The sequence below is a fragment of the Micromonospora inaquosa genome (assembly GCF_003857055.1).
Taxonomy (GTDB): Bacteria; Actinomycetota; Actinomycetes; order Mycobacteriales; family Micromonosporaceae; genus Micromonospora; species Micromonospora inaquosa.
Genome location: NZ_QGSZ01000339.1, coordinates 1 through 56,873 on the forward strand (window position 1 = coordinate 1; position 56,873 = coordinate 56,873).

Annotated in this window: 58 protein-coding genes (1 of these 58 running past the window's edge); 29 read left to right on the top strand and 29 right to left on the bottom strand. The window is 70.9% G+C overall.

All coding sequences use genetic code 11. The features are described 5' to 3' along the window. A partial coding sequence (locus tag DLJ59_RS30865; protein WP_244236314.1) for a glycoside hydrolase family 10 protein occupies positions 1–1,075 on the bottom strand: 1,075 nt, incomplete at its 3' end. A gap of 481 nt (positions 1,076–1,556) precedes the next feature. Further along, a complete protein-coding gene (locus DLJ59_RS30870; protein WP_124777156.1) occupies positions 1,557–2,777 on the bottom strand; it encodes a PP2C family protein-serine/threonine phosphatase in 1,221 nt (406 codons plus the stop codon). Between the two features lie 260 nt (positions 2,778–3,037). Between DLJ59_RS30870 and lanKC the strand changes: the two genes are divergently transcribed. The 4 genes from lanKC (at position 3,038) to DLJ59_RS30890 (ending at position 9,323) form a co-directional block, all read left to right on the top strand. Next, positions 3,038–5,635 (top strand): class III lanthionine synthetase LanKC, encoded by a 2,598-nt coding sequence (lanKC, locus tag DLJ59_RS30875; RefSeq protein WP_124777159.1) that lies wholly within the window; start codon positions 3,038–3,040, stop codon positions 5,633–5,635. A 5-nt stretch (positions 5,636–5,640) separates the two neighbouring features. Then, on the top strand, positions 5,641–5,760 hold the full coding sequence (locus DLJ59_RS30880; RefSeq protein ID WP_013734295.1) for a SapB/AmfS family lanthipeptide: 120 nt from the start codon (positions 5,641–5,643) through the stop codon (positions 5,758–5,760). Between the two features lie 72 nt (positions 5,761–5,832). Continuing rightward, entirely contained in the window at positions 5,833–7,560 is a 1,728-nt protein-coding gene (locus tag DLJ59_RS30885) for an ABC transporter ATP-binding protein (RefSeq protein ID WP_124777163.1), read from the top strand. Then, positions 7,557–9,323 carry an ATP-binding cassette domain-containing protein gene (locus DLJ59_RS30890; protein WP_124777166.1) on the top strand — a complete coding sequence of 589 codons (1,767 nt, stop codon included), beginning with the start codon at positions 7,557–7,559 and terminating at the stop codon, positions 9,321–9,323. Before DLJ59_RS30885 ends, DLJ59_RS30890 begins: the two co-directional genes overlap by 4 nt. Before the next feature lie 30 nt (positions 9,324–9,353). Here DLJ59_RS30890 and DLJ59_RS30895 read toward each other — a convergent pair whose 3' ends face one another. From DLJ59_RS30895 to DLJ59_RS30905, 3 genes are all read right to left on the bottom strand, one after another. Then, positions 9,354–9,938: a response regulator transcription factor gene (locus DLJ59_RS30895; RefSeq protein ID WP_124777168.1), complete on the bottom strand. Its 585-nt coding sequence runs from the start codon at positions 9,936–9,938 to the stop codon at positions 9,354–9,356. 119 nt (positions 9,939–10,057) lie between these two features. After that, positions 10,058–10,663, bottom strand: coding sequence for a response regulator transcription factor (locus DLJ59_RS30900; RefSeq protein WP_244236315.1), 606 nt, complete (start codon positions 10,661–10,663; stop codon positions 10,058–10,060). Between the two features lie 200 nt (positions 10,664–10,863). Continuing rightward, positions 10,864–12,057: a hypothetical protein gene (locus DLJ59_RS30905; RefSeq protein ID WP_124777173.1), complete on the bottom strand. Its 1,194-nt coding sequence runs from the start codon at positions 12,055–12,057 to the stop codon at positions 10,864–10,866. Positions 12,058–12,367: 310 nt separating this feature from the next. On the opposite strand from DLJ59_RS30905, the gene DLJ59_RS30910 reads away from it, so the two are divergent. The 3 genes from DLJ59_RS30910 to DLJ59_RS30920 all read left to right on the top strand — a co-directional run bounded on the left by DLJ59_RS30910 (position 12,368) and on the right by DLJ59_RS30920 (position 15,054). Next, complete coding sequence (locus tag DLJ59_RS30910; RefSeq protein WP_124777175.1) at positions 12,368–13,129, top strand: cyclase family protein; 762 nt, start codon at positions 12,368–12,370, stop codon at positions 13,127–13,129. A 12-nt stretch (positions 13,130–13,141) separates the two neighbouring features. Further along, a complete protein-coding gene (locus tag DLJ59_RS30915) occupies positions 13,142–14,773 on the top strand; it encodes a thiamine pyrophosphate-binding protein (protein ID WP_124777178.1) in 1,632 nt (543 codons plus the stop codon). A 98-nt stretch (positions 14,774–14,871) separates the two neighbouring features. Next, on the top strand, positions 14,872–15,054 hold the full coding sequence (locus DLJ59_RS30920) for a ribonuclease (protein WP_124777181.1): 183 nt from the start codon (positions 14,872–14,874) through the stop codon (positions 15,052–15,054). A 126-nt stretch (positions 15,055–15,180) separates the two neighbouring features. On the opposite strand, the gene DLJ59_RS30925 is transcribed toward DLJ59_RS30920, so the two are convergent. The 11 genes from DLJ59_RS30925 to DLJ59_RS30975 all read right to left on the bottom strand — a co-directional run bounded on the left by DLJ59_RS30925 (position 15,181) and on the right by DLJ59_RS30975 (position 26,735). Further along, positions 15,181–15,639 carry a hypothetical protein gene (locus DLJ59_RS30925; protein WP_124777185.1) on the bottom strand — a complete coding sequence of 153 codons (459 nt, stop codon included), beginning with the start codon at positions 15,637–15,639 and terminating at the stop codon, positions 15,181–15,183. 3 nt (positions 15,640–15,642) lie between these two features. Then, complete coding sequence (locus DLJ59_RS30930; RefSeq protein WP_124777188.1) at positions 15,643–18,078, bottom strand: molybdopterin oxidoreductase family protein; 2,436 nt, start codon at positions 18,076–18,078, stop codon at positions 15,643–15,645. A 546-nt stretch (positions 18,079–18,624) separates the two neighbouring features. Then, entirely contained in the window at positions 18,625–19,923 is a 1,299-nt protein-coding gene (locus DLJ59_RS30935) for a ricin-type beta-trefoil lectin domain protein (protein ID WP_208648891.1), read from the bottom strand. 110 nt (positions 19,924–20,033) lie between these two features. Further along, positions 20,034–21,383, bottom strand: a complete 1,350-nt coding sequence (locus tag DLJ59_RS30940; RefSeq protein ID WP_124777191.1) for a ricin-type beta-trefoil lectin domain protein — start codon at positions 21,381–21,383, stop codon at positions 20,034–20,036. A gap of 201 nt (positions 21,384–21,584) precedes the next feature. After that, complete coding sequence (locus DLJ59_RS30945) at positions 21,585–22,154, bottom strand: DM13 domain-containing protein (RefSeq protein WP_244236316.1); 570 nt, start codon at positions 22,152–22,154, stop codon at positions 21,585–21,587. Between the two features lie 57 nt (positions 22,155–22,211). Continuing rightward, the gene (locus tag DLJ59_RS30950) at positions 22,212–23,036 is read right to left on the bottom strand and encodes an S-methyl-5'-thioadenosine phosphorylase (protein ID WP_208648894.1); all 825 of its coding nucleotides are present in this window, start codon (positions 23,034–23,036) and stop codon (positions 22,212–22,214) included. 58 nt (positions 23,037–23,094) lie between these two features. Beyond that, a complete protein-coding gene (locus tag DLJ59_RS30955; RefSeq protein WP_124777196.1) occupies positions 23,095–23,520 on the bottom strand; it encodes a hypothetical protein in 426 nt (141 codons plus the stop codon). Then, positions 23,517–24,677: a molybdopterin-dependent oxidoreductase gene (locus tag DLJ59_RS30960; protein ID WP_124777199.1), complete on the bottom strand. Its 1,161-nt coding sequence runs from the start codon at positions 24,675–24,677 to the stop codon at positions 23,517–23,519. Before DLJ59_RS30960 ends, DLJ59_RS30955 begins: the two co-directional genes overlap by 4 nt. After that, a complete protein-coding gene (locus DLJ59_RS30965; RefSeq protein ID WP_425271472.1) occupies positions 24,674–25,384 on the bottom strand; it encodes a class I SAM-dependent methyltransferase in 711 nt (236 codons plus the stop codon). Before DLJ59_RS30965 ends, DLJ59_RS30960 begins: the two co-directional genes overlap by 4 nt. Continuing rightward, the gene (locus DLJ59_RS30970) at positions 25,381–26,061 is read right to left on the bottom strand and encodes a TIGR04282 family arsenosugar biosynthesis glycosyltransferase (protein ID WP_124777202.1); all 681 of its coding nucleotides are present in this window, start codon (positions 26,059–26,061) and stop codon (positions 25,381–25,383) included. The genes DLJ59_RS30965 and DLJ59_RS30970 overlap by 4 nt, the downstream gene beginning before the upstream one ends. Beyond that, on the bottom strand, positions 26,058–26,735 hold the full coding sequence (locus tag DLJ59_RS30975; protein WP_124777206.1) for a glycosyltransferase family 2 protein: 678 nt from the start codon (positions 26,733–26,735) through the stop codon (positions 26,058–26,060). The genes DLJ59_RS30970 and DLJ59_RS30975 overlap by 4 nt, the downstream gene beginning before the upstream one ends. A 147-nt stretch (positions 26,736–26,882) precedes the next feature. Between DLJ59_RS30975 and DLJ59_RS30980 the strand changes: the two genes are divergently transcribed. After that, complete coding sequence (locus DLJ59_RS30980) at positions 26,883–28,247, top strand: hypothetical protein (protein ID WP_124777209.1); 1,365 nt, start codon at positions 26,883–26,885, stop codon at positions 28,245–28,247. Here DLJ59_RS30980 and DLJ59_RS30985 read toward each other — a convergent pair. Next, entirely contained in the window at positions 28,219–29,298 is a 1,080-nt protein-coding gene (locus DLJ59_RS30985) for an NAD-dependent epimerase/dehydratase family protein (RefSeq protein ID WP_124777211.1), read from the bottom strand. The two genes, DLJ59_RS30980 and DLJ59_RS30985, sit on opposite strands and share 29 nt — an antisense overlap. A 160-nt stretch (positions 29,299–29,458) precedes the next feature. Here DLJ59_RS30985 and DLJ59_RS30990 point away from each other — a divergent pair, with 160 nt between their 5' ends. Together DLJ59_RS30990 and DLJ59_RS30995 are read left to right on the top strand one after the other, a co-directional pair. Continuing rightward, positions 29,459–30,154, top strand: a complete 696-nt coding sequence (locus DLJ59_RS30990; RefSeq protein WP_124777214.1) for a response regulator transcription factor — start codon at positions 29,459–29,461, stop codon at positions 30,152–30,154. After that, a complete protein-coding gene (locus DLJ59_RS30995) occupies positions 30,147–31,163 on the top strand; it encodes a sensor histidine kinase (protein WP_124777217.1) in 1,017 nt (338 codons plus the stop codon). The genes DLJ59_RS30990 and DLJ59_RS30995 overlap by 8 nt, the downstream gene beginning before the upstream one ends. 176 nt (positions 31,164–31,339) lie before the next feature. Here the strand turns inward: DLJ59_RS30995 and DLJ59_RS31000 are convergent, their stop codons facing one another. Beyond that, complete coding sequence (locus tag DLJ59_RS31000) at positions 31,340–32,359, bottom strand: NADPH:quinone reductase (RefSeq protein WP_124777219.1); 1,020 nt, start codon at positions 32,357–32,359, stop codon at positions 31,340–31,342. A gap of 98 nt (positions 32,360–32,457) precedes the next feature. Here DLJ59_RS31000 and DLJ59_RS31005 point away from each other — a divergent pair, with 98 nt between their 5' ends. Then, positions 32,458–32,811: an ArsR/SmtB family transcription factor gene (locus DLJ59_RS31005; protein ID WP_124777222.1), complete on the top strand. Its 354-nt coding sequence runs from the start codon at positions 32,458–32,460 to the stop codon at positions 32,809–32,811. A gap of 11 nt (positions 32,812–32,822) precedes the next feature. Here the strand turns inward: DLJ59_RS31005 and DLJ59_RS31010 are convergent, their stop codons facing one another. Both DLJ59_RS31010 and DLJ59_RS31015 read right to left on the bottom strand, forming a co-directional pair. After that, the gene (locus DLJ59_RS31010) at positions 32,823–33,353 is read right to left on the bottom strand and encodes a GNAT family N-acetyltransferase (RefSeq protein WP_124777225.1); all 531 of its coding nucleotides are present in this window, start codon (positions 33,351–33,353) and stop codon (positions 32,823–32,825) included. A 43-nt stretch (positions 33,354–33,396) separates the two neighbouring features. After that, on the bottom strand, positions 33,397–33,924 hold the full coding sequence (locus tag DLJ59_RS31015) for a MarR family winged helix-turn-helix transcriptional regulator (protein WP_124777227.1): 528 nt from the start codon (positions 33,922–33,924) through the stop codon (positions 33,397–33,399). Between the two features lie 39 nt (positions 33,925–33,963). Here DLJ59_RS31015 and DLJ59_RS31020 point away from each other — a divergent pair, with 39 nt between their 5' ends. After that, positions 33,964–34,590 (top strand): mycothiol-dependent nitroreductase Rv2466c family protein, encoded by a 627-nt coding sequence (locus DLJ59_RS31020; RefSeq protein ID WP_124777230.1) that lies wholly within the window; start codon positions 33,964–33,966, stop codon positions 34,588–34,590. Positions 34,591–34,607: 17 nt separating this feature from the next. Here the strand turns inward: DLJ59_RS31020 and DLJ59_RS31025 are convergent, their stop codons facing one another. Beyond that, positions 34,608–35,198, bottom strand: a complete 591-nt coding sequence (locus DLJ59_RS31025; RefSeq protein WP_124777233.1) for a GNAT family N-acetyltransferase — start codon at positions 35,196–35,198, stop codon at positions 34,608–34,610. 62 nt (positions 35,199–35,260) lie between these two features. Then, a complete protein-coding gene (locus tag DLJ59_RS31030) occupies positions 35,261–35,794 on the bottom strand; it encodes a DUF6817 domain-containing protein (RefSeq protein WP_124777236.1) in 534 nt (177 codons plus the stop codon). 461 nt (positions 35,795–36,255) lie between these two features. On the opposite strand from DLJ59_RS31030, the gene DLJ59_RS31040 reads away from it, so the two are divergent. The 6 genes from DLJ59_RS31040 to DLJ59_RS31065 all read left to right on the top strand — a co-directional run bounded on the left by DLJ59_RS31040 (position 36,256) and on the right by DLJ59_RS31065 (position 42,411). Continuing rightward, the gene (locus DLJ59_RS31040; protein WP_208648892.1) at positions 36,256–37,677 is read left to right on the top strand and encodes a family 43 glycosylhydrolase; all 1,422 of its coding nucleotides are present in this window, start codon (positions 36,256–36,258) and stop codon (positions 37,675–37,677) included. Between the two features lie 36 nt (positions 37,678–37,713). Further along, positions 37,714–39,153, top strand: coding sequence for a glycoside hydrolase family 43 protein (locus tag DLJ59_RS31045; RefSeq protein WP_124777242.1), 1,440 nt, complete (start codon positions 37,714–37,716; stop codon positions 39,151–39,153). A 189-nt stretch (positions 39,154–39,342) separates the two neighbouring features. Next, complete coding sequence (locus DLJ59_RS31050; protein WP_244236318.1) at positions 39,343–40,014, top strand: acetoacetate decarboxylase family protein; 672 nt, start codon at positions 39,343–39,345, stop codon at positions 40,012–40,014. A gap of 95 nt (positions 40,015–40,109) precedes the next feature. Further along, on the top strand, positions 40,110–40,436 hold the full coding sequence (locus DLJ59_RS31055) for a hypothetical protein (RefSeq protein ID WP_124777244.1): 327 nt from the start codon (positions 40,110–40,112) through the stop codon (positions 40,434–40,436). A gap of 176 nt (positions 40,437–40,612) precedes the next feature. After that, the gene (locus DLJ59_RS31060) at positions 40,613–41,323 is read left to right on the top strand and encodes a ThuA domain-containing protein (RefSeq protein ID WP_124777248.1); all 711 of its coding nucleotides are present in this window, start codon (positions 40,613–40,615) and stop codon (positions 41,321–41,323) included. Then, positions 41,293–42,411: a Gfo/Idh/MocA family protein gene (locus tag DLJ59_RS31065; RefSeq protein ID WP_124777251.1), complete on the top strand. Its 1,119-nt coding sequence runs from the start codon at positions 41,293–41,295 to the stop codon at positions 42,409–42,411. Before DLJ59_RS31060 ends, DLJ59_RS31065 begins: the two co-directional genes overlap by 31 nt. Positions 42,412–42,486: 75 nt before the next feature. Here the strand turns inward: DLJ59_RS31065 and DLJ59_RS31070 are convergent, their stop codons facing one another. Next, entirely contained in the window at positions 42,487–43,986 is a 1,500-nt protein-coding gene (locus DLJ59_RS31070) for an FAD-dependent monooxygenase (RefSeq protein ID WP_124777254.1), read from the bottom strand. 121 nt (positions 43,987–44,107) lie between these two features. Beyond that, a complete protein-coding gene (locus tag DLJ59_RS31075; protein ID WP_124777257.1) occupies positions 44,108–44,728 on the bottom strand; it encodes a TetR/AcrR family transcriptional regulator in 621 nt (206 codons plus the stop codon). Positions 44,729–44,874: 146 nt separating this feature from the next. Between DLJ59_RS31075 and DLJ59_RS31080 the strand changes: the two genes are divergently transcribed. The 11 genes from DLJ59_RS31080 to DLJ59_RS31125 all read left to right on the top strand — a co-directional run bounded on the left by DLJ59_RS31080 (position 44,875) and on the right by DLJ59_RS31125 (position 53,195). After that, a complete protein-coding gene (locus tag DLJ59_RS31080) occupies positions 44,875–45,240 on the top strand; it encodes a DNA polymerase ligase N-terminal domain-containing protein (protein ID WP_244236319.1) in 366 nt (121 codons plus the stop codon). 125 nt (positions 45,241–45,365) lie between these two features. Further along, positions 45,366–45,686, top strand: a complete 321-nt coding sequence (locus DLJ59_RS36735) for a hypothetical protein (RefSeq protein WP_167493912.1) — start codon at positions 45,366–45,368, stop codon at positions 45,684–45,686. 1 nt (position 45,687) lies between these two features. Further along, entirely contained in the window at positions 45,688–45,972 is a 285-nt protein-coding gene (locus DLJ59_RS31085; RefSeq protein ID WP_244236320.1) for a TraR/DksA family transcriptional regulator, read from the top strand. 162 nt (positions 45,973–46,134) lie between these two features. Continuing rightward, the gene (locus DLJ59_RS31090) at positions 46,135–47,178 is read left to right on the top strand and encodes an aromatic ring-hydroxylating dioxygenase subunit alpha (protein ID WP_124777262.1); all 1,044 of its coding nucleotides are present in this window, start codon (positions 46,135–46,137) and stop codon (positions 47,176–47,178) included. Next, positions 47,175–47,393: a hypothetical protein gene (locus DLJ59_RS31095; RefSeq protein ID WP_124777265.1), complete on the top strand. Its 219-nt coding sequence runs from the start codon at positions 47,175–47,177 to the stop codon at positions 47,391–47,393. Before DLJ59_RS31090 ends, DLJ59_RS31095 begins: the two co-directional genes overlap by 4 nt. Then, positions 47,390–48,343, top strand: a complete 954-nt coding sequence (locus tag DLJ59_RS31100; protein WP_341869660.1) for a PDR/VanB family oxidoreductase — start codon at positions 47,390–47,392, stop codon at positions 48,341–48,343. Before DLJ59_RS31095 ends, DLJ59_RS31100 begins: the two co-directional genes overlap by 4 nt. A gap of 30 nt (positions 48,344–48,373) precedes the next feature. Further along, entirely contained in the window at positions 48,374–49,129 is a 756-nt protein-coding gene (locus DLJ59_RS31105) for an IclR family transcriptional regulator (RefSeq protein ID WP_208648893.1), read from the top strand. Positions 49,130–49,292: 163 nt separating this feature from the next. Continuing rightward, entirely contained in the window at positions 49,293–50,219 is a 927-nt protein-coding gene (locus DLJ59_RS31110; protein ID WP_124777268.1) for an SDR family oxidoreductase, read from the top strand. Between the two features lie 38 nt (positions 50,220–50,257). Next, a complete protein-coding gene (locus tag DLJ59_RS31115; protein WP_124777270.1) occupies positions 50,258–51,139 on the top strand; it encodes an amidohydrolase family protein in 882 nt (293 codons plus the stop codon). A gap of 17 nt (positions 51,140–51,156) precedes the next feature. After that, the gene (locus tag DLJ59_RS31120; RefSeq protein ID WP_124777273.1) at positions 51,157–51,609 is read left to right on the top strand and encodes a MaoC family dehydratase; all 453 of its coding nucleotides are present in this window, start codon (positions 51,157–51,159) and stop codon (positions 51,607–51,609) included. Positions 51,610–51,668: 59 nt separating this feature from the next. Beyond that, entirely contained in the window at positions 51,669–53,195 is a 1,527-nt protein-coding gene (locus DLJ59_RS31125; protein WP_167493913.1) for an acyl-CoA synthetase, read from the top strand. Here the strand turns inward: DLJ59_RS31125 and DLJ59_RS31130 are convergent. The 5 genes from DLJ59_RS31130 to DLJ59_RS31150 all read right to left on the bottom strand — a co-directional run. Beyond that, complete coding sequence (locus DLJ59_RS31130; RefSeq protein WP_124777280.1) at positions 53,119–54,006, bottom strand: PaaX family transcriptional regulator; 888 nt, start codon at positions 54,004–54,006, stop codon at positions 53,119–53,121. The two genes, DLJ59_RS31125 and DLJ59_RS31130, sit on opposite strands and share 77 nt — an antisense overlap. A 39-nt stretch (positions 54,007–54,045) precedes the next feature. Continuing rightward, positions 54,046–54,858 carry an ABC transporter ATP-binding protein gene (locus DLJ59_RS31135; protein WP_124777283.1) on the bottom strand — a complete coding sequence of 271 codons (813 nt, stop codon included), beginning with the start codon at positions 54,856–54,858 and terminating at the stop codon, positions 54,046–54,048. Then, on the bottom strand, positions 54,851–55,675 hold the full coding sequence (locus DLJ59_RS31140) for an ABC transporter permease (protein ID WP_124777286.1): 825 nt from the start codon (positions 55,673–55,675) through the stop codon (positions 54,851–54,853). Before DLJ59_RS31140 ends, DLJ59_RS31135 begins: the two co-directional genes overlap by 8 nt. Then, positions 55,672–56,472: an ABC transporter permease gene (locus DLJ59_RS31145; protein WP_124777288.1), complete on the bottom strand. Its 801-nt coding sequence runs from the start codon at positions 56,470–56,472 to the stop codon at positions 55,672–55,674. The genes DLJ59_RS31140 and DLJ59_RS31145 overlap by 4 nt, the downstream gene beginning before the upstream one ends. A gap of 71 nt (positions 56,473–56,543) precedes the next feature. After that, on the bottom strand, positions 56,544–56,873 hold the 3' portion of the coding sequence (locus DLJ59_RS31150) for an ABC transporter substrate-binding protein (RefSeq protein WP_124777291.1). It continues 645 nt past the right edge of the window; only the last 330 of its 975 coding nucleotides appear in the window; the start codon falls outside the window, past its right edge — the gene reads right to left on this strand; the stop codon is at positions 56,544–56,546.

A 56,873-nucleotide genomic window follows, 5' to 3' on the forward strand; every position in this document is an offset into this window, starting at 1 on the left:
GCGGGTTCGTGGGCGGGTCGGTGGGCGGGTTAGTGGGGGTGGCGCTGTTCAGGGCCTCGAGGGTGGCCGTGTAGGCGGCCTTCTTGTTGCCGTTGCACTCGAAGAGCAGCGGAGTGCCGCCGGAGCGCCACGAGTCGCAGTCCCGAACGCCCCACACGGTGACCCCGTTGCAGCGGGCCACAGCAAGGCAGTCGTTGACCACGTTGCGGTAGGTGTTGGCCTGGCTCGTGCCGGAGCCCTCGATGTCCAGCTCGGTGATCTGCACGTCCACCCCGAGGGCGGCAAAGCTGGAGAGCGTCGTGCGGTAGTTGCTGTTGTACGGCGAGTTGGCGTTGAAGTGGGACTGGAACCCGACGCAGTCGATCGGCACCCCACGAGACTTGAAGTCGCGCACCATGTTGTACACGGCCTGGGTCTTGGCCCAGGTCCAGTTGTCGGTGTTGTAGTCGTTGTAGCAGAGCTTCGCGTCCGGGTCGGCCGCGTCGGCGGCGCGGAACGCCGCCTCGATCCAGTCGTTGCCGGTGCGCTGCAGGTTCGAGTTGCGACGGGCGCCGCTGTTGCCGTCCTCGAACGCCTCGTTCACCACATCCCACGAGTAGATCTTGCCCCGGTAGTAGCTGGCCACCCGGGTCACGTGGTTCAGCATCGCGCTGCGTAGCGCGCTGCCCTCCATGCCCTGCATCCAGCCCGGCTGCTGCGAGTACCAGGCCAAGGTGTGGCCCCGGACCTTCCACCCCCGGGAGAGGGCGTGGTTGACGATCCGGTCCGCGTTGCCGAACGTGAAGTTGTTCTGCTGCGGCTCGGTCGCGTCGATCTTCATTTCGTTCTCGGGGGTGATGCTGTTGAACTCGCGGTTCAGGATCGTCGTGTAGGCGCCGTCGCTGAGCTTGTTCGCTGCGACCGCGGCACCGAAGTACCGGCCGGACTGGGCCGCGGCGGCGCCGAGGGTCGTCTCGGCGGCCTGGGCCAGGTTGGGTAGCAGCGACACGACCAGGGTCAAAATTATCGCGGCTGTTCCGGAAATAGCGAACGTGCGTAGTCGGGTAGGCCCGGTGGGACGGGTCCGGGAAGGCATGCTGATCCTCCGGTGGTGGGATAGGGGAAGCTCTGTCGCTGTTCGAGTGGGGTGGCCCCGCTCGGATGACGGTGGCCACGATGCTCAGTCCGCCCGAGCGGGCCGGGACTGATCTCAGGCGTCCGCCCGGATGCGAGTCCGCTCGGAGCACCTGACCAGCGGGTGGAGCGTTGCGATGGGTGGGGCCGGCCGCCCGCCGGGATATGGCTGCGGGCGCTGGTCTCGTTGGGTGGTGGACGTGGTCACCTGGCCGGTGGGTGGGCCTGACGGTTGCGTGAGGCGCCTCCAGTGCGGAAGGATCTTGTTAACGTTCACACTGATCGATGGCTCTCAGGCTGGCAGAAAATTCCCGGGTTTTCAACCGGTAGTTTCGGACCTGTTACGGATCCGGGCGCCAAGGATCGAGTTCCTTCGGACGAACAAGATCAAATAAAGCTCGGCCTGGCGGCAAGCCATTCCAAATCAGCTGCCCAAGAGGGCTTCAGGCCGATGCCGGTCGACGGCGGATGACCAGCAGGGCAATGTCGTCGTTCGGGTGTTCCTCAGCCGTGGTGGCCATGATGTGGTCGCACAACGCCTCGGCCGGCCCGGACCGCACGGCGGCGGCGAGGCGCTCGATCCCGGTGTCGATCAGTTCCCTGCGGCGTTCGACCAGCCCGTCGGTGTAGAGGACGAGCGCCGCGCCCGGCGGTAGGTCCAGCACTGTGGTGCGGCGATTGTTCACTGGTCGGCCCACACCGAGTGGCCGGTCCACCGTCAGGCTGACGGGCTGGGTCGGCTGGCCGGGAACAGCCAGCAGCGGTGGAAGATGGCCCGCGGAGGAGAGATACACCTGCGCCCGGTCGGGTGTGATCAGGGCGTAGACAGCGGTGGTGAGGGTGCCCGCCTCGAAATGGTGGATCTTGCGGTCGAGGGAGGTCAGTGCCTGGGCGGGATCGTCCGAATCGAGGGCATAGGCGCGTAGCGCGCTGCGGATGCGCCCCATGACGACGGCAGATGGCAGCCCGTGGCCGGAGACGTCGCCGATGACCGCGCCCAGCCACCCCGAGGGCAACGTGAACACGTCGTACCAGTCGCCGCCGATGCCCAGGTCGTGGCCGGGTATGTACCGGGCGGCCAGGTCCAGGCCGGGGACGTCGGGTAACCGGCCCGGTAACAGGCTGTGTTGCAGAGCCAGCGCCGCCTGCCGGTCGAGGACCTGCGCTCGGGCCTGCCCCGCGAGGCTGGCGCGATCGGCGACAAGCTGCAACAGCTGCACGTCGTCGGAACCGAACCGCCGCAGGGCCAGGGAGCCGACGTGTAGTACGCCGATGAGGTTGCCGTTGAGGAGCATGGGCACGCCCAGTAGGACACGAATGCCCTTGGCGAGCAGGATGGGATTGACGACGTCGTCCGGCCCAACGTTATAGATCGTGACCGGCGCGCGTGTCGAGGCCACCCGGCCGGCGAAACCGCGCCCGACCCGAATGCGGAAACCGCGCCGTACCTCCTCCTCCAAGCCCTTGGCCGCTGTCGCGACGAGCTCGTCGGTGTGGTCGTCCAGCAGCAGGATGGTCGCGGTGTCGACCTTGAGTAGATCCCGGACCCGTTCGAGCAGCTCGTCGAGCAACTCGGCGATGTTCAGCCCCGACAGGGCCGCGTCGGTGATCGCCTCGATACGACGCAGCCGCTCGTCATTCGTCACCAGCTCAGCATCGGCCACCCAGGAAGCCTAGACGCCGACCCGCCACCGTCAGCACGCCAGCGCCGAGATCAACAGTGTCGTGCCGTCGACGTGGGGGCACCCGGCCCATGTCGCGGCCCGACCCGACCGCGGCCGTGCGAGCCTGACTAATGTCATGAGTACCTGTGCGCCCCGCATCGAACGTCGTGACTAAGCGCACTGGAGCCAGCAACGCCTGTCGATGAGACTCGATTCAACGCCGGAACAAGAGCCGGCCGAGTTCGAGGGGCGGCGGGACGGTGGACGAACGCTACGACAGCTACTGCGCCGCGGACCGGCTGTTCTACGACTCGCTCGGCAGCGCCGTCGCGCAGCCCGTCTTCCCGGCCGCCGACCGGCCGGTGCCGCCCGGCTGGCGCCGTGAACCGCTCGACGACTGGCTGATCTACGCGCCCGACGGCGGCTCGCTGCCGCAGCAGGGCTGGAAGATCCACGTTTCGGCAGGTATGGCGAACGCCGAGCGGGTGCTGGACGCGGTCTGGAACTACTGCGTTCCCCGCGGCCTGTCCTTCAAGTTCCTACGCGGGCCACGCACGCTGCTGCTGCGCAACTCCAAGTACGCAGCGCGGGCCGCCAGCGGCAAGTTCATCACGGTCTACCCCCGCGACGACGCGGAGCTGGAACTGGCCTGCAAGGAGCTCGACGAACTGCTCACCGGCGAGCCCGGACCGTACATCCTCAGTGATCTCCGCTACGGCGCCGGCCCGGTCCACGTACGCTACGGCGGCTTCGCCGCCCGCTACTGCCACTCTCCCGACGGTCAGGTGGTGCCGGCGATCGAGGACGACTCCGGCGCGCTGGTGCCGGACCGCCGTGAACCCGTCTTTCACGTGCCGGCCTGGATCACCCTGCCCGACTTCCTCGGCCCGCACCTGGCCGCCCGCAACGACACCAGCACCAACGAGGTGCCGTACCGGATCGAGCGAGTGATCCACTTCTCGAACGGCGGCGGACTGTACGTGGGCAGGGACCTGCGTACCGACACCGAGGTGGTGCTGAAGGAAGCCCGGCCGCACGCCGGCCTGGACGCCGACGGCACCGACGCCGTCGCCCGGCTGACCCGCGAGGCGCAGGCTCTGCGGCAACTCGCCGACCTGCCGCAGGTGCCTCGGGTGCACGACGAGTTCGTCCTCGGCGAACACCGGTTCCTCGCGCTCGAGTTCATCGAAGGCCGACCACTGAACAAGGTGCTGGTCGACCGCTACCCGCTGATCGACGCCGACGCCACGGACGCCGACCGGGCGGCGTACGCCCGATGGGCCCGCCAGACCTACGAACAGGTCGAAGCCGTCATCGCGGCGATCCACGAGCGCGGCCTGGTCTACGGTGACCTGCACCTGTTCAACATCATGATCCGGCCGGACGACCAGGTCGCCCTGGTCGACTTCGAGGTGGCCGCCCCGATCGCCGGGCACCGCCGACCCGGGCTGCGCAACCAGGGCTTCGCGGCACCGAGGGACCGGACCGGGCCGGCGGTCGACCGGTACGCCCTGGCGTGCCTGCGGTTGGCGCTGTTCCTACCCCTGACCCAGCTGGTCCGGCTCGCCCCGGCGAAGGTCGCTCACCTGGCCGACATCATCGCCGCGAACTTCCCGGTGCCGAGATCCTTCCTCGATCCGGCGGTCGAGGAGATCACCTGCGACCCGCCGGTCACCGCGGACCCGCGAGGGGTTCCGGACGCGGACGACTGGCCCACCACGCGGGACCGGCTGACGACGGCGATCCTGGCCAGCGCCACTCCCGAACGCGACGACCGGCTCTTTCCCGGTGACATCGAGCAGTTCCGCAGTGGCGGCCTCAACCTCGCCCACGGGGCGGCGGGAGTGCTCTACGCGCTCGACAAGAGCGGTGCCGGCCGGTGGCCCGAACACGAGGACTGGCTGGTGCGGCGGGCCACAGCGCCCCCGTCCGGCACCCGCTGCGGCTTCTACGACGGGCTGCACGGTGTCGCCTACGCACTCGTTCACCTCGGACGCCGGCAGGACGCGCTGGACGTTCTCGACATCTGCCTGCGGGAACCCCTGGACGGGCTCGACCACAGCCTGGCCAGCGGACTGTCCGGCATAGCGCTCAACCTGGCCGAGCTGGCCGCGCGTACCGGGGAGGCCTCGTTGCGGGCCGCAGCCTGGCGGGTCGCCGACCAGGTGATCGGGCGGCTCGCCGACGACCCGGGCCCGGACATCAGCGGCGGACGCAACCCGTACGCCGGGCTGCTGCGGGGCCGGACCGGACCGGCGCTGATGCTGTTGCGGCTCTACGAGCTCAGCGGCGACGACGAGCTGTTGGGACATGCCGCCACGGCATTGCGTCAGGACCTGCGCCGGTGTGTGCTGCGCCCGGACGGTGCCCTGGAGGTCAATGAGGGCTGGCGCACCATGCCCTACCTGGCGCACGGCAGCGTCGGCATCGGGCTGGTCCTCGACCAGTACCTGCGCCACCGGGCCGACGACCAGTTCACCAAGGCGAGCGCGGGGATCCGCCGCGCGGCGCGCTCACCGTTCTACGCGCAGTCCGGGCTCTTCACCGGCCGGGCCGGCATCATCGCCTACCTCGCCGCCTCCACCGACGAGGCCGACCGCCGCGAACTCGACGCGCAACTGGATCGGCTGGCCTGGCACGCGCTGCCGTACCGGGAGGGGACCGCGTTCCCCGGCGAGCAGTTGCTGCGGCTCTCCATGGACTTCGGCACCGGCACCGCCGGCGTGCTGTACGCGCTGGCCAGCGCGCGGCACGACCAGCCGCCGGTGCTGCCCTTCCTCGCGCCCCTGCCGGGCGCGCAGAGACCCCCTTGCCACAGCGAGGGTGACCTGATCGGCGAACGGATGGAAGGGAGGTGAACGACATGGCACTTCTGGACCTCCAGGGCCTGGAGATGGCTCCGGCCGACCGCACTGGTGGCGGTAGCCGGGCGAGCCTGCTGCTCTGCGGCGACAGCTCGCTCTCCGTCACGACCTGCAACTGATCCACGCACACGTGGGGCCCTGGGTGGGTAGACGTGCCCACCCAGGGCAACCGTGTACCAACGGGAGGACCGATGCCGACGTTCGCCATGGGGGACAGGCTGCTCCGGCAGACGGTCCTGGCGGGCGGCGGCTGGACCGCCGTACTCGCCGCGGTCGCGCTGCTCGGCGCGGCCGCCGAACTGTTGTTACCCGCGGCCCTCGGCCGCGCCGTCGACGCCGCTCTCGGTGACGGTTCCGGCTGGTGGGCGGTGTCGGCCTGCGGCCTGGTCGTCATCCTCATCTGCGTCGACACCCTGACGGACCTGGCCAGCGGGTTCGGTGCGGCCCGCGCCACCGCCGGACTGCGTCGGCGCCTGCTGCGTCACCTCTTCGCGTTGGACGTCCGCGCCACCCGCCGGCACCCGGTGGGTGACCTCGTAGGCCGGTTGGTCGGCCAGGCCGCCGACGCCGGACAGGCCGGCAACGCCGTGGTCCTGGCCACCGTGGCGGTGCTTCCGCCGCTCGGTAGCGTCGTCGCGCTCGCCATCCTGGAACCGGCCCTCGGTGTCACCCTGCTCGTCGGTCTCGGCCTGCTCGCCGTCCTCATGCGCGCCTTCGTGGCCGACGCCTCGGCCGCGACCGCCGGTTACCAACGGGTGCTCGGCACCATCGCCGGGCGACTGCTGGAGTCGTTGACCGGTGCCCGCACCATCGCCGCCGCCGGCACCACCCAGCGCGAGGAGGACCGGGTGCTGGCCGCCCTGCCGGAGCTGGACCAGCACGGCCGGCGCACCTGGGAACTGCTGGCCCGGGCGAGTGCCCGCACCTCGGCCGTGGCGCCGCTGCTGAACCTGAGCGTCATCGCGGTCGGCGGGTACGCCCTGACCGCAGGCTGGCTCACGCCGGGTGAACTGGTCGCCGCCGTCCGGTACGCGGCCATGGGCGCCGGCCTCGGCGCGGTGCTCGCCACCCTGAACCACCTGGTGCGCAGCCGCGCGGGAACGCAGCGGGTCGCCGAGCTGCTGACGCAGCCCGCCACGCCGGCCGGCGACCGGCGGCTTCCACCCGGCGGCGGCGCCCTGCGACTGCGGGGGGTGTGCGTGCACGCCGACGACGGCCGGCCCATCCTGGACGGCATCGACCTGGACGTGCCGGCCGGCGCCACCGTGGCCGTCGTCGGAGCGTCCGGTGCCGGCAAGTCGACCCTGGCGGCCGTGGCGGGACGGCTGTACGACCCCGACCGCGGTGAGGTGCGCCTGGACGGTGTGCCGCTGCGGGACCTCGACGCGGCGGCGCTGCGCCGAGCCGTCGGCTACGCCTTCGACCGTCCGGTGCTGATCGGCGCGACCGTCCACGACGCGATCGGTTTGGCGCTGCCGGTCGACTCGGCGGCGCCGCCAGCCGATCGGAGCCCGGCCACGCCGGCGGTGCTGCGGGCGGCTCGCCTGGCGGCGGTCGCCGACGTGATCGACCGTCTGCCCGGCGGTTACCGCACGCCGCTGGTGGACACGCCGCTCTCCGGTGGCGAGACCCAACGCCTCGGCCTGGCCCGCGCGTTCGCCGCCGAGCGGCTGCTCATCCTGGACGACGCGACGTCCAGCCTCGACACCGCGACCGAACACCGGATCACCGCTGCGGTTCTCGGGCGGGCCGGGGAGCGTACCCGACTGGTGGTCACCCACCGGACCGCGGCGGCCGCGGCGGCCGACCTCGTCGCCTGGCTGGACGGCGGTCGGCTGCGCGGCCTGGCACCGCACCGGCGACTCTGGGCCGACCCGGACTACCGTGCTGTCTTCCAGCCGGCCGGCGGTGGGTCGTGAGCCGTTTCGGCGTACGCCGGGTGACCTGGCGGGCGCTGCGGGCCCGCCGGCGGGAGCTCGCCGCGCTCGGCGGCTGGTCGCTTGTCGAGTCGCTGCCCGCGCTGCTCGCCGGCTATCTGGTCGCCCGCGCCGTCGACGAGGGTTTTCTGGCCGGACGTCTCGTCAACGGCCTGGCCTGGTTGGGGGTCCTCGGCGTAGCCGTGCTGGTCGGCGCGGCGGCCACCGGGCGGACGTACCGGAGCCTCGGCGCGGTGGTCGAGCCGTTCCGCGACGAGGTGGCCGCCCAGGTGGTCCGGGGCGCGCTACGCGACGCCACCCGGGCAGACGGTCGCCCGGACAGCGCCGCCGTGACCCGGCTGACCCACCAGATGGAGATCGTCCGCGACACCTTCGCCGGTCTGCTGATGGTGACCCGCGGTTTCCTCTTCTCCGCCGGCGCCGCCCTGCTCGGCCTGCTCGCCCTGGCACCGGTGGTGGCGGCGCTGGCCGCCGCGCCGCTGCTCGCCGGTCTGGTCGTGTTCCTCGCCGCACTGCCCGCGATGGTCACCCACCAGCGCGCCTACGTCCGCGCCGGTGAGCAGCTCGGCCAGTCGGCGGTGACCGCGCTGGCCGGTCACCGCGACGTGCTGGCCTGCGGCGCCCAGGCCCGCGTGACGGCCGACGTGGAACGCTGGGTGTCGGCGCAGGCCGCCGCCGAACGCAGGCTCGCCCGGATGGCGGCCATCCGCAGTCTCAGCCTCGGCATCGGCGGCTGGCTGCCACTGCTGGTGCTGATGGTGGCCGCCCCGTGGTTGGTCGAGCGTGGGCTCACCGCCGGCGCGGTGCTCGGCGCGCTGATCTACGTCTCCACCGGGCTGCAACCCGCCCTGCACACCCTGGTGCAGGGCCTCGGCGGCGGCGGGCTGCGCTACGCGGTCACCCTGGAGAACATCCTGCGCACCTATCCGGAATCCGACCACCAGCGCCCGTCCGCCCCCGCCGTCCGGCCGCCCACCGGTCCTGCCGGCCGTTCGCCAGCCGTCGAGGTCCGCGGGCTGACCTTCAGCTACGGCCCGCGCGCCCGGCCCGTGCTGCAGAACTTCTCGCTGACACTGGCCGACCGGGACCATCTCGCCGTGGTGGGCCCGAGCGGTGCGGGCAAATCCACGCTGGCCGCCCTGATGGCCGGTCTGGTGCCGCCGCAGGCGGGCACGGTCCACCTGGCCGGCGCAACGGTAGCCGAGGTCGATCCGGCCGTCCTCGCCCGGATGCGCGTGCTGGTGCCCCAGGAGGCGTACGTCTTCACCGGCACTCTCGCCGACAACCTCCGCTACCTCCGGCCGGACGCCGACGAACAGACGCTGGAGGTCGCCCTCGACGCGCTCGGCGCGCGTCCTCTGGCGACCCGGCTGGGTGGCCTGGGCGCGCCGGTCGCGCCGGCCCTGCTCTCCGCCGGCGAACGGCAGCTCATCGCTGCGGTCCGGGCCTGGCTGGCACCTGCCCCGCTGGTGCTCCTCGACGAGGCGACCTGTCACCTGGACCCGGCGCTGGAAGCGACGGTCGAGGCCGCCTTCGCCCAGCGGTCCGGCAGCCTCGTGGTGATCGCACACCGGATCAGTTCCGCGCTGCGAGCCGATCGGGTGCTGGTCCTCGACGGCGGCGAGCCCGTGGTGGGGACGCACGAGCAGTTGTTGGCCCGCTCAGCCACCTACCGGGCGCTCGTCGGCTGCTGGGACGACGACTCGGTGGTGTCGTCCCGGGCGGCGTCGGCGCGGCCGGGCTGAAACATCGGGGATCCGCGCCGACGGTGCCGGTCAGATCCAGCCTGCCTCGCCCGCCATCCGCACGGCCTCCACCCGGGTGCGGGCGCCCACCTTGCGGGCGATCCGACCGAGATGGTTACGCACGGTGCCACGGCTGAGCCCCAGCGACACCGCCACCTCAGCGACCGGCGCCCCTGCGGCCGTCAGCCTCAACACCTCCGTCTCGCGGCCGGTCAGCGGGCCATCCGAGCGCAGCGCCGCGACGACGAGATCCGCGTCCAGCACGGGCTCCCGGCGGGCGAGCCGGCGGATCCCGTCGATGACCCGCTGGGGGGCGGCGTCACTGCGCAGGATGCCGACCGCCCGGGACGGGCAGAGTAAGCCGCGCAGTCGCCGCGCCCGATGCGGGTGTGTCAGTACCAGGACGGGGCACAGGCCGAGGCGGCTGGGATCGATTCCCTCGACGAAGTCAAGGTCGGCCACCATCACGTCGGGGCGTTGGGCGCGGACGGCCGCGGAGACCTCGTCGCCGCGATCCACCTCCGCCACGACACGGATGTCCTCCTGGGCGGCGAGGACGAACGACAACGCGCCCAGAACCAGCGCACCGTCCAAGGCGAGCAGGGTACGGATCACGATGACCTTCCCGTACTCCGATAATGATCACTCAACGTCAATATTCAAACACGCATCCGCTGGGTCCGCACGGCGACGGGGGCGGGCCCGAACATCTCCACCGGACCCGCCCCCGACGGCTACAGCCAGCCGTTACGCCGCGCGCGCGACACCGCCTCCAACCGGTTGCGAGCCCCGGTCTTGCGCAGAATCACCGACAGGTGATTGCGCACCGTCCCGTGTGCCAGGTACAGACGGACGGCGATCTCCTTCAGGGGCAGACCCTCGGCCGCCATCCGCAGCACGTCCATCTCCCGAGGCGTCAACGGCATCTCCACCGGACTCAACGCCGCCACCGCCGCGGCCGGGTCGATCGCCCGATCCCCGGCCGCGAGCGCGCGGATCGCCCGCACCAACTCGGCTAGTGAGCTGTCCTTCCCGACCAGGCCGCGCGCGCCGGCTGCCAGCGCCGCCTCGACCAGGGCCGGGCTCCACCGCGGGCTCATCGCCAGCACGGCGGCGTCCGGTGCCTCGACGTCGATCCGGGCGACCACCTCCACCGGGTCAGGCAGTTCCGGCGTCAGTGCCAGCACCACCACCTGGGGTCGGCACCGCCGGACCACCGTCAACAGCTCGCCGACACCGTCCACGTCGGCGACCACCTCCATATCCTCCTCGCGTGACAGCGCGGCGCAGAGCGCCCCGCGGAGCAAACCCATGTCCTCGGCGACGACAACGTGGATCACCACGTCTTCTCCGATCTCAGGTACGCGTTCCGACGGCCACCGATCCCGGAACATTCACGGGTTGGTCGTGGCGGTCGTGCGCGACAGACGGGTAGGCACTGCCCGGCGGCACCGTCACAACGGACGGGCGCGGGCACTGATCGACCGGCCAGCGGTGGCACAGGCCGTGCGGGCCAGCTACCGGGGTCGGTCGACCCGCCTCAGCCCGGGCGGGCGATCGCAGACGGAGTGTTGCTGTCGATGAGAAGCGCCACGAGGTCGCACGGCTGTGCGGCGCTGAGGTGCGACTGCCGGTCCACCGGCCAGACCAGCCCCGGCCCGGGCTTCGATCGATCGTCGACACCGGCGGCGTCCTGATCGACGGGCGCGACAGGTCGGCCCGAAAACGCAGCCCCCGCGACGACCGGTCCCGGGGCTACGGCGAGGTGCGCCGTGGGGGCCGTGGGACGCACGGGGCCGACGACGAAGATCGGCGGTGGCGCGGCCACCGGGGTGGGCAGCGCCGCGGCGGGTACGGGAGCCAGCGCCGGATCCGCCGGTGGCGTCGACACTGTCGGTACGGGAGCCAGGTCGGTCACCGGAACCGTGGCCGGCCCGAGCGCTGGCGGAGCGGACGGCGGAGGTGTCGCCGCCGGAACGATCACCGTGTCGAGAGCCGGTGGTAGCACGGCATCGACGACGTGCAGGAGCGCCGTGACGACTGGCGGGATCGGCACCGCACGCACGATGTCGACGATGTACGGCAGTGGGGCGGTGATCAGGCCCACCACCGGCGAATCGCCTGGTACGTGCACCACGGGCGGGTCGGGGACGGCGGTGGCTGGCTGTCGCGGTGATTCAGCGGCCGGTCGCGACCGGTCGGCGCGGTGAGCCGCGCGTGCCGGGGAAGCCGGCCGGAGCCTCTCGGGCTCGGCCGCGTCGGCTGGGGCGGATGCGTCGAGCCGGGGCAGCGGGACTGCTGCGGGCGACGCGCCTGTCGAGTGTCGACGCCCCGCCGGGGGTGTCGGGTCGGCGACGACGTCACCGATGGACTTCACCAACGACTCGCGGAGCCTTTCGCTGGGGCGGTCGGCGGCACCGGCGGCTCGATGGCGCTTTTCGCTGGGGCGGGCGGCGGCTCGCTGGCGCGCCTCGCTGGGGCGCTCCGCGACCGTGAGGCGCACGACCGGCTCGACCAGACCGACGATGTCCCGACGCGGCTCAGCGTCGGACCCCGCGCGCATCCCGTCGGCGGCGGCCGGCCCCTGAAACAGGGCGGCCACCACGAAACCGGTCCCGACGGCGAGCGCGATCAGCACCACCCGCCGGGCGAGCCTGCGCAACCGGTCGCCGGCAAACGGCGTGGATCGGCCAGGCGCGGACGTCGGCGCGGTTCCGTTGACGGGACTTCGCACGCGGGCACGACCCCTTCCTCTGAGCTGCTGACCCATAGTAGCGATGCCCTCACGGAGTCGCATCCGGTGACGGTGCGTTCGTCGACGACATGGGTCCGCGCTGCGTCTGATGTGGAAGTTCGTCGCTGGCCGGAGACTTGACGAGATCGTCCAGGATGGCTGAATTGGGAGCGGTTGCACCGGTGGGGGCAGGCGACGCGCCCGCCCCCACGGGTCTGTCGACGGTCGCAGCCGCGCGTTCGACGGCAACACGCCAGGCGGTATCGATCGATGGTCCATCGTGGAGCAAGGTCGGGTGTACCGTCGCCGCATGACGGTGCTGCAGGAGTTTGTCGCCGCTCTTTCCAGCGGCCGGATCCAGGTTGTCGACCTCACCGCTCCGCTGTCGGACCAGACCCCGATCCTGGGTCTGCCCGAGCAGTTCGGCCAGACCTGGCCGTTCCGGCTCAGCGAGATCAGCCGGTACGACGACCGTGGTCCGGCCTGGTACTGGAACAACTTCTCCACCGGCGAGCACACCGGCACCCACTTCGACGCCCCGGTGCACTGGGTCAGCGGTCAACAGGGCGCCGACGTGTCGCAGGTCCCGGTGAGTCAGTTGATCGCGCCGGCGGTGGTGATCGACCACTCCGCCGACGCCGCCGACAACCCCGACTTCCTGCTTGAGGTGGAGCACGTCAGGGCGTGGGAGGCGGAACACGGGGCACTGCCCACCGGTGGTTGGCTGCTCTACCGCACCGGCTGGGACGCGTACGGCGACGACCCGGAGCGATACGCCAACGCTGGGCGTACCCCGGGCATTTCCGTGGAGTGCGCCCGCTGGCTGGCCGAGGAGTCGCCCATCCAGGGCGTCGGGGTGGAGACGGTCGGCACCGACGCGGGCGCCGCGCAATCGTTCGACCCGCCGTTCCCGTGCCACTCGTTCCTGCTCGGCCAGGACAAGTACGGCCTGACCCAGCTCCGTAACCTCGCGCGGTTGCCGGCGACCGGCGCGGTGGTGATCGCCGGCCCGCTGCCGATCGTCTCCGGCTCCGGCAGCCCGTGCCGGGTCCTCGCGCTGGTCGAACGCTAGGCCGGGACACCGATGCGGGTAGCCGAGGTGGTCGGGCGGGTTCTGCACGGGCACGGCGCACGGCACGTCTTCGGGGTGGTCGGCAGCGGCAATTTCCACGTCACGAACGCGCTTGTCGCGGCCGGTGCCCGGTTCGTGGCGGCGGCCCACGAGGGTGGCGCGGCGAGCATGGCCGACGGGTACGCCCGTACCTGTGGGGCGGTGGGTCTGCTCTCGGTGCACCAGGGTCCGGGAGTCACCAACGCGCTGACCGGTCTCACCGAGGCGGCGAAGAGCCGTACCCCGCTGGTGGTCCTGGCCCCGGAGGCGACCGCGCCGCGGTCGAACTTCTTCATCGACCTGCCGGCGCTCGCCGCCGCGGTCGGGGCCGACTTCCATCGGGTACGCGCGACGCACGCGGCCGAGGACTCGGCCGCGGCGTACCGGGCCGCTGCCCGGGGCGCGACGGTGGTGCTGGGCCTGCCGTTGGAGGTGCAGCACACCGTGGCCGAACCGTGGTCCGGCCCGATCCCCGAGGTCGCGCCGACCCCGGTCGCGGCACCGCAGGTCGAGCCGTTGCTGGCCGCGATCCAGGCCGCACGCCGCCCGGTCTTCATCGCGGGTCGGGGTGCCCGGGCGGCCCGCGACCCGCTGACCCGGCTCGCCGACGCGTGCGGCGCGCTGCTCGCGGTCTCCGCCGCGGCGAAGGGACTGTTCGCCGGGAACCCGTGGAACCTCGACGTGGCCGGCGGCTTCGCCACCCCGCTCGCCGCCGAGCTGATCGGCGAGGCCGACCTGGTCGTCGCGTGGGGAAGCACGCTGAACATGTGGACCACCCGACACGGCGAGCTGATCCCGCCCTCCGCCGTCGTCGTCCAGGTGGATCGCGACCCGGCCGCGTTCGGGGTGAACCGCCCGGTCGACCTGGCGGTGGCCGGTGAGGTGGCGGCGGTCGCCGAGGCGGTCCTCGGTCGACTGGACGGTCACTCCACGGCGTCTGTGGCCGGCGACTGGCGTACGCCGGAGCTGGCCCGACGAATTCGCGACAACGGTCGGTGGCGGACGGTTCCGTACCGGGACGAGAGTGACGCGACGACGATCGACCCGAGGACCCTCTCGGCGGCCCTGGACGACCTGCTGCCGCCCGACCGCACGGTGGTGGTCGACTCGGGCAACTTCATGGGTTACCCGTCAATGTGGCTCGACGTGCCGGACGTGGCCGGATTCTGTTTCACCCAGGCCTTTCAGTCGGTCGGGCTCGGCCTGGCCAGTGCGCTCGGCGCGGCGGTCGCCCGACCGGACCGGCTCACCGTCGCCGCGCTCGGCGACGGTGGCTTCGGCATGTCCGCGACCGAACTGGTCACCGCCGTCCGGCTGGCGCTACCCCTGCTCGTGGTGATCTACGACGACGCGGCGTACGGCGCCGAGGTGCACCACTTCGGCCCGGACGGGCATCCGTTGGAGACGGTCACCTTCCCCGAGACCGACCTGGCCGCCATCGCCCGCGGTTACGGCTGTGACGGGTTGACCGTCCGGACCGTCGACGATCTCGAACCGGTACACCGCTGGCTCGCTGGTCCCCGTACCCGGCCGCTGGTGATCGACGCCAAGGTCTGCGCCGCGCGCGGCTCCTGGTGGTTGGAGGAGGCGTTCCGTGGCCACTGAGCCGCTGCCCCCTGAGCCATTGCCGCACGGAGGGCCAAGGCCCCCAGCGCTCCCGGCCGGACCGTTTGCTGGTGGAGCCGGAGGGTAGGTGGGAACCCATGACTACGCCTGAGCAGAGTCAGCAGGAGAGAGCCCTCGAAACCGGCGCGGTGTATCAGGACGCCGAGGGGCGTCGAACGACGGATCCGGGGTCCGGGGCTGCGCACGCCGACAGTGAGGCCGAGCGCAACGCGGAGCACCTCAGGCGGGGCGAGGTCGGCCCGCGCGTACCGGAGGAGTAGCCGCCGGCCCGGCCCGGCGGTGCGGGGCGAGGGTGTGCAAGGCAGTTCGGGGAGCATTGCCCTGGTGCCGCTCGACATGCCCCGGTCAGCGCCCGGATGTTCCGGCTGCCCGATCCAGCGGGGCGGTCAGCCGGCGACGACGAGAGCCTGGGGTGCGGCGGCCTTCATCCGGGTACGCAGCCACTTGAGCTGGATCGCCGTTTCTCCTTCGCAGCGTCGCACCACAGCGAGCAGGTCCTCGTCGCGGGCGCCGTGGGCGGCCTGGCCGACGACGGTCCAGGTGATGTCACACTCGGCGGCCATCAGGTAGAGGTCCTGCAGGTCACGCAGGAGGCCGATGCCGCCGGTGCGGGTGCCGGTGAACAGTTGCGAGTGCAGCCGGTCGGGTTCGTCGGGGGCGTCCTCCGAGTAGCGGACCGCGAACGGGCGCAGCTGTTCGGCGTAGCCGTCGCAGCGCTTCGCCTGCTGCTGGCAGAGGTGCTCGATGTCGGGTTCCTCGGCGTGCGCTTCGGCGACCTGCCGGAACGCGTCGGCCAGGTTGACCTGCGCCCGGTGCAGGAGACCGAGATAGTGGGCGAGTTGCACGACTCACTCCTTCTCACTGGTGGCCTCGGCCGCCGGCCCACCGACTGTGGGCGGCACGTCAGCGTCCGCTGGTGGTGCGCTGCCGCCGACCGTCGGTGCCGGCGAGGGTACGCCCCGCCCGTCGGCGAGTTTCGCCACGGCGACGGCGGCGACTTTGAAGAGGGGCTGTTTGGACACCGGGTCCCAGGCGGTGATGGTCAGCTCGTTCGCCGCCCGTCCGGTGCGGTCGGCCGGGTCCTGGTCGAAGTAGCCGTAGTGGAACGGCAGGAAGACGACGCCCGGGCGGATGCCGCAGAGCCGGGCGCGGGCCTGGATGGCGCCGCGCGCCGAGGAGACGCCGACCAGGTCACCTTCGACGATGCCGAACCGGGCCGCGTCGGCGGGATTCAGCTCCACCCACACGTCCGGTGCCGCCTGGTTGAGCTGCGGGGCGCGTCCGGTCTTGGTACGGGTGTGGAACTGGTAGACGGTGCGTCCGGTGGTGAGCAGCAGCGGATGCCCGTCGTCGGGCACTTCGGGTGAGGGTTGGTAGTCGACGCTCTTCAGGAACGCCCGTCCGTTCGGTTCCTTGGCCCGGTATTCCGGTTCGGTGAACTCCGCACCGGTGGCGAGGTCGTGGCCGTACGTCTCGCAGTAGTCGGGTTCGGTGTGGAAGTGTCCGTCGGTGTAGAGGCGTTCGGTGCCGTCGGGATGCTCGTCGGTGCAGGGCCACTGGATGCCGGAGCCGCCGCGCAGCTTCTCGTAGGTGATGCCGGTGTAGTCGCACGGCCGACCCCGCGAACACTCCTTCCACGCCTCGAACACCTCCTCCGGCCCGCTCCAGTCGATCAGCGGCTGCCCGTCGCGGTCCCGGAAGTCCATCCGGCGGGCGTAGTCGAGGAAGATGTCCAGGTCCGGGCGGGCCTCTCCAGGCGGGTCGACGGCCTTGTCGGAGATGTGCACGGTCCTGTCGACGCTGGTGAACGTGCCGGTCTTCTCGCCCCACGTGGCTGCGGGCAGCACGACATCGGCCAGCTCGGCGGTCTCGGTGAGGAAGAGATCCTGGACCACCACGAACAGCTCCGGCCGGGCCAGGATCTGCCGGATTCGCCGCAGCTCCGGCAGCGAGACCGCCGGGTTGGTGGCGGAGATCCAGAGCAGTTTGATCGAGCCCTGCTCGGCGTACCGGAAGATCTGCATGGCGTGCGTCGGTGGCGCCCAGTGCGGGATGATGTCCACGTTCACGTTCCACAGCCGCGCCAACTCTTCGACGTGCCGCTCGTTGTCCCAGTTGCGCAGGCCGGGCAGGTCGCCGTCGGCCCCGGTCTCACGGTTGTTCTGGGCGGTGGGCTGGCCGTTCATCTGGTAGATCCCGGCACCCGGCCGGCCGATCATGCCCCGGATCAGGTGCAGGTTGTTGACGGCGCAGGCGGCGGCGGTGGCCTGGTTCGACTGGTAGAACCCTTGCAACACGGTCGACAGCAACCGCTGCGAGGTGCCGAGTAGTTCGGCGGCACGCTCCACATCGACGGCGGGCACCTCACAGATGTCGGCGACCCGCTGCGGCGGGTAGGCGTCGACGATCCGGCACAGCTCGTCGAAACCGAGGGTGTGCGCGTCGACGTAGTCGTGGTCGTACCAGCCGCGCCGGATGATCTCCCGGAGCAGGCCGTTCATCAGGGCAATGTTGGTGCCGTTGCGCACCGCCAGGTGCAGATCGGCCTCCCGGGCGACGGGGGTGGCGCGCGGGTCCACCGCCAGCATCGCCGGCGGGTTGGGGCCACGGCGTCGGTCCAGCATCCGCATCCACAACACCGTCTGCGTCTCGGCGACGTTGTGACCCCACAGCGCGATCGCGTCGCAGTGGTCCACGTCGGTGTACGAGCCGGGCTGCCCGTCGGTGCCGAAGCTCGCCTTCATCGCCGCCGCCGCGGTGGCCGTGCAGAGCCGGGTGTTGCCATCCATGTGCGGCGTACCCAGACCGGCCTTGCCGATCATTGCCAGCGTGTAGTACTCCTCCAGGAACAGTTGCCCGCTGGTGTAGAAGCCGAAGTGTCCCCACCCACCCGGCCCGTCGAGGAGTTCCTTCGACCGGGCCACGATCCGGCCCATCGCGGTGTCCCAGTCCGTCTCGACCAGGCGATCGCCTTCGCGGACCAGCGGTCGGGTCAACCGGTCCGGGCTGTGGTTGGCCTGCCAGCCGTACAGATCCTTCGGGTCGACCCGACCCCGGTTGATCCGGTCCACCGCCCGGCCGCGTACCCCGACGATCCGCCCGTCAGCGACGCCGATGTCCAGCGCGTCGCCGTTGGAGTGCAGCACCGACGCCGACTGGACCCACCGGTCCACGTCGGCGTCGGTCCGGCCGTCGGCCAGGTACCGGTCCACCCGCACCGGCCACTCCTGTCCCGGCCCGTACGGGGTCCGCTCACCCCACGGGTCGGCGATCCGGTCCACCATGACGTCCTCCTTCCGATGACGACGGGGGTGCCAGGAACACGTACCCGACCAGCAGCGCCACCGCGTGCACGATGAACGCCGCCGACGAAGGCGTGCGGGGTGCGCCGCGCTCGGCCCGTCGGGTTCCCCTTCTCACCTCGACCGCCTTCTAGCATGTGGCCCTACCCCCAGGTTGGCGGGCCGAACCGGACGGACAGCACCTCTTCGGGGCTCCTGAAGATCACAATGCCAGGCAGAGACTGTTCGACCGCTCGACTGCGCAGCCCGGTGGCCCGAGGCCGCGCTGGCCACAGCCCCGGTGGCCCGAGGCCGCGCTGGCCACAGCCCGCCGCCCGGCGACCCACCCCTTGCTCTGCACCCGCCCAAGCGCCAGTTACGGACCGTGCGTGGTGCGCGGGCGGGTGCAGAGCAAAGGGTGGCCGTGCCTATGGTGCTACCCGTCCGCGCGCTCGGTCTCTGCCGCCCGCGTCGAGAGACGGCAACGCGCCGCCCGGGACAGAACCCGAGCGGCGCGTCTCCGACGTGGCGGGCGTGCCTGGTGCCGTACTAGTTGCGGGTGCTCCACTGCTGGTTGGCGCCGCCGTGGCAGGCCCAGAGGTGAAGCTGCGTCCCATTGGCGGTGCCGGAACCGATGGCGTCGAGGCACAGCCCCGATTGGGCTCCGGTGATGGTGCCGTTCGAGTTCAGGTTCCACTGCTGGTTGGACTGGCCGTTGCAGTCCCAGATGATCACCGCGGTGCCGTTGCTGCTCCCCGCCCCGCTGGCGTCCAGGCACTTGTTGCCGTAGACGGTCAGGGCGCGGTTGGCGGTGTGGGTCCACCGCTGGTTGGTGCCACCGTGACAGTCCCACAGTTGCGGGCGGGCGCCGTTGCTGGTGCTGGAGTTGGGGATGTCGATGCACCGGCCGGACTGGCCACCGGCGATCAGCACGTTCTGCTGGCCGGCCGGCGGCGGGGTCGTTGGCGGGGGAGTGGTGGGCGGCACGTCAGACCCGAACTGGGTGAAGAACCGCCACACCTCCTGCTTGACCCAGCTCCGCGCGCCGCTCTCACAGCCGGCACACCCGTCCACCGGACCTTGCTGGTGGCCACCGTCGAACGCGGCCCAGACCACCGGATATCCGGGCTGGCAGGAGTACGCGGTGGTGATGTGGGTGAGGCTGCCAGCCCTCGGCTCCGGCGGGTTCTGCGCAGCGCATCCGTTGTTCCGGACGAACCTGTCGCGCAGCGACCGTCCGCTGGGGATGTTGTCGTTGATACCGTGAATGCCCAGGTAGGCGACGGGCTGGGTGCCGCCGCTGCACCCGCTGATCGCCCCCGGGGCCGCGATTGCGGCGACCGCACGGAACACCGTCGGCCGGGAACACGCCAACGAGTAGCTCATCGCGCCGCCGTAGCTGAAGCCGACCGAGAAACGTTGCGTGGTGTCGACGCAGAGGGCGTTGTCGATCACGCGGATCATGTCGTCGGTGAAGGTCACGTCCTCACCGTTGGAGTTGCCCCAACCGTTGTTGAGGCCCTGCGGGGCGACGAAGATCGTGCTGTTGTTCGCCTGCGAGAGCATGCCGTAGTAGGCCCACGCGGCCCCGTCGGTTCCGCCCGACGCGACCTGACTGGCGGTGCCGCCCAACCAGTGGAACCCGAAGGCCAACCGGTGGGCATAGGTGTTGTTGTAGTTGTCAGGCAACCGAAGGATGAAGCTGCGGCTCTTCCCGCTGCTCTGGATGGTGTGGGTTCCGCTGTTCAGCCCGGGCGCCTTGCCGCAGCCGGCAGTGGTGGCCGCGGCTGCCGGTGCGACCGTCGTGACGACGTACATTCCGACGGCGACCAGCATCATGACCGCCATGGCTGCCCCTAGCCAGGGGGCGGAGTGTCTGCGAAGTGGCACGGTTGAGCCTCCTTGGGCGTGGTTGAACATCCGGCGGACCGGTCCCCTTTTCGGGAACCTCGCCGGGCTCAGCTCCGGCTCCAGCGTTGATTGGCAGCGCCGGTGCAGTCCCAGATCTGGATGCGTGTGCCGTTGGCCGTGCCGCTGCCGACCGTGTCCAGGCACCGGCCCGAACCAACTCCGGTGATCGAGCCGTCGGCATTGAGCCGCCACTTCTGGTTGGACTGGCCGTTGCAGTCCCAAATGATCACCGAGCTGCCGTTCGCGGTGCTGGCGCCGTTGACGTCGAGGCACTTGCCGCCGAAGACGCGCAGCTCCTGAGCGCTGGTCGAGGTCCAGCTCTGGTTGCTCTGGCCGTGGCAGTCCCAGATGATCGCTGCCGCGCCGTTGGTCTGCGAGGCGCCGTTGACGTCCAGGCATCGTCCGGAGGACGTGTTGCGCAGGGCCGACGCGCCGCTCGGCGGCGGGGTGGTCGGTGGTGGGGTCGTCGGGTCGGTGCTACCGAACTGGGTGAAGAACTTCCACACCTCGCCCTTGGTCCAGGTCCTGGCTCCGCTGTCCCCGCCGCCGTCCACCGGGCCGGGGGTGTGCCCGCCGTCGAAGGCGGCCCAGACCACCGGATACCCGGAGCGGCAGCCGGAGTAGGTGGTGGTGATGTGGGTCAGGCTGCCCGCCCTCGGTTCGGGTGGGCTCTGTGCGGTGCACCCGTTGTTGCGCACGAAGGTGTCACGCAGGGACCGTCCGGCGGAGACGTTGAGGACCGGGTCCCCGATGCCGTGAATTCCCATGTACGCGACCGGCTGGGTGCCGCCGCTGCACCCGCTGAGCTGCCCGCCGGAGTAGACCGCGACGGCGCGGAAGACACTCGGCCGGGAACAGGCCAGCGAGTAGCTCATACCGCCGCCGTAGCTGAAGCCGAGCGCGAAGCGTTGCGTGGTGTCGACACAGAGGTCTGCCTCGATCACCCTGATCATGTCGTCGACGAAGGTGACGTCCTGGCCGCCGGGGTTGGCCCAGCCGTTGCCGTTGCCCTGTGGGGCGACGAAAATGGTGCTGTTGTTCGCCTGCTGCCGCAGCCCGTAGTAGGACCAGGCTGCCCCGTCGGATCCACCGCCGTCGACGTCGTTGGCGGTGCCGCCGTTCCAGTGGAATCCGAAGATCAATCGGTAGGCGTGGTTCCTGTCGTAGTTGTCCGGAATCCGCAGGATGAAACTACGGTTCTGACCACTGCTCTGGATGGATCGTTGCCCGCTGGTCAGCGTGGGTGCCTTGCCGCATCCGGCGGTCGCCGCGGCCGCCCCGATCTCCGCGGCCGACGCGGTGGTGCCCAAGCCGCCGGCCAGTGCCGCCGCGCTCACGGTCACGACGACGGCCGCCGCCGTCGCAAGCAATCCAAGGATGGGTCTACGTCTTGTCATGAAGGGGCTCCCGCCACTCGGCACGAACTAGTCGAAAAGGGGTCTACGGCGACCCGCGCGCCGCCACGACACGCCACTGCAGGTCACCCGCGCCGACCACGCGGGACCAGTCGGCCGTCGAATCGATTCGCTCCGACGCTAGATCTGACAGTGAAAGATGTCAATGCCGTGTCCGGCAGGTTGCGGCCCGGGTGACCCCGGTCAGGCGCTCGTGAGCTCGGCCGCGCCGAAGGAGACCGCGAATCGCTTGCACCAGATGGAGACGCTTTGAAAGTCGCGTGGATCAACCGACGCCGGTAGCTCGTACACCTGGTTGCCCCTGTTGCCCTTGAGCTTCGCCAGCTCGACCCATTCGCCATCGTCGAACACCCGCCAGCCGGCCGTGCCTCGGATCACCGGCTGGTCGGTCAGCCACACCCGCAGGTCCGGGCCGTTCGACGTGTTCAGGTCTCGGATGACGAGCTGGTGGCGGCCGTCGGCGAGCCGGTGGATCTCGGCGCTGCCGGTCGTCCGGTGCTCATGGGTGACGAACTCGCCGGCGGTCAGGATCTCGTTCGCCGCCGGGGTGGTTGCCGAGGCCGCTGGAGCCGATGTCGAGGACGCCGGGGTCGGGGTGGCCGATGTCGCCGACACCCCGGGTAGCGCTTCGTCGACGTAGGTGTCGGTGAACAGCTTCCACGGCTGGAACCAGTAGAGGGCCAGCACCGCCACGACGACAGCGGCGGCGAGGCCGACCCGGGCCACCGGCGACCGGAACATCCGTCTTCCCACCCCCGCAGCGTACGGCCGCGGTTGTTGTCGAACGGGTCGCGAACCCTTTCGGAACTCTTACGACGGCGTACCGGCCAGAGCCTGGCCGCAGGGGCAGACCCCCTGATCCGCTGGCAGCGTCCGCACCGCGTCGCCGAGCAGCACGCGCAGCCGATCGACGTTCCGGGCGAAGACCGTGAACACCTCCTGCTGGGTCACCCCGTGACCGACCTCGACACCCGAGTCGAGGTCGGTCACCAGGGACAGCGCGGTGTAACACAGCGCCAGTTCACGTGCCAGCACCGCCTCGGGGTGGCCGGTCATGCCGACGACCGACCAGCCCATCTGGCCGTGCCACAGTGATTCCGCACGGGTGGAGAACCGCGGCCCCTCGATCACGACCATGGTTCCGCCGTCGACCGGCTGCCAACCGGTGTTGCGGGCGGCGTCCAGGACCGTGGCCCGTCCGACCGGACAGTAGGGGTCGGCGAAGGGCACATGGACGACCTGGGGGAGTTGCCCGTCCGGGCCCGGCTGTCCGTCGAAGTAGGTCTGCTCGCGGCCACTGGTCCGGTCGACCAGTTGGTCCGGCACGACCAGGGTCCCGGGGCCCAGCTCTGGGCGCAGGCCGCCCACCGCACCCGGTGCGAGCACCTGCCGCACGCCGAGCGCTCGCAGCGCCCACAGGTTGGCCCGGTAGTTGATGCGGTGTGGAGGGAGGGTGTGCCGGCGTCCGTGGCGGGGCAGGAACACCACCGGCCGCCCGGCGAGACTCCCGACGGACAGCGAGTCGCTCGGCCGCCCATACGGTGTGTCGACGGTGACCTCGGCGACGTCGTCAAGGAACTCGTAGAAACCGGAGCCGCCGATCACGCCGACCGGCGCACGATCGGGCGGGCTGATCTCTCCTGCTGACATGGGTACCCCTCCTGGGCGACGAGTGGAGAACGCGGGGGCGGGCTCAGGGACGGTCGGTTCGTCGGTTCGTGACGCGCCTGTCGACCATGGCGACGACGACCAGCACGATCACGATCGCGGCCCAGACGACAGCCAGCCCGACGGCGAGCCCCAGCGGGTAGTTGCGGTCCGGTAGACCCGGATTCGGAGGTGCCGACGGCGGTCGCCACAGCAGCGGCACCGCGATCAGCAGCAGGGTGGCGCTGGCCAGCAGGCCCGCGGTGACCCAGGCCAGGCGTAACCGGTTTGTCACCAGCCGGCTGAGCATCAGCCCGACCACTCCGACCAGCGGCGCCACTAGGACGTCGTGCAGCACCGGGCCGCCGATCAGCCACGGCAGGGCGGTACCGAGCTGGGGGAGGAGCAGCCAACCGCCGTACCCCACGGCCGAGGCGCCGAGCACGAGCAGGAGCAGCCGGACCGCTCTCACCGCAGCACCTCCAAGCGGGCCACCCACTTGGTCTGCAAAACCCCCGGCCGGCTCGGCGCAACGAGTCGGCACGGGTAACCGTGGTCGGGGGACAGTTGCTCGCCATTGATCCTCAGCGCGAGCAGGGTCAGCGGGTCGCTGGCGTGGGCCGCGGGGAGTGTGCTTGCCGCGTACAGGCCGTCGGTTTCCAGTGAGGTGAACCGCACCGGCCGGCCGGTCGGTGCGCCGGCCCATCGGAGCAGTTGGACGACGGGCACGCCGGTCCAGTGGGCCGAGGCGCTCCAGCCCTCGACGCAGGCGATCGGTAGTTCCGCCGTGTGTTGCGGCAGAGCCGCCAGTTCGGCCAGGGACAGGGTCTCCCGGCCGCCCGGCCAGACGATCTCCAGTCGCCAGTCCGGTGGAACGACGATGCGCGCGGCCGCCGCCGTACGGTTGATCGGGATGCCCTGCGGGCCGGCGGCGGAACGCCACGCCAACGGTGACGCCCGACGGAGCCACGGCACGGTGACCCCGGCGGTGGCCAGCACGGCGATGCCGGCCACCCCCACCGACGTACGCAGGAACGCGCGTCGCTCGGACGAGTCGTCACGCCCCGGTGCCGCAGCCGCCACCGCTCTGCTGCCCCGCAGTGGTGTGCTCAGCGCCGCGCGGGCGATCGGGAGCTTCACCGCGACGTGCAGCAGTATCGCGCCCGCTACCAGCCAGGCGACCGCGTAGTGCGCCGTCGGGAAGAAGAACCCCCACGGGTACGACTGGGCGACGTTGAACAGGCCCGTGACCAGTTCGAAGAACGCGGCGCAGACCAGTACCAGGACGGAGAGCCGTTCGAGGGCGTGCGCGGACAGGCGGATCGGCTGACGCAGGGGCGGACGGACGAACAGCCGGGGGTAGACGCTCCACAGTTTGGCCAGCAGCAACGGGATCGCCGCGACGCCGGAGAGCACGTGGACGCCCTGGGTGATCCGGTAGAGGTTGACCGGTCGGGTCGGCCAGGTGAACCAGCCCGGTGGGTGCTGGATGAAGTGGCTGAGCAGTCCGGTGCCGAAACACAGCCCGAACGCCACCCCGAGCCAGAGGCCGAGCCTGGCGGCGACGAGCGGAGAGTGTGAGGGCGCGGTGAAGTCCTCGGGTACGGGGATGCGTGGCCGGCGGATCATGCGCGGACCAGCTCGGCGAACCAGCGTGAACCGAACCGGAAACGGTCGGCGACCCGCAGGCCGGCAGCGGCTGCGGTACGGGTGACCGCCTCCGCCCCGACCCGCGCCCATCGAAACGCCGGCCCCCGCAGTTCCCGTTCGCCGGACGATCCGGACAGGACGTACGCCTGTCCCCGCCACAGCCCAGCCCCCGAGGGCTCCACCTCGACGATGAGCGTTCCGTCGCTCGCGATCAGGGCGCCACACCGGCGCAGCAGCCGGACCGGGTCACCACCGATGCCGATGTTGCCGTCGATGAGCACGGCGTGTGCCCACCTCCCCTCGCCGGGTAGTGGTTCGAAGACGTCGCGTCGCAGCGCGACCACACCCCGGCCCTGGGTCAGCCGTACCGCCTCGGCGGAAATGTCCACCCCCAGTGCGACGAGGCCCCGCTGGGCGAGCGCCCTGGTCAGCCGGCCAGGGCCGCAGCCGAGGTCGATCGTGGGCCCGGTGCAGCGGGCGGCGACGGACTCAACCGCCGGTTCGGGCGGGCCGTGCCAGCGCCGTACCGGCAACAGGTCACGCCGCCCGTCGGCGTGCACCAGCCAGTGGTCGGGTTGGGCCGCGGGCGTCGAGCGGACCGGCGTGCAGGCGTCACGGTCGGCGGACCACCCGCCGATCCGGCCCAGCACCACATCGAAGCCGTCGAGGCTGATCGTCGACGTCACCGGGGATGCCCGTTCACCAACTGGCCGCCGACCGACGCGACGGCCTGCGCGAACCGGGTGCCGGGCAGGTCGGCCGCGACCGCCAGCGCCGCCGGCCAGTCGTCGACATCCCGCTGCACGGGCAGGACCGCCGGGTGGATGCCCTGCCCACGCAGAGCGGCGAGGGTACGGCGACCGGTGTCGCCGGTCGACATCGGTACCTCGCGCAACACGCTCGCGCACGACGGGTCGCGTAGCCCGAGTGCCCACCAGCCGCCGTCGAGCGCCGGTCCGAACACCGCCTCGTGCTCGGCGAGCCGCTCCAGCGCGGCGGTGAGCAGGGCCGGTCGGATCTGCGGCGTGTCCATGCCGATCTGCAGCACCGGTCGGCCGGGAAAGGCCGCGGCGGTGTCGGCGTGGGCGTTCGCGAGGCGGTCGGCGAACGTGGCGCCGCGCTGCGGAAACAGGTGCCAACCCGCCAACGCGGCGGTCAGTTCCGCGCCGCACTCGGCGTCGGCGAACCGACCGGTGTGGGCCAGCACCGGAATGGTCGACGCCGTGCCGCGTACCGCCGCGAGGGTGTCCAACAGCGACGCCGCCGCGATCCGGGCCGACTGGGTGGGGTCAGCCGGTGGGCAGAGGCGTGTCTTGGCCAGCCCGGCAACCGGTGCCTTCGCGACCACGAGCAGGACGTTCACCGGCCACCACCGGCACCGGCGCGGAGCACTCCGGCGAAGTCCCGGGTCGCCCGCAGCGTGCCCCGGACCGACCCGGAGACCTTCGATCTGGTGCCGGCGGCCCGGGGCGCGTACGCGACGTCCAGCTCGACGATCCGCCAGCCCGCCGCGGCTGCGCGGAGCAGCAGTTCCAGGGGGTAGCCGAACGCGCGGTCGTCGACCCCGAGGCCCAGCAACGCCGCCCGGCGGGCCACCCGGATCGGGCTGATGTCGTACACCGGCACCCCGCGACGCCGTAGCAGCGCGGCGACCAGCGCGTTCCCGGTGCGGGCATGCCACGGCCAGGCCTCCGCCGAGATCGGCCGACGCCGCCCGACGGCGAGATCGGCCCGACCGTCGAGCACCGTGGCGACGAGCCGGGGCAGCTCGGCCGGATCGAACGAGCCGTCCGCGTCGAGCACGCAGACCAGATCCGCGTCCGCCGCCAGCAGGCCGGCGTGCACGGCAGCGCCGTAACCGCGCCGCGGCTCGTGGACGACCCGCGCCCCGTGCTCGGCCGCGACGACCGGTGAACCGTCCGTGGAGCCGTTGTCGACCACGATGGCGTGGTAGCCGGGCGGCAGCCCGCCCAGTACGGCAGGAAGTGCGGCCGCCTCGTCCAGACATGGCAGCACCACGTCGATCGTTGTGTGCATACCGGCGACGCTAGGCCCGCCAGGGGCCGTCCGGGCCGCTCTGTCTCCTTACGAATCGCTTACCGGGCACCGGATCTTACGACTCCCTGACGTCTCACCGTCTGGCTGTCGGTTGCCTGGTCACAGGCCGTACCGTCGGCCGTCACCATGACCATGATGACCCGACCGGGACGACCCCGGTCCGCCGACCTGATCGTCCTCGGTGCCGAGGTGACCCTGCTCGCCGTTGCCGTCGGCGTCGGCGCGCTGCTCAACCACCAGGGTGTACGGCTGCACGCCGACGCGGCGCCGCTCTACGCCAGTTGGCAGCCCCACCTGGGGCCCGGCACCCCCGCCGCGCTTCTCGTCGCGGCGCTGTTCGTCTGGCGGGGCACACGCTGGGCAACCGACCTGCCGTGGCCGAGGCTGCTGGTCGTCGGCTATCTCGCCGCAGTGCTCTGGACGCTGTCGCTGGCAATGGTGGACGGCTGGTCCGTCGGGTTGACCGAGCGGCTCACCGTGCAGGCCGAGTACCTGCACGAGGTGCCCCGGGTGACGGATGTCGGCATCATGCTGTCCGGCTTCGCCGACCGGATCCTCGACTTCCAGCCCGATTCGTGGTCCACCCACACCGCCGGTCATCCACCGGGAGCGTTGCTGTTCTTCGTCTGGCTGGAGCGGATCGGCCTGGGCGGCGGGACTGCCGCCGGGCTCGCCTGCGTGTTGCTCGGCGCCACGGTCTCGGTGACGGTTCCGGTGGCGTTGCGGGCGCTCGGGGTTGAGGACGCGGCCCGCGCGGTGTGGCCGTTCCTGGTGCTCTTCCCGGGGGCGGTCTGGGTGGGCGCGTCCGCGGACGGGATCTTCACCGCTGTGGTCGCGGCCGGGCTCACGCTGCTGGCGGTGGGTGGCCGACCAGGGGCCGCACTTGGCGGGTTGCTGCTCGGCTTCGCGCTCTACCTGTCGTACGGGTTCGTCCTGGTCGGGTTGCTCGCGTTGGCCGTGGCGTTGCTCCGGTCGCGGGACCGCCTCGGTGTGCTGCTGGTCGCGGCGGGGGCGGTCGGGGCCGTCGTCGCCGCGTTCACCCTCGCCGGCTTCTGGTGGCTGGACGGCTACCACCTGGTGGCCCGTCGCTACTACCAGGGTTGGGCGGCGGAACGTCCGTACGGTTACTGGGTCTGGGCGAATCTCGCCGCTCTGCTGCTCAGTGCCGGCCCGGTGGTCGGGCCGGCACTGCGGCGGGCGGTGGCCGCCGTGGCGATCCGATCACCGCGCCCACCGCGCGCGACGGCCTTCCGTTCGCGGATCGCCAGCGCCGGACCAACGGTGTGGCTGCCCGTCGCGGCGTCGGCGGCCGTGGTCGCGGCGGACCTGTCGGGGCTCAGCAAGGCCGAGGTGGAGCGGATCTGGCTACCGTTCGCCGTCTGGTTGCTGGTCGCCACCGCGCACCTGCCCCACCACCATCGACGGTGGTGGTTGGCGGCCCAGGCCGCCACCGCCCTCGCCGTCAACCACCTACTGTGGACGGTGTCCTGACCGATGCCGGATCCCGCATCACCGCGGTGGTGAAGTCGGCGATACCGGCGGCGAAGTCGATTCGGGCGGTGAAACCGAGCAGCCGGGCGGCGCGGGCCGGGTCGGCCACGACGTGCCGCACGTCCGCTGTCCGTCCGCCCCCGACCGTGACCGGCGATGGGCCGCCCATCGCCGCGGCCAGCTCGTGGGCCAGTTCGCCGACGGTGTGCGGTTCACCCGAGCAGACGTTGACCGGGGTCAGCGGATCCGGTGCCGGTGTGGTCAGGGCCAGCAGGTTGGCCGCGGCCACGTCGGTCACGTGCACGAAGTCGCGCCGTTGCCGGCCGTCCTCCAGAACCCGGGGAGGTCGCCCGGCGGCCAGGGCCGACCGGAAGATCGACGCGACCCCCGAGTACGGGGTGTCACGCGGCATCCGCGGACCGTAGACGTTGTGGTAGCGCAGGGCCCAGACCGATCCGCCGGTCTGCCGGGCCCAGGCACCGGCGAGGTGTTCCTGGGCCAGCTTGGTGGCGGCGTACGTGCTCTGCGGCTCCAGCGGCGCGTCCTCGGGCACGAGACCGGGGGAGAGCGACCGGCCGCAGCGAGGGCAGGTCGGCTCGTACCGGCCCTCGGCCAGATCGGCGGCCCGGCGGCCGGCAGGCCGGACGATCCCGTGGGTACGGCAGTGGTAGCGACCCTCGCCGTAAACCACCATCGAACTGGCCAGCACCAGTCGGCGTACCCCGGTGCTGTGCATCGCCGCGAGGAGGGTGGCCGTGCCGAGGTCGTTGTGCGCGGCGTACCGGGGGGCGTCGGCCGGATCGATGCCGTGGCCGACCATGGCCGCCTGATGGCAGACCGCGTCGACCCCGCTCAGTAGCCGGGTCAGCAGCTCGGCGTCGCGGACGTCACCGACCACCAGGCCGTGCCGCTCGGCCCAGGGCGGTGCCGTCGCACCGTGCGCCTCGGGCAGGAGCGCGTCCACGGCCACCACCTCGTGCCCGTCTTCGGTGAGCAGGTCGGCGACATGGGAACCGATGAATCCGGCAGCACCGGTGACAAGTATCCGCATTCCGGTCACCGTATGACCTCGCGTACGCGCGCTCGGGTTTGCGCACCCAACCGTAAGAACCTCGCAAGGTTTGCCGGTGCGGACGGACCCCGGTGCGTGGCTACGCTGGGCCGATGGACATCCGAGGGGAGACGCTGACCGGTCGGAACGGGGATGGTTCGTGACACAGCGCGTGCTGGTGGTCGACGACGATCAGACCGTGAGTGACGTCATTCGTCGTTACCTCGAGAACGACGGCTTCCAGGTGAGCCTCGCGGCGGACGGCGCGGCGGCGCTGGCGGCGGTGGAGCGCCAGGCACCCCACCTGGTCGTGCTCGACCTGATGCTGCCCCGGATCAACGGCCTGGAGGTGTGCCGGGCGTTGCGGGTACGGCCCGACGGCGTACCGATCGTCATGCTGACCGCCCGTGGTGACGAGGCCGACCGGATCCTCGGGCTTCAGCTCGGCGCTGACGACTACCTGACCAAGCCTTTCTCTCCCCGGGAACTGGTGCTGCGGGTCCGTTCGGTGCTTCGTCGCGCCGGCGGCGCGACGGCACCCGAGCGGCCGGAGGCGCTCACCGACGGCAAGCTGGTCGTGCACACAACCTCCCGAACGGCCCGCCTCGGCGGTACGGATCTGGCTCTGACCTTGCGGGAATTCGACCTGCTCGTCCACCTCATGCGGCATCCGTCCCGGGTGTTCGGCCGGGCCGAACTTCTCGAGCAGGTCTGGGGGTGGAACTTCGGGGACCACTCGACAGTGACCGTGCACGTACGCCGACTGCGGGAGAAGATCGAAACCAACCCGGCCGACCCGCAGCGGATCGTGACCGTCTGGGGCGTCGGCTACCGCTACGAGCCGGCCAATGCGTGACCTACTCCTGATCTTCGCGATCGCCCTCGGGGCGGCACTCGGCATCGGGCTCGCCAGCGCCGTGCTGCTCCGCGCCCTCCGACGCAGCTCGATCACCGTGCATCTCAGCGTGCTGCTCACCACCACGGTGGTCGCCGTGGTCGTCGGGGTGATGGCGGTCGCGGAGGCGATGTTCCTCTCCGCGCACGACCTTGAGGTGGTCCTGATCACCGTCGCGGCGGCGGCGGTGGTCAGTCTCGCCGTCGGCGGGCACTTCGGCCGTCGACTGGCCCGCGCCGCGGTCTGGCGCGACCAGGCCCGGGAGCGGGAACGGCAACTGGAGAAGGGCCGGCGCGACCTGGTCGCCTGGGTCTCGCACGACCTGCGTACCCCGCTGGCCGGCCTGCGGGCGATGGCGGAGGCGCTGGAGGACCGGGTGGTTCGCGATCCGGACACGGTCGACGAGTACCACCGACGCATCCGGGTGGAGACCGACCGGATGACCCGACTCGTCGACGACCTGTTCGAGCTGTCCCGGATCAACGCGGGAGCGCTGCGGTTGTCGTTGACGGCGGTGCCGCTCGGAGAGGTGGTCTCGGACGCGCTGGCCAGTACGACCCCGTTGGCCGACGCTCGTCGGATCAAGCTGATTGCCAGCGAGTCGGGGTGGCCGACGGTTGCCGCGAGCGAACCGGAGCTGGCGCGGGTGGTGGCCAATCTGCTGCTCAACGCGGTCCGCTACACCCCGGCCGACGGCACCGTACGCGTCGAAGCCGGCCGGGAGGAGGACCACGCCTGGCTGTCGGTCGCCGACACCTGCGGCGGCATTCCCCCGGCAGACCTACCCCGGCTGTTCGACATCGCGTTCCGTGGTGAACCGGCCCGCACGCCCGGGCCCGGCGACGGTGCGGCGTCCGGAGGGCTCGGTCTGGCCATCGTTCGTGGCCTGGTGGAGGCGCATGGAGGTCGGGTCGAGGTGCGCAACACCTCCGACGGCTGCCAGTTCATGGTCCGCCTGGCTACCGCCTGAGGCGACGGAACTCCGACGAGGGCGCTCCGGCCGACCAGATTCCCGCCGATCTGCCGCAGCCGGTCCGGGAGCTGACACCTGAGGAGCTCACCGCGCCCTGGGGGTCTGCTTTCCGGTCGACCGGTCCGACGACGTCAGCTGGGACGACGATCGCACGGACAACGGTCTGACCACGATCAGGGCGTGACGTCCACCAGCACTTTGCCGACCGCTCCGGCTTGCACCGCTCGGTGAGCGTCGGCGGTGCGGTGCAGGGGGAAGCGGAGCAGTGGCAGGCCGTGTGCCTCGCCGACCGGCAACGCGCCGTCGCGAATCGCGGCGGTGACGTCCTCGACGGCTGCGGCGCGGGCCTGCGGGCCAGCCGTGTAGAGCACCAGGAACTGCAAGCGCGTGTTCAGCACCATGTTCTGACCCACGTTCAGCTCGACCGGATGTCCGCCCTCGTTGGCGTACGTCGCGATCGTGCCGCGGGTGCGCAGCACTGCCAGGTCCACTGTCAGGTTCGCGCCCAGCGCCACCTCGGCGACGATGTCGACGCCGTCCGGGGTGATCGCACGGATGGCGGCGGCTGGGTCGCCCTCGCGATAGTTGACGGTGTGGTGGGCTCCGGCCGCAGCGGCCAGCTTCGCCTTCTCCGGTCCGCTGACGGTGGTGATCACGGTGGCGCCGGCCCATCGGGCGAGCTGGATCACCGCGTGCCCGACGGCGCCGGCCCCGCCGGCGGCGAGCACCACCTTGCCGTCGAGCGCGCCGGGGCGGAGGCGGCCCGGCCCGTCCTCGGCGACGGTGAGTGCGCGGTGTGCGGTGAGCGCGGGGACACCGAGCGAGGCGCCGACGTCGAAACCGGCCTCGTCCGGCAGCGGCACGGCCTGGTCGGCGGGTACGACGGTGTACTCGGCGGCGGTGCCGGTGGGCCGCCCGGCGGCGGCCATGAACAGCCAGACGCGCTGACCGATCCGGCCCGGGTCAACCCCGTCACCGACGGCGTCGATCACGCCGGCGCCGTCGAGGTGCGGGGTGATCTCGGGGAACAGTTTGCGGTGGGCGGTGCCGGAGCGGGCCTGCCAGTCGGTCGGGTTGACCCCGGACACGGCGACCCGGACGCGAACTTCACCGGGTTCGGGCGTGGGACGGTCACGCTCGACGAACTGGAGAACGTCGGGGCCGCCGTTGTCGCGGTAAATGATCGCCTTCATGATCCATCCATTGTTCGATCCGAGTCGTACGGTTCGAGCTGGATCGAACGGTACGACCAAAGTCGAACTTTCCGCAAGTTCTGGCTAGGCTTGAGCTCGTGACCGAGGTGATCGAACCCGCCATCGAGACCGTGACGATCGACGTCGTGCTCAGCGCGCTCGCCGACCCGGTGCGGCTCACGCTCGTGCGCGCCCTCGACACCGCTGGGGACTGGACGTGCGGCAGTGACATCCTCAAGGAGGCAGGCGTCACCATCGGCAAGTCAACGGTGTCGCACCACATCAAGGTGCTGCGCGATGCCGGCCTGATCCGCACGCGAGTCGACGGCATCCGCCGGCTGGTCACCCTCCGCTACGACGACCTGGAACAACGCTTTCCCGGATTGCTGGCCATGCTCCGCGAACACACCGCTGCCCGTGCCACCGCGGCGGCGCCCACTTCATCCGCGTGAAAGGGCGCCGCTCAACCGACCCGCTGGGCCAGCACCTGCCCCGGCCAGGAGCCAGCCCGGAACGTTTCGGTGGAAGTGAACCCCTGGCGCTCGTAGAACGCCACCAGCTTCCCGCCGCCGCCCGCCCAGCAGTCGACCCGTAGCAACCGCACGCCGGCTCGCCGGGTCTCCTCCACGGCGTGTGCCAGCAGGGCAGACCCGAGGTGGCGGCCGGCGAATCGTCGGTCCGAGACCAGGAGACGGACGTACCGCTCGGGTTCGTCCGCGGGCGTGATCGGTACGCGCGGGTCGGGCCCGGAGCCCAGCACCATCGCCGCGGCCGGCGTTCCATCCACTTCCGCGAGGAACGGGAGGTTCTCGGTCAGGTACCGATCGACCTGTTCCACCCTTGCGGGCTGCGCGGAGAACGGTGTCGTGCCCCACTGCTCGGTGTTGCCGCGGTCGTTCATCCAGGCCACCGCGGAGTCCAACATGGTCAGGACGGCAGGCGCGTCGGCCGGGCCACCGCGTCTGATGCGTATGCCGCGGATGGTGTCGTCCATGGCGGAATGGTAATCCGATGCTGGCCGATCACGACCGAGGCGATCACCCGACCTGACTCTCGCCCTCGGGGCCGAGACCCCGGGAGGTCAGGGTCCGGTTCAGCGCCGCCAGCAACCGTTCAAGGGCTCTGCGATCGCTGTCGGTGAGGCCACGAAGGATGGTCGCCTCGTTGGCCAGATGCTCCTCGATGAGCCGGTCGGTCAAAGCCACACCCGCCGGAGTCAGCCCGACCACTCTGCCGCGCGCGTCGGCCGTGGAGACCGAGCGGGACACGAGGCCTCGGGCGATCAGTCGGTCCACCCGCTTGGTGACCGCCCCGGTGGTGACGAGCATCCGTTGGCTCAGCTGGCCCGCCGTGAGCGTGTATGGCTCACCCTCGCGGCGCAGCGCCGCGAGCACGTCGAAGTCGCCGTTGCCGAGGTCCGCCGCGGCGAACGGCGGCCGCAGGGCCACATCGAGTACGGCGGCCAGTTGTTGGATGCGACCGATGATCAGCAGCGGACTGGGGTCGAGGTCTGGTCGCTCGCGACCCCACTGACCAACGATTTCGGCGATCCGGTCGTCATCCACTGTTGCATCTTACCTTCCGAGGAAGATAACTTGTCTTCCGTGGAAGACAACTTGACTCCAACGTCCGTTCCGGTGGTCACGTCGTACGTGGACCCGTCCTGCCCGTTCGCCTGGATCACCTCCCGCTGGCTCATGGAGGTCGCGAAAATGCGGCCGCTCACGTTGCGCTTCGAGGTGATGAGCCTCGCGGTGATCAACGAGCATCGCGACCTGGAGCCCTGGTACCGCGAATTCAACGACCGGGCTTGGGGGCCGGCCAGGGTGTGCATGGCGGCAGCCGAACAACACGGCTCCGCCGTCCTCGCACAGCTGTATCCGGCGCTCGGCCGCCGCATCCACGACGGCGGCGACAAGAACTTCGACACCGTCGTCCCGCTCGCCCTGGCCGAGGCCGGCCTCCCCGCCGACCTGGCCGACGCCGCCCATCGCAGCGACCTCGACCCGCAACTGCGGGCCAGCACCACACGCGCACAGCAACTGGTGGGCGAGGACCTCGGCACCCCGACGGTCGTCGTCGACGACGTGGCCTTCTTTGGCCCCGTGCTGACCTCGATCCCTCGTGGGGAAGAGGCCGTCCGCGTCTTCGACGGCGCCCGCCTGCTCGCCGGCTGTCGGGCCTTCTCCGAGCTCAAACGCGCCCGATCCGACGACCTCAGCTTCGCGTAGCTTGACCGCTACCCGCCTCAGCGCTCGGGATACCCCCGATGCGCGGCCCACTCGGGCGCGAGGATCGACATCACGGTGGCGTCAACCCAGTCGTCGCCGTCGCGCAGGACCTGCCGCAGCACACCCTCGGCAACGAAGCCGACCTTCTCGTACACCCGGCGGGCCCGGGGGTTGAAGGCGAACACCTCCAGCGAGATGCGGTGCAGGCCGAGCCGCTCGAACCCGTGGCCGACGACCAGGCGTACCGCCTCGGTGCCCAGGCCGCGGTCGCGGCCCGCGGCGGTCAGCAGTGTCCGGAAGTTGCAGTTCCGGTTGACGGGGTCCCAGTCGTTGAGGACCACCTCGCCGACGCAGGCCCCGGTGGCGCGGTCCACGACAGCCAGGTCGAGTCGGTCGGCCTGCGCGTTGCGGCCGCCGTACCAGGAACGCATCCGCTCCTCGTCGGGAACGTCGTCGGCCGCGCTGCCGGTCAGTCGGGCCACCTCGGGGTCGGCCACCGCCGCCCGGAAGGTGTCCAGGTCGTCCTCGACGAACGGACGCAGGATCACCCGCTCGCCGGTGAGCGTGGGCTTGATCGAGAAGTCGGCGGTCGCCTGGTCACTGGGCATCGACCGATCTTCGGCGGGGCACCCGGCACAGGCAACCGGTTTCCGGTCGTCGTCCGGTGTGGTCACGGCCGCAACACTCGCTGCGCGTCGCGGATGACCTGCTCCGAGGCGATGGGGGTCCATGAGGCGAACAGTTCCCGGAAGTAGGCCCCGTGCCGGTCCAGCATCGCGGGATCGTGCTCCACGACGTCCAGTTCGTTGACGATGCTCAGGTCCATCAGCGACCGAAGTTGACCCTCATCCGGCGTCCGCACGTGACGGGCGAAGCGGTCGAAGACCTCGCCGGTCCTTGCCAGCTCCGGCCAGCTGCGTCCACGGTCGCAGGCACCGTACAGATAGACGAGCTCCTCGGCGTCGGTACCCACGAGATCCCGCAGCACGGCCCGATCGGCCCGATCAAGCAGGGTGAGGTCGAACCCGTCGGTGCCGTAGACGGCGTGGGTGAGGCCCGCGGCTTGCACGTCATGGCTGCATCCGAGCACGGCAAGTCGTTCGCTGACCCGACAGAGGTGGGCGTACAGGTTGCCGCCGGGATGGGCGATCTGCTCGGCTCCATGCCGGCGGAGCCAGACCCGCACGCCGTCGTCGGTGCTCATGGTCTGACTGTAGGTATCAGCCGTCGGATTCGACGGCCCGGGGCGTCGGCGATATGTCACAGCGCTGTGCGCACGTCCGGCGACTGCGCGAGTCGTCGCGGGCGAAATCGTGGGGGCGTCGGTGCCGACTGCCTGAGCCAGTGGTGGCCGGCAACCTTGCGAAGTTCGACCAGCATCCGGCCCTGCGGGCATTTCTGCTGGCTACCGGGGAGCGGGTCCTGATGGAGGCCAACCTGCTCGGGTTCGCGCTCATGCAAGTGCGTCGATGCCTTGACACTGACAGATGCGATCGCTAACACTTGTCCGCAACGCGCGCTTAACGAACCGAACACATAGCACCGGTAGTGGCGTGGCGGGTCAGAGGTGTCGCGTCACCCTGTCACCCGAAATCGCTGAAGACCGATTTTGGCTAGTACTTGTTAACGCTAACATAGATGATCTTTCTCAGGAGGGTCGCGATCGTGGTTCCACGGCGAGCAACGGCCACGCGGCTACGTACCGTCCTCGTGCTCTCCGCCGTGGCCGCGACGGCTGTCCTGGTGGAGGCCGACGGGCCGGCGCACGCCGCCGCCCTGCCGACCGGCGCCGTCTCGCTGGAGGCGGTGAACCAAGCCGGACGGTACGTGCGGCACATCGACTATCTCGGTCAGCTCGACCCGGTGACCTCCAGCAGCGCCAACCAGGTGAAGCTCGACGCCACCTTCACAGTGGTAAACGGTCTGGCGTCGCCGACCTGCTACTCGTTCCAGACCAAGACAGGCATGTTCCTGCGGCACCGCGACTACCGGCTCCGGGTCGATGCGAACACCGGCGACGCCACGTTCCGGGCCGATGCCACCTTCTGCGCGGTGGACGGCTCGGTCAGCGGATCGGTGGCGCTCGTCTCGTACAACTATCCGAACCGGCGGATCCGGCACCGTGACTTCGCCCTCTGGCTCGACGCCTACCAGGACACGGCCGCGTTCCGGGCGGACAGCTCCTTCCGCCTCGTCGCGCCGTGGGCACCCGGGACCACCAAGGGCCCGGTGATCCCGGGCCTCTTCGCCGACCCGCACCTCGCCGTGTTCAACGGCCGCTACTACCTCTACCCGACCACCGACGGCTACGCGAGCTGGGCCGGCACCTACTACAAGGCTTTCTCCTCCACCGACCTGGTCAACTGGACCGACCACGGCGTGATCCTCGACCACGGCCCGGACGTGTCCTGGGCGGACAACTCGGCCTGGGCACCGGCGGTGGCCAGCGCCAACGGCCGCTACTACCTCTACTTCAGCGGCGGCGCGGCCAGCGGCAACACGGCCAAACAACTGGGCGTCGCTGTGGCCGACAGCCCCACCGGCCCGTTCCGTGACGCGCTGGGCCGACCGCTCGTCCGCAACGACCAGTTCTCCGGCGGGCAGGCGATCGACCCCATGGTGTTCACCGACGACGACGGGCGGTCCTACCTGTACTGGGGGCAGGGCACCGCGCGGGCGGTGCGGTTGAACCCCGACATGGTCTCCTTCGACGCGGCGCAGGCACGGGTCATCACCCCCTCCGGCTACAACGAGGCGCCATTCGTGTTCAAGCGGAACGGGCTCTACTACTTCATGTGGTCGGAGAACGACACGCGCAGCGAGGACTACCGGGTCGCCTACGCCACCGGCTCCTCACCCCTCGGGCCCTGGACCAGGCGCGGCGTGGTGCTGCAGAAGCGCCTCGAGGTCGGCATCAAGGGCACCGGTCACCACTCCGTCGTTCGGGCACCCGGCAGCGACACCTGGTACATCGCCTACCACCGCTTCGCCGTTCCGGCCGGCAACGGCACCAACCGCGAGACCGCCATCGACCGGATGGAGTTCAGCACCGACGGCACCATCCGCTCCGTCCTACCGACCCTCTAGCTGACCCGGATGCCCCTGCGCGAAGGAGAAAGACCCATGTCGAGAGTCCTCGCCCGGCTCTGCGCGGTCGCGGTGGCCGCGAGCCTGCTGTTCACCACCTGGTCGGCGGCGACACCGAAGGAGGCGGCCGCGCTCGACCCGACCGTCGGCTACCTGATGGCGCACTTCACCGGTGAGTCCTCGACAGACCAGCAGATCTACCTCGCCCACAGCACCGACGGCCTGCGCTGGACGGACCTCAACGACGGCGGGCTCGTGCTGCGGTCCACCGTCGGCACCCGCGGCGTCCGCGACCCCGCCCTGGTCCGCTCACCGGCCGGTGACCGGTACTGGATCATCGCCACCGATCTGTGCATCGGGTGCGGCCAGGACTGGTCTACCGCGATCAACAACGGCAGCCGCAACCTCGTCGTGTGGGAGTCCACCGACCTGGTCAACTGGTCGGCGCCGTGGCTGTTGAACGTCGCCGGGGCGATCCCAGACGGACGCAACGCCTGGGCTCCGGAAGCGATCTGGAACCCGGCCACCGGTGACTACGTCCTCTACTGGGCGACGAACGTCCCGCTCAACGGCGCGACCAAGCACCGCATCTACTCCGCGCGCACGGCGAACTTCCGCAGCGTCACCACCCCGCAGGTCTACATCAACCGCCCCGGAAACCAGGAAATCATCGACACACAGATCGTCGAGGTGCCGGCCGGCGTGGGCGCCTACCGCTACGTCCGGGCCTCCCGGGACGGCCAGATCGCCATCGAGGGCAGCAACTCCATCCTCGGCACCTGGACCACCCTCGGGAACCTGTCCGGCATCGGGCTGACCGGCGCGCAGGTCGAAGGCCCGATGTGGATGAAGATGAACACCCGCAACGAGTGGGTCCTCTACCTCGATCAGTACTCCAGCGGACGCGGCTACCTGCCGGTGCTGACCACCGACCCGTCGAATCCGGGCAGCTACCGACTACCGGCGTCCGGCTCGTACGGCATGGGTGGCACCAAGAAGCGGCACGGTTCGATCCTCAACCTGACCGCCGCCGAACAGAACCGGGTGCTCGCCCGCTGGCCCGCCACCGCGATCAGCCGGATCCAGTCGTACAACTTCCAGGACCGGTACGTGCGGCACTACGACTACGACATCCGCATCGACCCGAACGTCAGCCCCGCCCAGGACGGCCAGTGGCGTCTGGTGCCCGGCCTGGTCGGCTCCGGCACCGTCGCCATCCAGTCGGTCAACTACCCGGGTTACTACCTGCGCCACTACGGGTTCGACTTCCGGCTGGAAGCCAACGACGGCACCGCCACCTTCGCCGCCGACGCCACCTTCCGGCAGGTCGCCGGCCTGGCCAACTCCTCGTGGACGTCGTTCCAGTCCTACAGCCACCCGGACCGCTACCTCCGGCACTACGCGTACCTGCTGCGGCTCGACCCGGTCACCGACGCACAGAGCCGCGCCGACGCCACCTTCCGCGTGACCAGCTGACCCTGGTCCCTGTTCCAAGGAGTTCCGACTGTGGCACCACATCGACGGATGTTGTCCGCCGTGACGACCGAGCCACGGGGGCCTGCCCGGGACCGGTGACGGCTCGCATGTCGGCAATCCGTCGTTGTCCGGGCGTCCGGCGGCTCCGTAGCGTCGCGACTACTATCGCTGCCAGCGGAAGGACCCCTCGTGACCGAAATCGTCGCTCCGCAGCTCGTCGTGAACAGCAGAATGATCTACTTCGGTTGGCTGCCGGCCGACCCCGACGCGGTGGCCGCCCTGGTCCCCGACGGGCTCAAGCCGGCACCGAACCACCAGGTCTTCATGAACCAGTACGTCGTCGACGACGCCGGGCAGACCTCCGGCTTCGGCGCGTACTCCCTGACGTACATCGGGCCGGACCTCGCCGGGGTCGACGCCCCCGACGGGGTCACCCCCGGCCGCTGGTGGACGCACTACCTCAACTCCAGCCCGGACGTGCGGGCGTACGCCGCCGCCCGGGGCGTGCCGGCGACCCCGGGAAAGACCACCATCGAGGTACGCGGACATCGGCTGATCGCCACCACCGAGGGCGGACGGTGTACCCGTGATCAGGACGACGGCGCGCGTCGGGCGCACCGGGGACGCCGTCAACCGGGTCAGCTGCGTTACCTCACCCGCCTCGACGGCAAGTTGCTCAGCGGCAACTACCCGTTCGTGGCGGAACCGGTCGACCCGTTCGAGATCGAGTCGCTGGAGTTCCTCGAACCCGACCACCCGGTCTACGCGCTGCGCCCGGCGGACCCGCTGGAGATCGTCTGGGGCTTCTACTCAGCGCGCGCGTCGTTCGCCTACCCGGGCGGTGAGTCGGTGCTCGACTGAGCCGGTCACCTGACCTCGGAACGGCGCACCAGGAGGTGGTGCTCCGGTCCGCCGACATGGCTGCGCAGAGCACCGCCAGGCGTTGCGCTACCGTCATGACGCGCCTCCCGGTGTCGATCAGTCCGCGTCCGGCGGTCGTCGACGGCCCGCAGGACCTCACCACAGCCAAGGAGAACCCGATGCCGGAGCCTGAGCCTGCCCAGGACGCCCACGAGGTGGATGCCGACACCTCCACCCCAGCCGAGACCGAGGCCGAGACCGAGGCCGAGGCCGACCAGGCTGCCGTTCCCGCGAATCGGGCTGCCCGACGCGCGAAGGGCAAGAAGGCCGCCTCGCCTCAACCCCATGGCAAGGGTCAGCAACTCGGCGGCCGGGGCTCGGTCCAGAGCCCGCGCCTGTGGGGTAACCGCCGCAGCGGTTGATCCGTTGCGGGGCGCTCCAGCAGACCGAGCAAAGTGGAATCCGGAGGCCGGTGTACGTCGGCTTTGTCGGCGACCACGGGTACGGTGTCGATGCCTGATGCGCACGGGCATCGGCGGCACCCCGCCGGGACGGGAGCGTCCGGCCCGGCGGTGACGGACCGTGGGAGGGAGCGAGGGTGACGCAGCAGAGGGCACTGGTGGTTCGGGGCGGTTGGGAGGGGCACCAGCCGGTCAAGGCGACAGAGCTGTTCATTCCCTTCCTCGAACGAAGCGGCTATGCCGTGCGGGTCGAGGAGTCGACGGAGATCTACGCCGATGCGGCCGCGATGGCCGAGACCGACCTCGTGGTGCAGTGCATGACGATGTCGCAGATCACCGCGGCGCAGGTGGCGGGTCTCAGCGCGGCGGTCATCGCCGGTACGGGCTTCACCGGCTGGCACGGCGGCATCGTGGACTCGTTCCGCGCGTCATCCGACTACCTGCATCTGGTGGGCGGCCAGTTCGCTACCCATCCGGGCCTTGAGCCGTGTGCACGTCACGGTGGCGAGGAGGACAACTTCCTGCCGCACACGGTGCACATCACCGACCTCGGCCGGGAGCACCCGATCACCGCGGGCATCGACGACTTCGACCTGGTCTCCGAGCAGTACTGGGTGCTGCACGACGACCTGATCGACGTGCTGGCGGTGACCACCCACCCGACGCAGGCCTGGCACCCGTGGCACCGGCCGGTCACCTCGCCGGCGATCTGGACCCGGCTCTGGGGTTCCGGGCGCGTCGTCGTGACGACCCCGGGGCACAGCCTGGACGTGCTGGAGCACCCTGGCGTTCGTACCGTCATCGAGAGGGGGATGGTGTGGGCGACCCGCACCGCGTCGGCGTCGTAGGTCTCGGGGTCATCTCCCGCGCTTACCTGGACACCCTCGCCGACCACCCCGAGGTGAGCATCGTCGCGGTGGCCGACCTCGACGCCGCCCGGTCGGCCGAGGTCGCCGCCACGATTCCCGGCGCCGAGGCGGTGAGCGTCGAGCGTCTGCTCGCCCACCCGGACGTGCAGACGGTGCTCAACCTCACCATTCCCGCGGCGCATGCCGACATCTCGCTGGGCACGATCGAGGCGGGCAAGCACGTCTACGTCGAGAAGCCGCTGGCCGTGACGTTCCCGGACGGTCGCTCGATCATCGAACGGGCCGCGTCGGTCGGCGTCCTCGTCGGGTGCGCGCCGGACACCGTCCTGGGCACGGGCACGCAGACGGCGCGGGCGGCGATCGACGCCGGGCTCATCGGACGCCCGATGTCGGCGTCGGCCGTCATGGTCACCCCGGGGCACGAGCGCTGGCACCCCAACCCCGACTTCTACTACGCCCCGGGCGGCGGCCCGATGCTGGACATGGGGCCGTACTACATCTCGGCGCTGATCCACCTGCTCGGGCCGGTTCGCGCGGTGACCGGAGCCGCCAGTCGGCTGCGCGCCGAGCGCGTCATCGGCTCGGGCCCGCGTACCGGCCAGCGGATCCCGGTGGGGGTGGACACCCACCTGACCGGCGTGCTCGAGCACGCCAACGGTGCGCTCTCCACCATCACGACGAGCTTCGACGGCGTCCGGACGACGGCCGCGCCGATCGAGGTGCACGGGGAGGCCGGCACGCTCGCCGTGCCCGATCCGAACTACTTCGACGGCGAGGTCCGCCTCTTCGCGCTCGGCGACACCGAGTGGCGCGCTCTCGAACCGCAGGCCGGCTACGCCGAGGCTTCCCGGGGGATCGGTCTGATCGACCTGGTCAGGGCCGACGATCAGCGTCCGCCGCGCGCTGACGGCGCTGTCGCGCTGCACGTCCTCGAAACGATGACCAGCTTGCTCCAGTCTGCGGCGGAGGGTCAGCGGATCGAGTTGACAACGGTGGTGCAGCGGCCCGTACCAGTTCCGCTCACTTCGGTGGAGGAGTGGAGGGCGTACCAGCCGTACGGACACTGAACGGGGGCCAGGCAGGGCCGAGAACGCCAGAAGGGGCGACCGCCCCGACCGGAGCGGGTGGGCGGTGTCCTGTGCTCATCGTGGAGGGCCGAAGTGGTGGGTCAGCGAGGCGCGTAGCGTGCCGACGTCCCCGGCGGACCAGGCGATGAAGCAGTCGGGGCGTACGAGCAGCGCGCTGGCGGTCGTGCCCTCCAGCGCCCCGGTGACCACGTCGACCCGGTCCCGCCAGGGTGCGGCGACCTCGGCGTAGGCGCCCGTGGAGTCCAGCAGCAGTGGCCGGGCGGTGCGGATCAGCTCGGCGAGGCGTACCGGGCCGAGGTCGCCACGCACGACCACGTCCGGGGCGCAACGGCCGGCCAACGGGTCGGCGGGGTCGGCCGGGTAGTGGATGTCCGCGCCCGCCATCAGCGCCGCGATGTGCCCGGTCACCTCCGGCATGCCCAGCAGTTCGGCGAAGAGTTCCCGCAGGCCGGTGATCTCGTCGCCGGGGCCGATGAGCGCCGACTGCGCCTGGGTGGACATGACGACCCGTTCGGCGACGGGGCGACGCTCCGTCTCGTACGTGTCGAGCAGGCCCGGCGGTGCCCAGCCGCGCACCGTGGCGGCGAGCTTCCAACCCAGGTTGACCGCGTCCTGCAGGCCCAGGTTGAGGCCGGGGCCGCCGATCGCGGGGTGCACGTGCGCGGCGTCGCCGACCAGCAGCACCCGGCCGGCGCGGTAGCGGTCGGCGATGCGGGTGTTGTGGCCGCTCAGCCGCCGCAGCAGGCCGGGGCCGTCCGGCGCGTTCAGGGGGATGTCGGCGCCGAGCACCCGGGCGACGCTGGCCCGGAGCTCCGCCAGGTTCATCGGGGTCTCGGCGTCCGTCGGTGTGTCCGGCCACTCCGTCGTGCTGAGGATCGCCGGGCGGCCGGGGAACGGGGCCCAGGCGATCAGGCCACGCGGGGTGCGGGTGTGCTGGAACGGCGGGACGACGCCGTGGCCGGGGACGCGCAGGCCGCCCGTCTCGGGGTCGAGGGATGACGCGGGTACGGTCACCGTGGCGGTGCGCGAGATCGACCGGTCGTTGGTGACACCGGGAAAGTCGATGCCGGCCAGTCGGCGAACCACGCTGCGGCCACCGTCGGCGCCGACGAGGAAACGGCAGGTGAGCTGCGTACCGTCGGCGAGGTCGACCTCGACCCCGTCGGGGCGTTGGTGGAGGTCGATGACCTCGTGGCCGCGGCGCAGGTCGACGCCCAGCTCGACGGCCCGGGCGGCGAGGGTGGCCTCGAGTTGGGCCTGCGGCACCCCGAGCACGTAGTGCGGGTTCTCCGCGAGCACCGTGAGATCCAGCGGGAACGCGCCGAAGGTGAAGGCGGGTTGGGGGGTCGGCGGGGTGCTCTCACCGCTGAGCGGTGCGTAGAGGCCGCGCCGGTCGAGCAGGCGGACGACCTGGCCCACGAGGCCGTTGGCGCGCGCCTCGCCGGTGGGCGCGGTGTGGCGTTCGAGGACGACAGGATGCACGCCGGCGAGGGCCAGTTCGCAGGCGAGCATGAGGCCGTTGGGGCCTGCTCCGACGATGACGACATCGATCACGATCGTGATCCTTTCGGGGTGTGCGTCATCGCCACGGCGGGCGCGGCACGTGGCCGGCCCGCCGCGGGAGTGTGACGCGGCTGGAGACGTGGGTGAGGATGTGCCCTGGACGAGGGGCGGCTCAGTGCGACGGAGCGGGGAGGCCGGCGGCGACCTGGGTGAAGGCGTCGGTGATGAGGCGTTCGATCGGGGAGGGCGGGTCGGCGCTGTCGAGATAGTGCTGCATGGCGACGGCGACGGCTGCGCTGGCGGCGGCCGCGACGAGCCTCGGATACATGTCGGTGGCGAGGTCGGTGCCGGTGCGCTCGGCGACCGCGGCAGCGAGCTCGGCCTCGGCGATCGCGGCGGCGCGCAGCCGTTCGCCCTGTAGCGCGGGCTCGGCGAGCATGGTGCGGACGCCGGCAACCCACTGCGCGTGGCCGGGGGAGGGCATCGCCTCGACCTCGGGGCCGCGGGTGAACTGCTCCAGCGCGGCCTGGGTGAGCGCCGCCCAGAGCGGTTCTTCGGCGGGGCGTTCGCGCAGCGCGGCTGCGGTGCGCAGGCTGCGGTCGAGGTGCCGGGAGGCGATCGCCTCGGCCTTGCTGGCGAAGTAGTTGTTGAAGGTGCGCGGGGAGACGCCAACCGCTTCGGCGATGTCCTCGACGCGGACGTTGTCGTAGCCGCGCTCCGCGGTGAGGTGGATCGCGGCCCAGCCGAGCGCCGCCCGCGTCTCGGCCTTCTTGCGCTCCCGTAGTCCCGTCATGCCACCACGCTAGCGCTAATTGCGTGGCACGCAAATATGCGTGCCACGCAAAAATCTCCCCAACTCGTGCCGGTTCCGCTCACCCAGGGCTCCTGAGGTTGTCGCGTCGACAGGCGCGAGGGCCGGTCGGCGCCGACAATGGGGTGGTGGCACCCGCCTTCGTCCTGCACGACCACCGCAAGCCACGACCGCACTTCGACCTGCGGCTCGAGGAGGGCGGTGTGCTGCGCTCCTGGGCGGTGCCTCGCGGCCTTCCGGACAGCCCCGGCGACAACCGGCTCGCGATCGCCGTGCCCGACCACGACCTCGATCACCTCACCTACGAGGACGTCGACAAGTCGATCGCCGACATCGGCACCTGGGAGGAGCACGATCGCACCGACCGTCGGATGCTGTTCACCCTGCACGGCCGCACCGGCAGCCGGCGATACGCGCTCATCCGCACCGGCGAGGGGTGGCTGCTCCACCTGACGAAGGAGCAGCCTGTTGCGGTTGGGCCGACCGCACGGTGAGACCGAAGGCCAGTCGGCGGGTTCGGGCAACGATCCCATTGCGAGCAAAAGGGGCGGTTCTTCGTCGGAGTGAGGCGTTGCCGTGGACGTTGGCTTTACGGCAGACACCAATCTATGGTGGGAGCATGCTGTCGGTGACCTTCCGCTCGCCCGCCGCCACCGAGGTGGCGGCGGACCGTGCTGGCCGCGTTCCGACAGTGACACGCCTCAAGGCCGACATGCGGGTGCCGGTTGTCCGCGCACCGCGCACCGCGCTCACGTGCAAGACGTCGAGCCTGATGCGAACCGGCCGAGGCCCACCTGCGGAGTCGTTGCATACCCAGAACGACCGCCAGGGCGAAGCTATCCAAGCTTCGGCCCTTTTTGTTTTCCCCGTCCATTTCCGTGAAAGGGCAGACCATGAGCGTCGATCATCGTCGTACTATCGACCAGAGTTGGCTCGCTGACATGCGAGCGTCCCTGGCGGACGACTTCGCCACCCAGACGGCTCGGCTGCGGGAACTGACCGAGCTCAACGCGGACACCGGCGACCCGGGCGAGGCCCACAACCAGGCCGCGCTGCTGGCAGCCACCCGTCAGACCATCGAGCAGATCACCGGTGCGCTGAGCCGCATCAGCGACGGCACCTACGGTGCCTGCCAGAGGTGCCAGCGGAGCATCCCGGCCGAGCGGCTCGAAATTCTCCCGCACGCCCGCTTCTGCGTGCCGTGCCAGGAGAAGCAGAACAGGTGACGCCCGGTGTGGCTGCCGCGCCGCCGGCACGGCAGCCACACCACCACGTACGGGAAGGCCCGGCTCAGCCTTTCACCCAGTGAAAGCTCCGGTTCCCCAGCGGGGGTGTCGCACGCGACGATCCGGCTCCATCGACGTCCGTCGGCATGGAGGTCCGGTCGCATGGCATTCGCGCGTAACCAGTGGTATGTGGCGGCCTACGGCAGTGAGGTGGGGCGAAGCCTGCTCGCCCGCACGGTGCTCGGTGAGCCGCTGGTGCTGTACCGCACCGGTGCCGGGAAGGCGGTGGCGCTCGCCGACCGGTGCGTACACCGGCGCTTCCCGCTCTCGGAGAGCCGGCTCGACGGCGACACGATCGTCTGCGGCTACCACGGCTTCACCTACGATCCGACCGGCGCGTGCGTCTTCGTACCCGGTCAACAGCGCATCCCGCGCACCGCGCGGGTGGTCTCGTTCCCGGTGGTGGAACAGGACTCCTTCATCTGGGTCTGGATCGGCGACCTGGATCGGGCCGACCCGGCCGCGGTTCCCCGCGCACCCTGGCTCGCCGACCCGCGGTACGCGGTAGTGCGGGGCATGGCGCCGCTGAACGCGCGGTACAGCCTGCTGGTGGACAACCTCCTGGACCTGTCCCACGAGACCTATCTGCACGGCGGTTACATCGGCACACCGGAGGTGGCGAACACCCCGATCACCACCGAGGTCGACGAGGACCGGGGGATCGTCTACGTCAGTCGGCACATGGACGACGCCGAGTGCCCGCCGTTCTACGCGCGCTCGACCGGGATCCAGGGCCGGATCACCCGTTGGCAGGACATCGAATACCACCCGCCCTGCCTCTACCTCCTGCACAGCCGCATCGCCCCGCAGGGTGTCCATCCGCCCGCCGAGGGCGAGGACAGCGAAGCGTTCCACGCCGAGATCGTGTACGCCATCACCCCGTCGACCGAGCACACCACCTATGACTTCTGGGCGGTGGCGCGGGATTTCGCGATCGACGACGAGTCGGTCAGTGAGTACCTCCACCACAGCAACCACACAGTGGTCATGCAGGACGTGACCGCTCTCAACATCCTGGAGCAGGTGATCGCGACCGAACCGGACAGGTACCAGGAATTGAGCATCAACATCGACACCGGTGGCCTGGCCGCCCGACGACTGCTGGCCCGGATGATCGGGTCGGGGACGGTGGGAGCGGCGCGGTGAGTTCCCGAGCAGGCACTCTCACCGGGGACCGGGTCTACCGGATCCACTGGGTGCCCGGCACGGACACCCTGCGCGGGACCTGCCACTGTGGAGCAGAACGCCTCGCCGAGGAGCCGGTCGAGTTGTGGGAGTGGCTGCTCGCCCACCCGCAGGGCCACCAGGGCGTGGCCGTGCCGGTGCCCGGACCGCCGAGGCGGCTGGCGATGCGCGAGTGACGGTGGACGTGCTGACCGGGGTGGAGCTGGTGGTCGCCGGCCGGGACCAGGTGGCCGCCGAGGTGGTGGCGATCCGCCTGTGTCGCGTCAACGGCGGTGACCTGCCCGAGTGGACGCCGGGCGCACACATCGACCTGGAGCTGAGCGCCGGGCTGGCCCGTCAGTACTCCCTCTGCGGCGACCCGGCGGACCGGTCCGCCCTGCGGATCGCGGTGCAGCGCGAACCGAACGGACGCGGCGGCTCCCGGCTGGTGCACGAGCGGCTCACCGTCGGCGCGACCGTCCGGGTGAGCGGACCGCGCAACACCTTCCCGCTGGTCCCGGCGCGGCGTTACCTCTTTGTCGCCGGTGGCATCGGAATCACTCCCATCGCACCGATGGTCGCCGCCGCGGACGCCGCGGGCGCGGACTGGCGGCTGGTGTACGGGGGACGCGCCCGCGCCACCATGGCCTTCGCCACCACCCTGCGGGAGAAGTACGGCGACCGGGTGAGCCTGCACCCGCAGGACGAGACCGGGTTGCTCGACCTGGCCGGGTTGCTGGGCCGGCCCGGCACCGGGCTCGTCTACTGCTGCGGCCCGGAACCACTGATCACGGCGGTCGAGGAGTGGTGCCGCGGCTGGCCCTCCGGCTGCCTGCACGTCGAACGGTTCACCGGGCGGGACGTCTCCGGCGCCTCGGAGACGACGATCGAGGTCGAACTCGCGCTCTCCGGGCGGACGGTGACAGTGCCGCCGGGCACGCCGATCCTGCGGGCGGTGGAGGAGGCCGGTGTGCAGGTCCTCTCGTCCTGCCGTGAGGGCACCTGCGGCACCTGCGAGACCCCGGTGCTCGCCGGTGTGCCGGAGCATCGCGACAGCCTGCTCACCGCCGACGAGCGGGCCGCCGGGGACACCATGATGATCTGCGTCTCCCGGGCCCGCACGCCCCGACTCGTGCTGGAGCTGTGAGCACCCGGCGCGGGCGGGGATGATGACGGGGTGCGCGCAGAACCGGGGCGGTCAGTGACGAGCAAGGTGCTGGCACTGCTCGACGCGTTCAGCCCGGCCACCCCGGCGTTGACCCTGAGCGAGCTGGCGCGTCGCACCGGGCTACCACTGTCCACGGTGTACCGGCGGGCCGCGGAACTGGTCGCGTGGGGGGCGCTGGAGCGCGGCGACGACGGGCGGTACCGGATCGGTCTGCGGCTGTGGGAGGTGGGCTCGCTCGCCCCGAGGGGCCTGGGGCTGCGGGAGTTGGCTCTGCCGGTCATGGAGGACCTGTACGAGGTGACCCACGAGAACGTCCAACTCGCTGTCCGGCAGGACCTCGAACTCGTCTTCATCGAACGGATCGCCGGTCGGCACGCGGTGCCCGTCCTCACCCGGGTGGGGGGTCGCTTCGCGTTGCACGCCACCGGGGTCGGGCTGGTCCTGCTCGCCCACGCGCCCGCCGAGGTTCAGGAACAGGTGCTGGCCGCGCCGCTGGAGCGGTACACCGAACTGACGATCACCGACCCTGGGCGGCTGCGCCGCTGCCTCGCCGAGGTGCGCCGGGTCGGGTACGCGGTCAGCGACCGTCAGGTCACGATGGACGCCCTCTCGGTGGCCGCGCCGATCCGCGTACCGGAGGGTGTGGTGGCGGCGATCTCGCTGGTGGTCGCCCACGACCGGGCGGACCCGGTGGCGTTGGCACCGCTGGTGCAGGCCGCCGGCCGGGTGGTGTCCCGGGCGTTGAACAGCTCCCACCAGGGTTGACGGAGCGTTCTGCGAGTTCCGCTACCGACCATGCCCGGGACGGCGTCTGGTGTAGACAGACTGCAAATCGTTGACGCCCGATCAAATTCTGCATTACGTTGCCGGTGCGCGTGTTACTCCCCACCTTCGTGCGCGGATCGGCATCGACGAAAGGGAGCACTCCATGTCACTGGACGGCAAAGTCGCCATCGTCACCGGGGCCGGGCGGGGTCTCGGCCTCGCCTACGCGCAGGAGTTGACGCGGCGGGGCGCCTCGGTCGTGGTCAACGACGTCGACGCCGGGGTCACCGCCGACGCCGTGGCGGCGATCGAGGCGTCCGGCGGCCGGGCCGTCGCGGTGGTCGCACCGGTCGGCCCGACCGAGACCGCGAAGGAACTCGTCAGCACGGCGGTCGAGCACTTCGGGCGGCTGGACATCCTCGTCACCAACGCCGGCGTGCTGCGTGACACGGTGCTGTGGAAGATGAGCGACGACGACTTCGACACCGTGATCAACGTGCACCTGCGCGGCACGTTCACCACGGTGCGCGAGGCGGTGCAGCACATGCGGCAGGCCGGCGAGGGCGGGCGGATCATCTGCGTCGGATCACCCACCGGCCAGCGGGGCACCTTCGGCCAGACCAACTACGCGGCCGCCAAGGCGGGCATCGTCGGCATGGTCCGTACCTGGGCGCTCGAACTCAAGCGGGCCGGCATCACCGCCAACGCCGTCGTTCCGGTCGCCGCGACCGCGATGACCGCCACCGTCCCCTACTTCGCCGCGGCGGTGCGGGCCGAGGCCAACGGCGAGCCGATGCCCGCGTTCTTCCGACACGAGCTGGGGTTCGGCACGGCGGACGACGCGGCCGGGCTTGTCGCGTTCCTCGGCTCCGACGCGGCGGCCTCGGTGACCGGGCAGGTGATCGGGGTCGGCGGGGACCGCCTGCAGATCTGGACCCACCCCGAGGCGGCGCTGACCGCGCACCGCGAGGGCGGCTGGACGTACGACTCGCTCGTGGAGGCCTGGCCGACGTCGTTCGCAGGCGCCACGCAGAGCGTCGGTGAACGCTTCCCGAAACTCCCCGAGGAGCTCGATCCCGCGGCGTCCTGACCGGCCCGAGCAGACCCGCCCGACGGAGGTTGGCCCCCATGTACCAGTCCGCGATCGACCTCGACGACGTCACGGCGATCGACATGCACGTGCACATCGAGGTCGACGACCACGGTCACACCTCACTGCCCGAACCGCTCGTCGCGGCGGCGTCGGCGTACTTCAAGACGGACGGCCCACGGCCCGCTGTCGACGCGGTGGCGCAGTACTACCGCGAGCGGCGCATGGCGGCCGTCGTCTTCACGGTGGACGCGCGTACCCAACTGAAGCACCAGCCACTATCGAGCGCCGACATCGCCCGCGCGGCGGCCGAGCACGCCGACGTGCTCATCCCGTTCGGGTCGGTCGACCCGCGCACCGGGGAAGCGGCCCTCGAACTCGCCGACCGGCTGATCCAGGAGGAGGGTGTACGCGGCTTCAAGTTCCACCCCACGGTGCAGGGCTTCGATCCCGGCCACGACGAGTACGCGCCGCTGTGGGGTCTTCTGGAGCGGGCCGGTGTCCCGGCGCTCTTCCACACCGGGCAGACCGGCATCGGCGCAGGCACGCCGGGCGGTTACGGTCTGCGGCTCGGCCTGTCGAACCCGATCCTGCTCGACCCGATAGCTGCCGACTTTCCCGACCTGCAGATCATCATGGCCCACCCGTCGGTGCCCTGGCAGGACGAGGCGTTGTCGGTGGCCACGCACAAGCACAACACCTGGATCGACCTGTCCGGCTGGAGCCCGAAGTACTTCCCGGCCGAGTTGGTGCGCTACGCCAACTCGGTGCTGAAGCGACGGGTGCTCTTCGGCACCGACTACCCGATGCTCACCCCCGACCGGTGGCTGCGCGACGTGCAGACGACCGGCCTCAAGCCGGACGTGCTCCCGGGCATCCTGAAGGACAACGCGGCCCGACTGCTGGGCCTCGCCCGGTGACGACGAGAGGAAACGCCATGACGACGACCATCACCTACGACCGGCTCGCCGACCTCGCCGGCACCGATCTCGGTCACACCGGGTACCGCACTGTCACCCAGGACCAGGTGGACCTGTTCGCCGACGCCACCGACGACCACCAGTGGATCCACGTCGACCCCGAGCGGGCGAAGACCGGCCCGTTCGGCGCGCCGATCGCGCACGGCTTCCTCACGCTGTCCCTGGCGGTTCCCTTCTGGACCGAGCTGCTCGAAGTCAAGGGCGTGACCACCAAGGTGAACTACGGCCTCGACAAGGTGCGCTTCCCGGCGCCGGTGGTGGTCGGGGCACGGGTGCGCATGCGAGCCACCGTCGTCGAGGTCGTCGAGGTTCGCGGCGGCTACCAGATCGCGGTCGACCAGACGATCGAGATCGCGGGCGGGACGAAGCCGGCTGTCGTCGCGCGGGGGCTGTACCGCTTCTACGCCTGAAGCCCGGGGGCATCGGTCGAGCCGGGCGAGCACACCACCTCCACCCCAGGAGAATGCTGATGCAGCAGCACGGAATCGGCGCGTGGGTGGCCAAGCGCCGGCTCAAGTCCCCGGACCGCGTCGCGATCATCCACGGCGACCGGTCTCCCATCACGTACGGGCAGTTCGCCGACGCCGTGGACCGGATCTCGGCGGTGCTGCGGGATCGGGGCGTCGGCAAGGGCGACTCCGTCGCCTACCTTGGTGAGAACAGCCCCGAACTCCTCCAGGTGATGTTCGGGGCGGCGCAGGTCGGGGCGGTCTTCGTGCCGATCAACACCCGGCTCGCCGCACCCGAGATCGCCTACGTCCTCGCCGACTGCGCCGCGCGGGTGCTGGTCCACGACCCGGACTTCGCGGTGCCGGTGGCGTCCGCCGCGCCGGCCGCCCGGGTCCCGTACGTCATCGTCAACGGCGAGGGCACCGCGGACCGACCCGGGCTGTCCCACCTGACCCGGGCCGCCGTCGCCGGGTTCACCGACCATGCCGACACCGCCCACCAGGATCCGGCGGCGATCGTCTACACCTCCGGCACGACCGGCCGGGCCAAGGGCGCCGTGCTGACCCACGGCAACCTGACCTGGGTGGCGCTCAACTGTGTGGTCGACTACGACGTCGTCTCCACCGACGTCGCGCTCATGATCTCGCCGCTGTTCCACGTCGCCTCGCTCGGGATGGGCGCCCTGCCCGTCATCCTCAAGGGCGCCACGATGGTCATCGAGAAGGGCTTCGAACCGGGCCGCGCGCTCGCGCAGATCGAGCGGCACGGGGTCACCATGCTCAGCGGCGTACCGACCACCTACCAGCTGATGGCCGACCACCCGGCCTGGGCGTCGACCGACCTGTCGACGTTGACGAAGCTCACCTGCGGAGGTTCGGCGGTGCCGGCCCGCGTCCTCAACGCGTACGAGTCGCGGGGCCTGTCCTTCTCGCAGGGTTACGGCATGACCGAGGCCGCGCCGGGCGCCACCGCGCTGCCGCCGGCGATGACGCGTGCCAAGCAGGGCAGTGTCGGTCTGCCGCACTTCTTCACCGACGTGCGGATCACCGATGCGGCCGGTGCGGTGGTGCCCACCGGCGTTGTCGGTGAGATCGAGGTCGCGGGACCCAACGTCTTCCCCGGCTACCACGGGCTCCCGGAGGCGACCGCCGAGGCGTTCACGGCGGACGGGTGGTTCCGCTCCGGGGACCTCGGCCACCTGGACGCCGACGGCTACCTCTACATCACCGGCCGCCTCAAGGACATGATCATATCGGGGGGCGAGAACATCTATCCGCTCGAACTCGAGCAACTGCTCACCGAGGTCGACGGGGTGACGTCGGCGGCGGTCATCGGCGTACCGGACGAGCGGTGGGGGGAGGTGCCGTGGGCGATCGTGACCGTACGGGAGGGAGTGTCGGTGGACACCGCCACCATCCGGGCTCGCCTCGACGGAAGGATCGCCCGCTACAAGCTACCGAAGAACGTCGTCATCGTGGACGAGCTGCCGCGGACGGCGTCGGGGAAGGTGCGGAAGACCGATCTGAGGGCCCGATTCGGCGCCTAGCCGCAGGCCGGGCCGCGACGAGTTCGGCGAACTCCGCCGCGGACGCCCCAGCCAGCTTCTCGTGCATCCGACGGTAGGTCTGCACCGATCTCGTGGCCGGCCACTCCGCGTCCATGAACTCGGCCGGCAGCCTCGGGTCGGCGCGCAGCAGCGCAAGCCAGTCCGCCACGAGCATCGTCCGTACGGTGAGGGCGCTCGGTGCCATCGCCATCGCGGACCTGTCGTCCCACACGTCGATGAAGGCGAGGTGGGCGCGCCGGATCGCCTCGATGTCCCACGCCGCGCGCACGCTCTCGCCGATCGGGAACCCGGCGAGCTCGCGGGCGTGGAAGGCGATCACGGTGTTGGGCGCGAGGTCCTGCCGCAGCGGCTCCAACGACCCGGCGAGGTCGACCTCGCCGGGCGCGAGCCAGAGCCCGTCCCGGATCGGCGCGAAGCCCTCCCAGGTGAGGGTTGAGCGCAGCCGGTGCCGCAGCATCCGCTGGCCCTCCGGGATCGAGAAGGTGACCAGGGTCCACCCGCTGCCCTGTGGGTCGAACGGCCGCGGCCCGCGTACCCGGTACTTCGCCTCGCGCAACACCGCGACCCCGTGCTCAGTCAGCGAGAACAGCGTCTCCCGGCCACTCCTGCTGCGGGCCAGGATGCCGCTGTGCACGAGACGGTCGAGGGTCGCGCGGGTGGCCGGCGCGGCGACGTCCGCACCCTCCAGCACGTTGATCAGGACGCTCGCGCGGATCGGCCCCGTGGCGGCGTCGACGACATGCTCGCCGAAGAAGGCGAGCAACAACTGCTTCGGCTGACGACTACCCACAGCCCTTCCCTTCGGCGAACTCGTTGGCCTGGCCGCCGATCAGCGCGCGGATCGCGGGGCCACCGCCTGCCCGCGTTTGGCCCGCTGGATCTGGTCGTAGACGTGCGTCCGCAGTTCCGTGAAACGGGGCAGGGCGCGGGTCGTGATCTGATCGCGCTCCGGCGGCAGGTCGATCGCGAGGTCCTCCTGGACCCAGGTCGGCGACGTGGACAATACTAGAACCCGCTGACCGAGATACACCGACTCGTCGATGTCGTGGGTGACGAAGACAACGGAGATGGTGCGGCTCGCGTGCAGCTCCCGGACCAGGTCCTCCAGGTCTGCCCGGGTCTGCGCGTCCACCGCCGCGAACGGTTCATCCATGATCAGGATGTCGGGCTGGTAGGCGACCGCCCGCGCGATCGCCACGCGCTGCTGCATCCCCCCGGAGAGCTGCCACGGGTGGCTTCGCGCGGCGTGCGCGAGACCCACCGCCTCCAGCGCGTCGACGACCAGCTTGTTTCGGGCCGCGCGGGTGAGTTGCTTGTGCCGCAGCGGAAGCTCGACGTTTCCGCGCACCGTCAGCCAGGGGTAGAGGCTGCGACCGTACTCCTGGAACACGACGGCCATGGCCGGGCTGGGCCCGGTCACCGGTGCGCCGTCCATCTCGACCACGCCGCTGGTGGGCCGCAGCAGGCCGGCGAGGCACTTCAGCAGGGTGGTCTTGCCGCAACCGGACGGCCCGACGATGCAGACGAGTTCCCCGGCGTCCATCGTGAAGCTGATGTCCCCGATCGCCTCGACGTCGCCCGTCGGGGACTCGTAGACCTTGCGCAAGTGCTCCACCCGCAGCAGGGTGCTCCGATCAGGCACGGTTGACCTCCCTGATTCCGTGGTACCAGCGCAGGACGCGCCGTTCGACGAGACCGAAAGCGACGGCGAGGAAGACACCGACGAGGCCGAGCAGGAGGATGCCGCTCCACATCTCGGCGATGAGGTAGTTGCGCTGGAAGTAGGCGATCCGGTAGCCGAGGCCGGAGGAGGAGGCGAACATCTCGGAGATGACCATCAGGATCAGCGCGACCGAGAGGGCCTGGCGAACCCCGGCCATGATCCGTGGGCTGGCGGCCGGGAGCACGAGGAACCAGAGCCGCTCCCACCAGGAGACCCGAAACGATTCGGCGGTCTCCTTCATGACGCTGTCTGTTCCCCGGACACCCTCGATGGTGTTCAACAGGATCGGCCAGACCGCACCGGAGACGATCACGACCACCTTCATGGTGTCGGTGATCCCGAGTAGGAGCATGGCCACCGGAATCAGCACCGGCGGCGGGATGGCCCGGAGGAACTCCAGCAGCGGTTCGAGGAGTTCACGCAACCAGTGGGTCAGGCCGATCACGGTGCCGGCGGCGATGCCGAGCACTATCGACCCGGCGACGCCGAGGCCGAGGCGGGCGAGGCTGGGCAGCACGTCCTCGACGAACGCCGGGCCGACCCAGGTCTCCCGGAAGGCTTCGGCGATCGTCAACGGGTCGGGGAAGAACTTGCTCGTGCCCCTCGTCGCCACCAGACCCCAGAGCACCAGCAGCAGGGTCGGCAGCCCCAGCGGGTAGACGAGGCTCGCCGCGATCCGGGATCCGACCGTCCGGCTGCGTGCCGTGGCGGCGATCCGCTCCGTGTACGCGGTCACAACGGCTCCTCTCCTCGCACGGACTGGTGCCACGACAGCACCCGACGCTCGATGAACCGGAAGGCGATGTTCACAGTGAGCCCGAGCAGGCCGGTGACCACGACCAGCGCGTACAGGCCGGCGGCGTCGCCGGCGGAGCGGGACAGCTCGATCATGCGCCCGAGGCCGGGGTTGCCGATCACCATCTCCGCGGTGATGGCGAGGATGAGCGCGACCGCCGCCGCGAGCCGCAGGCCGGTCATGAGGTACGGCAGGGTGGTCGGCAGGACGAGGTGCGTCAGCTGCTCCCGCCGGGTCAGACCGAAACCGCGGGCGGTGTCGCGAGCCACCGCGTCGACGTCGGCGACGCCGTAGATCACCTGCACGAACACCTGCCAGAACGACGCGTAGATGATGATGACGAGGGCGGCCTGCCGCTGGATGCCGAACATCAGCACGGCGAGCGGAATGAGGGCTACCGACGGGATCGGGCGCAGGAACTCGACCATCGTGTGGGTCGCGCGCCGCAGGAACGGCACCAACCCGACGACAGTGCCGAGGACGACGGCCCCGATGGTCGCCACCGTCAGGCCGATCGCCCAGGACGTCATGGTGCCGCCCAGCCGGCGCCAGAACGCGAGGTCGACGAGCTGTTCGAACAGCCGCGCCAGCACGTCCGTCACGTACGGCAGATACGACGGGTTGATCAGGCCCAGCGTCGGGATCAGTTGCCAGACGACGAGGAACCCGGTCAGGCCGACGACGCCCAGCACCGCTTTGCGTAACGCGCGCAGGCGTCGAGTGGAAGGAACGCGCATGTCACTCCCGTCGTCGCGCGGGCGGCGAGGCCCTCCCCGGTCCGGGGCCGGGGAGGGCGGGATCGCGCCTGCTACTGCTGCTGGATGAGACGGTCGAGGTTGGGTTGCTTGTCGAGCACCTTGTACTTCTGGGCGAGTTCCGCGAGGGTCTGCAGGCTCTGCCGGTCGATCTCCCAGCCGAAGGCCGGCAGCCGCACCGAGTCGGCCACCGGCGCGGGCAGCTCCAGGTTGTCCTTGATGGCCTGTCGCAGCGCGGCCTCGTTGGCGGGGTCCTTGGCCCACTCCAACGTCTTCTTCATCGCCGCCGTGAAGTCCTCGACCAGCTTGGCGTCCTTCTCGGTGCGTTCCTTGGTGGTGATGGTGGTGAGCGTGGTCAGACCGGGCACCACCGCCTGGTAGGG

What these genes read in the sequence shown, in the direction of transcription:
- DLJ59_RS30880 (WP_013734295.1), top strand. Translation starts at nt 5,641, where the DNA reads ATGGCACTTCTGGACCTCCAGGGCCTGGAGATGGCTCCGGCCGACCGC.
- DLJ59_RS30885 (WP_124777163.1), top strand. Translation starts at nt 5,833, where the DNA reads ATGCCGACGTTCGCCATGGGGGACAGGCTGCTCCGGCAGACGGTCCTG.
- DLJ59_RS30910 (WP_124777175.1), top strand. Translation starts at nt 12,368, where the DNA reads ATGACGGTGCTGCAGGAGTTTGTCGCCGCTCTTTCCAGCGGCCGGATC.
- DLJ59_RS30915 (WP_124777178.1), top strand. Translation starts at nt 13,142, where the DNA reads ATGCGGGTAGCCGAGGTGGTCGGGCGGGTTCTGCACGGGCACGGCGCA.
- DLJ59_RS30920 (WP_124777181.1), top strand. Translation starts at nt 14,872, where the DNA reads ATGACTACGCCTGAGCAGAGTCAGCAGGAGAGAGCCCTCGAAACCGGC.
- DLJ59_RS30930 (WP_124777188.1), bottom strand. Translation starts at nt 18,078, where the DNA reads ATGGTGGACCGGATCGCCGACCCGTGGGGTGAGCGGACCCCGTACGGG.
- DLJ59_RS30935 (WP_208648891.1), bottom strand. Translation starts at nt 19,923, where the DNA reads ATGGCGGTCATGATGCTGGTCGCCGTCGGAATGTACGTCGTCACGACG.
- DLJ59_RS30940 (WP_124777191.1), bottom strand. Translation starts at nt 21,383, where the DNA reads ATGACAAGACGTAGACCCATCCTTGGATTGCTTGCGACGGCGGCGGCC.
- DLJ59_RS30960 (WP_124777199.1), bottom strand. Translation starts at nt 24,677, where the DNA reads ATGATCCGCCGGCCACGCATCCCCGTACCCGAGGACTTCACCGCGCCC.
- DLJ59_RS30975 (WP_124777206.1), bottom strand. Translation starts at nt 26,735, where the DNA reads ATGCACACAACGATCGACGTGGTGCTGCCATGTCTGGACGAGGCGGCC.
- DLJ59_RS30980 (WP_124777209.1), top strand. Translation starts at nt 26,883, where the DNA reads ATGACCATGATGACCCGACCGGGACGACCCCGGTCCGCCGACCTGATC.
- DLJ59_RS30985 (WP_124777211.1), bottom strand. Translation starts at nt 29,298, where the DNA reads ATGCGGATACTTGTCACCGGTGCTGCCGGATTCATCGGTTCCCATGTC.
- DLJ59_RS30995 (WP_124777217.1), top strand. Translation starts at nt 30,147, where the DNA reads ATGCGTGACCTACTCCTGATCTTCGCGATCGCCCTCGGGGCGGCACTC.
- DLJ59_RS31000 (WP_124777219.1), bottom strand. Translation starts at nt 32,359, where the DNA reads ATGAAGGCGATCATTTACCGCGACAACGGCGGCCCCGACGTTCTCCAG.
- DLJ59_RS31010 (WP_124777225.1), bottom strand. Translation starts at nt 33,353, where the DNA reads ATGGACGACACCATCCGCGGCATACGCATCAGACGCGGTGGCCCGGCC.
- DLJ59_RS31025 (WP_124777233.1), bottom strand. Translation starts at nt 35,198, where the DNA reads ATGCCCAGTGACCAGGCGACCGCCGACTTCTCGATCAAGCCCACGCTC.
- DLJ59_RS31030 (WP_124777236.1), bottom strand. Translation starts at nt 35,794, where the DNA reads ATGAGCACCGACGACGGCGTGCGGGTCTGGCTCCGCCGGCATGGAGCC.
- DLJ59_RS31045 (WP_124777242.1), top strand. Translation starts at nt 37,714, where the DNA reads ATGTCGAGAGTCCTCGCCCGGCTCTGCGCGGTCGCGGTGGCCGCGAGC.
- DLJ59_RS31055 (WP_124777244.1), top strand. Translation starts at nt 40,110, where the DNA reads ATGACGCGCCTCCCGGTGTCGATCAGTCCGCGTCCGGCGGTCGTCGAC.
- DLJ59_RS31075 (WP_124777257.1), bottom strand. Translation starts at nt 44,728, where the DNA reads ATGACGGGACTACGGGAGCGCAAGAAGGCCGAGACGCGGGCGGCGCTC.
- DLJ59_RS36735 (WP_167493912.1), top strand. Translation starts at nt 45,366, where the DNA reads ATGCTGTCGGTGACCTTCCGCTCGCCCGCCGCCACCGAGGTGGCGGCG.
- DLJ59_RS31085 (WP_244236320.1), top strand. Translation starts at nt 45,688, where the DNA reads ATGCGAGCGTCCCTGGCGGACGACTTCGCCACCCAGACGGCTCGGCTG.
- DLJ59_RS31090 (WP_124777262.1), top strand. Translation starts at nt 46,135, where the DNA reads ATGGCATTCGCGCGTAACCAGTGGTATGTGGCGGCCTACGGCAGTGAG.
- DLJ59_RS31110 (WP_124777268.1), top strand. Translation starts at nt 49,293, where the DNA reads ATGTCACTGGACGGCAAAGTCGCCATCGTCACCGGGGCCGGGCGGGGT.
- DLJ59_RS31115 (WP_124777270.1), top strand. Translation starts at nt 50,258, where the DNA reads ATGTACCAGTCCGCGATCGACCTCGACGACGTCACGGCGATCGACATG.
- DLJ59_RS31120 (WP_124777273.1), top strand. Translation starts at nt 51,157, where the DNA reads ATGACGACGACCATCACCTACGACCGGCTCGCCGACCTCGCCGGCACC.
- DLJ59_RS31125 (WP_167493913.1), top strand. Translation starts at nt 51,669, where the DNA reads ATGCAGCAGCACGGAATCGGCGCGTGGGTGGCCAAGCGCCGGCTCAAG.
- DLJ59_RS31145 (WP_124777288.1), bottom strand. Translation starts at nt 56,472, where the DNA reads ATGCGCGTTCCTTCCACTCGACGCCTGCGCGCGTTACGCAAAGCGGTG.